The 54,804-nt window shown below is 73.4% G+C and carries 56 protein-coding genes and 1 tRNA gene (2 of these 57 cut by a window edge); 37 read left to right on the top strand and 20 right to left on the bottom strand.

Features of this window, described 5'->3' with window-relative positions; genetic code table 11:
- The 6 genes in view from JOE61_RS06835 to JOE61_RS06810 are tightly spaced (at most 3 nt apart) and all read left to right on the top strand, a layout consistent with a single transcriptional unit that may run on beyond the window.
- Nucleotides 1-819: the 3' portion of an ABC transporter substrate-binding protein gene (locus JOE61_RS06835; protein WP_193670154.1), read on the top strand. It extends 681 nt beyond the left edge of the window; the window shows 819 of its 1,500 coding nt (coding positions 682-1,500); the start codon falls outside the window, past its left edge; it ends in the stop codon at nucleotides 817-819.
- Nucleotides 816-2,882: an ABC transporter permease gene (locus tag JOE61_RS06830; RefSeq protein WP_193670153.1), complete on the top strand. Its 2,067-nt coding sequence runs from the start codon at nucleotides 816-818 to the stop codon at nucleotides 2,880-2,882. The genes JOE61_RS06835 and JOE61_RS06830 overlap by 4 nt, the downstream gene beginning before the upstream one ends.
- Complete coding sequence (locus JOE61_RS06825) at nucleotides 2,863-3,732, top strand: ABC transporter ATP-binding protein (RefSeq protein WP_193670152.1); 870 nt, start codon at nucleotides 2,863-2,865, stop codon at nucleotides 3,730-3,732. Before JOE61_RS06830 ends, JOE61_RS06825 begins: the two co-directional genes overlap by 20 nt.
- Complete coding sequence (locus tag JOE61_RS06820; protein ID WP_193670151.1) at nucleotides 3,729-4,436, top strand: ABC transporter ATP-binding protein; 708 nt, start codon at nucleotides 3,729-3,731, stop codon at nucleotides 4,434-4,436. Before JOE61_RS06825 ends, JOE61_RS06820 begins: the two co-directional genes overlap by 4 nt.
- Complete coding sequence (locus tag JOE61_RS06815; RefSeq protein WP_193670150.1) at nucleotides 4,433-6,268, top strand: choice-of-anchor P family protein; 1,836 nt, start codon at nucleotides 4,433-4,435, stop codon at nucleotides 6,266-6,268. Before JOE61_RS06820 ends, JOE61_RS06815 begins: the two co-directional genes overlap by 4 nt.
- 3 nt (nucleotides 6,269-6,271) lie before the next feature.
- Nucleotides 6,272-6,880, top strand: a complete 609-nt coding sequence (locus tag JOE61_RS06810) for a hypothetical protein (RefSeq protein WP_193670149.1) — start codon at nucleotides 6,272-6,274, stop codon at nucleotides 6,878-6,880.
- 177 nt (nucleotides 6,881-7,057) lie between these two features.
- On the opposite strand, the gene JOE61_RS06805 is transcribed toward JOE61_RS06810, so the two are convergent.
- From JOE61_RS06805 to JOE61_RS06795, 3 genes are all read right to left on the bottom strand, one after another.
- Nucleotides 7,058-8,233, bottom strand: a complete 1,176-nt coding sequence (locus JOE61_RS06805; RefSeq protein ID WP_443678569.1) for an IS30 family transposase — start codon at nucleotides 8,231-8,233, stop codon at nucleotides 7,058-7,060.
- Nucleotides 8,234-8,323: 90 nt separating this feature from the next.
- Complete coding sequence (locus JOE61_RS06800; protein WP_193670148.1) at nucleotides 8,324-9,571, bottom strand: DUF4032 domain-containing protein; 1,248 nt, start codon at nucleotides 9,569-9,571, stop codon at nucleotides 8,324-8,326.
- Between the two features lie 23 nt (nucleotides 9,572-9,594).
- A complete protein-coding gene (locus JOE61_RS06795) occupies nucleotides 9,595-11,493 on the bottom strand; it encodes a glycoside hydrolase family 13 protein (protein WP_193670147.1) in 1,899 nt (632 codons plus the stop codon).
- Between the two features lie 76 nt (nucleotides 11,494-11,569).
- On the opposite strand from JOE61_RS06795, the gene JOE61_RS06790 reads away from it, so the two are divergent.
- The 9 genes from JOE61_RS06790 to JOE61_RS06750 all read left to right on the top strand — a co-directional run bounded on the left by JOE61_RS06790 (nucleotide 11,570) and on the right by JOE61_RS06750 (nucleotide 20,195).
- Entirely contained in the window at nucleotides 11,570-12,283 is a 714-nt protein-coding gene (locus JOE61_RS06790; protein ID WP_193670146.1) for an SDR family NAD(P)-dependent oxidoreductase, read from the top strand.
- Nucleotides 12,284-12,332: 49 nt separating this feature from the next.
- A tRNA-Thr gene (locus JOE61_RS06785) sits at nucleotides 12,333-12,405 on the top strand.
- A 1-nt stretch (nucleotide 12,406) separates the two neighbouring features.
- Nucleotides 12,407-13,258, top strand: coding sequence for a 16S rRNA (cytidine(1402)-2'-O)-methyltransferase (rsmI, locus tag JOE61_RS06780; RefSeq protein ID WP_307822856.1), 852 nt, complete (start codon nucleotides 12,407-12,409; stop codon nucleotides 13,256-13,258).
- Complete coding sequence (locus tag JOE61_RS06775; RefSeq protein WP_307822855.1) at nucleotides 13,255-14,103, top strand: alpha/beta fold hydrolase; 849 nt, start codon at nucleotides 13,255-13,257, stop codon at nucleotides 14,101-14,103. Before rsmI ends, JOE61_RS06775 begins: the two co-directional genes overlap by 4 nt.
- A complete protein-coding gene (locus tag JOE61_RS06770; RefSeq protein WP_307822854.1) occupies nucleotides 14,100-14,993 on the top strand; it encodes a TatD family hydrolase in 894 nt (297 codons plus the stop codon). Before JOE61_RS06775 ends, JOE61_RS06770 begins: the two co-directional genes overlap by 4 nt.
- Before the next feature lie 316 nt (nucleotides 14,994-15,309).
- Entirely contained in the window at nucleotides 15,310-16,461 is a 1,152-nt protein-coding gene (locus tag JOE61_RS22075) for a resuscitation-promoting factor (protein ID WP_307822853.1), read from the top strand.
- A 124-nt stretch (nucleotides 16,462-16,585) separates the two neighbouring features.
- A complete protein-coding gene (gene rsmA / locus JOE61_RS06760) occupies nucleotides 16,586-17,497 on the top strand; it encodes a 16S rRNA (adenine(1518)-N(6)/adenine(1519)-N(6))-dimethyltransferase RsmA (RefSeq protein WP_193670145.1) in 912 nt (303 codons plus the stop codon).
- Nucleotides 17,494-18,402 (top strand): 4-(cytidine 5'-diphospho)-2-C-methyl-D-erythritol kinase, encoded by a 909-nt coding sequence (locus tag JOE61_RS06755; RefSeq protein ID WP_193670144.1) that lies wholly within the window; start codon nucleotides 17,494-17,496, stop codon nucleotides 18,400-18,402. The genes rsmA and JOE61_RS06755 overlap by 4 nt, the downstream gene beginning before the upstream one ends.
- A complete protein-coding gene (locus JOE61_RS06750; RefSeq protein WP_193670143.1) occupies nucleotides 18,402-20,195 on the top strand; it encodes an ABC-F family ATP-binding cassette domain-containing protein in 1,794 nt (597 codons plus the stop codon). The genes JOE61_RS06755 and JOE61_RS06750 overlap by 1 nt, the downstream gene beginning before the upstream one ends.
- 33 nt (nucleotides 20,196-20,228) lie before the next feature.
- Here the strand turns inward: JOE61_RS06750 and JOE61_RS06745 are convergent, their stop codons facing one another.
- Nucleotides 20,229-20,714, bottom strand: a complete 486-nt coding sequence (locus JOE61_RS06745; protein ID WP_193670142.1) for a MarR family winged helix-turn-helix transcriptional regulator — start codon at nucleotides 20,712-20,714, stop codon at nucleotides 20,229-20,231.
- A 46-nt stretch (nucleotides 20,715-20,760) separates the two neighbouring features.
- Between JOE61_RS06745 and JOE61_RS06740 the strand changes: the two genes are divergently transcribed.
- The 4 genes from JOE61_RS06740 (at nucleotide 20,761) to JOE61_RS06725 (ending at nucleotide 22,984) form a co-directional block, all read left to right on the top strand.
- On the top strand, nucleotides 20,761-21,603 hold the full coding sequence (locus tag JOE61_RS06740) for a methyltransferase domain-containing protein (RefSeq protein WP_307822852.1): 843 nt from the start codon (nucleotides 20,761-20,763) through the stop codon (nucleotides 21,601-21,603).
- Nucleotides 21,603-21,989 (top strand): VOC family protein, encoded by a 387-nt coding sequence (locus JOE61_RS06735; RefSeq protein ID WP_193670141.1) that lies wholly within the window; start codon nucleotides 21,603-21,605, stop codon nucleotides 21,987-21,989. Before JOE61_RS06740 ends, JOE61_RS06735 begins: the two co-directional genes overlap by 1 nt.
- Before the next feature lie 70 nt (nucleotides 21,990-22,059).
- Nucleotides 22,060-22,368: a metal-sensitive transcriptional regulator gene (locus JOE61_RS06730; protein WP_204797167.1), complete on the top strand. Its 309-nt coding sequence runs from the start codon at nucleotides 22,060-22,062 to the stop codon at nucleotides 22,366-22,368.
- Between the two features lie 139 nt (nucleotides 22,369-22,507).
- Nucleotides 22,508-22,984, top strand: a complete 477-nt coding sequence (locus tag JOE61_RS06725) for a hotdog fold domain-containing protein (protein WP_193670140.1) — start codon at nucleotides 22,508-22,510, stop codon at nucleotides 22,982-22,984.
- A gap of 27 nt (nucleotides 22,985-23,011) precedes the next feature.
- Here JOE61_RS06725 and JOE61_RS06720 read toward each other — a convergent pair whose 3' ends face one another.
- The 4 genes from JOE61_RS06720 to JOE61_RS06705 form a co-directional block, all read right to left on the bottom strand.
- Nucleotides 23,012-23,896 carry an amino acid ABC transporter permease gene (locus tag JOE61_RS06720; protein ID WP_193670139.1) on the bottom strand — a complete coding sequence of 295 codons (885 nt, stop codon included), beginning with the start codon at nucleotides 23,894-23,896 and terminating at the stop codon, nucleotides 23,012-23,014.
- A complete protein-coding gene (locus tag JOE61_RS06715) occupies nucleotides 23,893-24,543 on the bottom strand; it encodes an amino acid ABC transporter permease (RefSeq protein WP_193670138.1) in 651 nt (216 codons plus the stop codon). The genes JOE61_RS06720 and JOE61_RS06715 overlap by 4 nt, the downstream gene beginning before the upstream one ends.
- A gap of 72 nt (nucleotides 24,544-24,615) precedes the next feature.
- Entirely contained in the window at nucleotides 24,616-25,494 is an 879-nt protein-coding gene (locus tag JOE61_RS06710) for a glutamate ABC transporter substrate-binding protein (RefSeq protein ID WP_193670137.1), read from the bottom strand.
- Nucleotides 25,495-25,544: 50 nt separating this feature from the next.
- Nucleotides 25,545-26,324 (bottom strand): amino acid ABC transporter ATP-binding protein, encoded by a 780-nt coding sequence (locus JOE61_RS06705; RefSeq protein ID WP_372440055.1) that lies wholly within the window; start codon nucleotides 26,322-26,324, stop codon nucleotides 25,545-25,547.
- Nucleotides 26,325-26,494: 170 nt separating this feature from the next.
- Here JOE61_RS06705 and miaB point away from each other — a divergent pair, with 170 nt between their 5' ends.
- Both miaB and JOE61_RS06695 read left to right on the top strand, forming a co-directional pair.
- Nucleotides 26,495-28,000, top strand: a complete 1,506-nt coding sequence (gene miaB / locus JOE61_RS06700; RefSeq protein WP_193670136.1) for a tRNA (N6-isopentenyl adenosine(37)-C2)-methylthiotransferase MiaB — start codon at nucleotides 26,495-26,497, stop codon at nucleotides 27,998-28,000.
- Nucleotides 28,001-28,057: 57 nt separating this feature from the next.
- Nucleotides 28,058-28,957, top strand: coding sequence for a DUF559 domain-containing protein (locus JOE61_RS06695; RefSeq protein ID WP_193670135.1), 900 nt, complete (start codon nucleotides 28,058-28,060; stop codon nucleotides 28,955-28,957).
- 62 nt (nucleotides 28,958-29,019) lie between these two features.
- On the opposite strand, the gene JOE61_RS06690 is transcribed toward JOE61_RS06695, so the two are convergent.
- The 5 genes from JOE61_RS06690 to JOE61_RS06670 are packed head-to-tail and all read right to left on the bottom strand — an operon-like array spanning nucleotide 29,020 to nucleotide 30,557.
- Nucleotides 29,020-29,301 carry a hypothetical protein gene (locus JOE61_RS06690; RefSeq protein WP_193670134.1) on the bottom strand — a complete coding sequence of 94 codons (282 nt, stop codon included), beginning with the start codon at nucleotides 29,299-29,301 and terminating at the stop codon, nucleotides 29,020-29,022.
- The gene (locus tag JOE61_RS06685; RefSeq protein ID WP_193670133.1) at nucleotides 29,298-29,567 is read right to left on the bottom strand and encodes a hypothetical protein; all 270 of its coding nucleotides are present in this window, start codon (nucleotides 29,565-29,567) and stop codon (nucleotides 29,298-29,300) included. Before JOE61_RS06685 ends, JOE61_RS06690 begins: the two co-directional genes overlap by 4 nt.
- Nucleotides 29,564-30,127 carry an NUDIX domain-containing protein gene (locus JOE61_RS06680; protein ID WP_193670132.1) on the bottom strand — a complete coding sequence of 188 codons (564 nt, stop codon included), beginning with the start codon at nucleotides 30,125-30,127 and terminating at the stop codon, nucleotides 29,564-29,566. The genes JOE61_RS06685 and JOE61_RS06680 overlap by 4 nt, the downstream gene beginning before the upstream one ends.
- Nucleotides 30,124-30,297 carry a hypothetical protein gene (locus JOE61_RS06675; RefSeq protein ID WP_193670131.1) on the bottom strand — a complete coding sequence of 58 codons (174 nt, stop codon included), beginning with the start codon at nucleotides 30,295-30,297 and terminating at the stop codon, nucleotides 30,124-30,126. Before JOE61_RS06675 ends, JOE61_RS06680 begins: the two co-directional genes overlap by 4 nt.
- Nucleotides 30,294-30,557: an antitoxin gene (locus tag JOE61_RS06670; protein WP_193670130.1), complete on the bottom strand. Its 264-nt coding sequence runs from the start codon at nucleotides 30,555-30,557 to the stop codon at nucleotides 30,294-30,296. Before JOE61_RS06670 ends, JOE61_RS06675 begins: the two co-directional genes overlap by 4 nt.
- A 77-nt stretch (nucleotides 30,558-30,634) precedes the next feature.
- Here JOE61_RS06670 and miaA point away from each other — a divergent pair, with 77 nt between their 5' ends.
- The 7 genes from miaA to JOE61_RS06635 all read left to right on the top strand — a co-directional run bounded on the left by miaA (nucleotide 30,635) and on the right by JOE61_RS06635 (nucleotide 37,219).
- Nucleotides 30,635-31,600 carry a tRNA (adenosine(37)-N6)-dimethylallyltransferase MiaA gene (gene miaA / locus JOE61_RS06665; RefSeq protein ID WP_193670204.1) on the top strand — a complete coding sequence of 322 codons (966 nt, stop codon included), beginning with the start codon at nucleotides 30,635-30,637 and terminating at the stop codon, nucleotides 31,598-31,600.
- The gene (locus JOE61_RS06660) at nucleotides 31,597-32,139 is read left to right on the top strand and encodes a dihydrofolate reductase family protein (RefSeq protein ID WP_193670129.1); all 543 of its coding nucleotides are present in this window, start codon (nucleotides 31,597-31,599) and stop codon (nucleotides 32,137-32,139) included. The genes miaA and JOE61_RS06660 overlap by 4 nt, the downstream gene beginning before the upstream one ends.
- A 56-nt stretch (nucleotides 32,140-32,195) precedes the next feature.
- A complete protein-coding gene (gene ggt, locus JOE61_RS06655; RefSeq protein ID WP_307822850.1) occupies nucleotides 32,196-34,058 on the top strand; it encodes a gamma-glutamyltransferase in 1,863 nt (620 codons plus the stop codon).
- A gap of 23 nt (nucleotides 34,059-34,081) precedes the next feature.
- Nucleotides 34,082-34,732, top strand: a complete 651-nt coding sequence (locus tag JOE61_RS06650; RefSeq protein WP_193670128.1) for an MSMEG_1061 family FMN-dependent PPOX-type flavoprotein — start codon at nucleotides 34,082-34,084, stop codon at nucleotides 34,730-34,732.
- The gene (gene dapF, locus JOE61_RS06645) at nucleotides 34,729-35,583 is read left to right on the top strand and encodes a diaminopimelate epimerase (RefSeq protein ID WP_193670127.1); all 855 of its coding nucleotides are present in this window, start codon (nucleotides 34,729-34,731) and stop codon (nucleotides 35,581-35,583) included. Before JOE61_RS06650 ends, dapF begins: the two co-directional genes overlap by 4 nt.
- Before the next feature lie 105 nt (nucleotides 35,584-35,688).
- A complete protein-coding gene (locus tag JOE61_RS06640) occupies nucleotides 35,689-36,465 on the top strand; it encodes an SDR family NAD(P)-dependent oxidoreductase (protein ID WP_193670126.1) in 777 nt (258 codons plus the stop codon).
- Between the two features lie 73 nt (nucleotides 36,466-36,538).
- Nucleotides 36,539-37,219, top strand: coding sequence for an alpha/beta hydrolase (locus JOE61_RS06635; RefSeq protein ID WP_307822849.1), 681 nt, complete (start codon nucleotides 36,539-36,541; stop codon nucleotides 37,217-37,219).
- A gap of 126 nt (nucleotides 37,220-37,345) precedes the next feature.
- On the opposite strand, the gene JOE61_RS06630 is transcribed toward JOE61_RS06635, so the two are convergent.
- On the bottom strand, nucleotides 37,346-37,966 hold the full coding sequence (locus JOE61_RS06630; protein ID WP_307822848.1) for a nucleoside/nucleotide kinase family protein: 621 nt from the start codon (nucleotides 37,964-37,966) through the stop codon (nucleotides 37,346-37,348).
- A gap of 83 nt (nucleotides 37,967-38,049) precedes the next feature.
- Between JOE61_RS06630 and hflX the strand changes: the two genes are divergently transcribed.
- Nucleotides 38,050-39,558 carry a GTPase HflX gene (gene hflX / locus JOE61_RS06625; protein ID WP_193670125.1) on the top strand — a complete coding sequence of 503 codons (1,509 nt, stop codon included), beginning with the start codon at nucleotides 38,050-38,052 and terminating at the stop codon, nucleotides 39,556-39,558.
- Between the two features lie 24 nt (nucleotides 39,559-39,582).
- Here hflX and JOE61_RS06620 read toward each other — a convergent pair whose 3' ends face one another.
- Entirely contained in the window at nucleotides 39,583-41,049 is a 1,467-nt protein-coding gene (locus JOE61_RS06620; protein WP_193670124.1) for an alkaline phosphatase PhoX, read from the bottom strand.
- A 155-nt stretch (nucleotides 41,050-41,204) separates the two neighbouring features.
- Between JOE61_RS06620 and JOE61_RS06615 the strand changes: the two genes are divergently transcribed.
- The 4 genes from JOE61_RS06615 (at nucleotide 41,205) to JOE61_RS06600 (ending at nucleotide 45,351) form a co-directional block, all read left to right on the top strand.
- Nucleotides 41,205-41,915 (top strand): SGNH/GDSL hydrolase family protein, encoded by a 711-nt coding sequence (locus tag JOE61_RS06615; RefSeq protein WP_193670123.1) that lies wholly within the window; start codon nucleotides 41,205-41,207, stop codon nucleotides 41,913-41,915.
- Nucleotides 41,916-42,142: 227 nt separating this feature from the next.
- Complete coding sequence (locus tag JOE61_RS06610; protein WP_193670200.1) at nucleotides 42,143-44,050, top strand: ATP-dependent DNA helicase; 1,908 nt, start codon at nucleotides 42,143-42,145, stop codon at nucleotides 44,048-44,050.
- A gap of 110 nt (nucleotides 44,051-44,160) precedes the next feature.
- Nucleotides 44,161-44,637, top strand: coding sequence for a hypothetical protein (locus tag JOE61_RS06605; RefSeq protein ID WP_193670122.1), 477 nt, complete (start codon nucleotides 44,161-44,163; stop codon nucleotides 44,635-44,637).
- 90 nt (nucleotides 44,638-44,727) lie between these two features.
- Nucleotides 44,728-45,351, top strand: a complete 624-nt coding sequence (locus JOE61_RS06600) for a DUF305 domain-containing protein (protein ID WP_193670121.1) — start codon at nucleotides 44,728-44,730, stop codon at nucleotides 45,349-45,351.
- An 84-nt stretch (nucleotides 45,352-45,435) separates the two neighbouring features.
- On the opposite strand, the gene JOE61_RS06595 is transcribed toward JOE61_RS06600, so the two are convergent.
- The 3 genes from JOE61_RS06595 to lexA form a co-directional block, all read right to left on the bottom strand.
- Nucleotides 45,436-46,749 (bottom strand): alkaline phosphatase family protein, encoded by a 1,314-nt coding sequence (locus JOE61_RS06595; protein WP_193670120.1) that lies wholly within the window; start codon nucleotides 46,747-46,749, stop codon nucleotides 45,436-45,438.
- The gene (locus tag JOE61_RS06590; protein WP_193670119.1) at nucleotides 46,749-48,446 is read right to left on the bottom strand and encodes an alkaline phosphatase D family protein; all 1,698 of its coding nucleotides are present in this window, start codon (nucleotides 48,444-48,446) and stop codon (nucleotides 46,749-46,751) included. Before JOE61_RS06590 ends, JOE61_RS06595 begins: the two co-directional genes overlap by 1 nt.
- A gap of 106 nt (nucleotides 48,447-48,552) precedes the next feature.
- A complete protein-coding gene (gene lexA / locus JOE61_RS06585) occupies nucleotides 48,553-49,287 on the bottom strand; it encodes a transcriptional repressor LexA (RefSeq protein ID WP_193670118.1) in 735 nt (244 codons plus the stop codon).
- A 323-nt stretch (nucleotides 49,288-49,610) separates the two neighbouring features.
- Between lexA and JOE61_RS06580 the strand changes: the two genes are divergently transcribed.
- Complete coding sequence (locus tag JOE61_RS06580; RefSeq protein ID WP_193670117.1) at nucleotides 49,611-49,937, top strand: LysM peptidoglycan-binding domain-containing protein; 327 nt, start codon at nucleotides 49,611-49,613, stop codon at nucleotides 49,935-49,937.
- 168 nt (nucleotides 49,938-50,105) lie between these two features.
- Nucleotides 50,106-50,930 carry a methyltransferase domain-containing protein gene (locus JOE61_RS06575; RefSeq protein WP_193670116.1) on the top strand — a complete coding sequence of 275 codons (825 nt, stop codon included), beginning with the start codon at nucleotides 50,106-50,108 and terminating at the stop codon, nucleotides 50,928-50,930.
- A gap of 1 nt (nucleotide 50,931) precedes the next feature.
- Here the strand turns inward: JOE61_RS06575 and JOE61_RS06570 are convergent, their stop codons facing one another.
- Nucleotides 50,932-51,342 (bottom strand): VOC family protein, encoded by a 411-nt coding sequence (locus tag JOE61_RS06570; protein ID WP_193670115.1) that lies wholly within the window; start codon nucleotides 51,340-51,342, stop codon nucleotides 50,932-50,934.
- Between the two features lie 95 nt (nucleotides 51,343-51,437).
- Nucleotides 51,438-51,797 (bottom strand): hypothetical protein, encoded by a 360-nt coding sequence (locus JOE61_RS06565; RefSeq protein WP_193670114.1) that lies wholly within the window; start codon nucleotides 51,795-51,797, stop codon nucleotides 51,438-51,440.
- A gap of 376 nt (nucleotides 51,798-52,173) precedes the next feature.
- On the opposite strand from JOE61_RS06565, the gene nrdR reads away from it, so the two are divergent.
- Together nrdR and JOE61_RS06555 are read left to right on the top strand one after the other, a co-directional pair.
- Complete coding sequence (gene nrdR / locus JOE61_RS06560) at nucleotides 52,174-52,653, top strand: transcriptional regulator NrdR (RefSeq protein WP_193670113.1); 480 nt, start codon at nucleotides 52,174-52,176, stop codon at nucleotides 52,651-52,653.
- A 203-nt stretch (nucleotides 52,654-52,856) separates the two neighbouring features.
- Nucleotides 52,857-54,804, top strand: partial view of a vitamin B12-dependent ribonucleotide reductase gene (locus tag JOE61_RS06555; protein ID WP_193670112.1) — the 5' portion only. It continues 974 nt past the right edge of the window; only the first 1,948 of its 2,922 coding nucleotides appear in the window; it begins with the start codon at nucleotides 52,857-52,859; its stop codon lies beyond the right edge, outside the window.

Genomic DNA, 54,804 nt, shown 5'->3' with positions numbered 1-54,804 from the left:
CCCGACATCCGCTCCGCGGCGGTCACCGGCACCCGGGGCGCGTGCGACACCTGCTTCGGCGCCCAGTCGACGGTGGCCACGCAGTTCGAGAACGCCGTGCCCGACTACGTGCTGAAGAACTTCAAGGCCGCCTCGCAGAAGGCCGCGATGCTCTACATCAACGCCGGCGCGGCCTCCGAGAACGGCAAGCTGCAGCTGCAGGCGATGACCCAGCGCGGGATGAAGTTCGTCTACGAGCAGCCCATCGAGGTCTCCGACTTCAACTACGCCCCCTACGTGCAGCAGATGAAGGACCGCGACGTGGGCTACGTGCAGTTCATCGGCGCCGCCTCCCAGGCCGCCAAGCTCGCCCAGGCCATGCAGCAGCAGGGCTTCGAGCCCGACGTCTACATGCTCGACCCCACCGCCTACACCCGCGAGTTCCTCCAGGGCGGCGACGCGGTCGAGGGCGCCACCGTCTTCACCAACTTCGTGCCCTTCGAGGAGGCCGGGTCCAACCCCGAGACGCAGCTCTACCTGAGCTGGTTGCAGCAGGTGAAGCCCGGAGCCGAGCCCACCTTCTTCGGCGTCTTCGCCTGGTCGGCGGCCCGCCTCTTCGTCGAGCAGGCGGTCGGCCTGGGTGGTCGGCTGAACCGCTCCTCGCTCATCGACTCGCTGCGCAAGGTCAACGCCTGGACCGCCAACGACCTGCACTCGCGCCAGGTCGTGGGGCCCAAGCAGACCGGTGACTGCTGGCGCTTCATCCAGGTCAAGGGCGGTCGCTGGAGCTCGGTGGGCGGCTCGAAGTACACCTGCAACGGGATCACGACGGTCCGATGAGCTCGTTCCTGGCGTTCACGCTCTTCGGCCTGTTCAGCGGGGCGGCGTACGCGATCGCGGCCAGCGGGCTGGTGCTGACCTACAGCACCACCCGGGTCTTCAACATCGCCCACGGCGCGCTCGGCATGGTGATGTCGTTCGTCTTCTGGGACTTCAGCATCCGGCAGGGGATGCCGCTGTGGCTGGCGCTGTTCCTGGTGCTCTTCGTCGTCGCGCCCGGCGTGGGCTGGTTCATCCAGCGCTTCGTGACCCGCGGGCTCGGCGAGGGCCCGGTCTCGGTGTCGCTGGTGGTCACCGTGGGCCTGCTGGTCGGGTGCATCGGCCTGGCCACCCAGATCTGGCCGCCCGAGCCGCGCAGCATCCAGCCCTTCTTCCCCGGCAGCGACGTCGAGCTCTTCGGCATCTTCGTCACCGCCCACCAGATCATCACCATCGCGCTCTCGGGCGTGGTCGCGGTCGGCCTCTACGTGCTGCTCAACCGCACCCGCATCGGCACCGCGATGCGTGCCTCGGTCGACAACCCCGAGCTGCTCAAGCTCTTCGGCGGCAAGCCCGAGCAGGTCGCCGCGCTCTCGTGGGCCATCGGCACCTCGCTGGCCGCGCTGGCCGGCGTGCTGCTGGTCTCGACCGTCGGCCTCGACTACTACGCGCTGACCCTGCTGGTCATCAACGCCTACGCCGCCGCGATGCTCGGGCGCCTGAAGTCGCTGCCGCTGACCTTCCTCGGCGCGATGTCGCTGGGGCTGGTCACCTCCTACGCCTCGGGCTACCTGCCCACCGAGGGCCTGCTCAACAGCGTGCGCAACGTGGTGCCGGCGCTGTTCCTCTTCGCCGTCATCGTCGCGATGCCCCAGGCCCAGCTGCGCATCGGCCAGGTCAAGGGCATCGTCTCGGCGCCGCAGCCCTCGCTGTTCCGGGCCCTGGGCTGGGGCGGCGCGCTGCTGCTGGGCGTGGCCTTCCTGGCCACCGCCTTCGGGGAGTCCAAGCTGCTGCTGCTGGGCACCGCGGCGACGTACGCGATGGTGATGCTCTCGCTGGTGCTGCTGACCGGGTACGGCGGGCACGTGTCGCTGGCCCAGCTGACCTTCGCCGGCGTCGGGGCGCTGGCCTACGTCAAGCTCGACCAGCCCAACCTCGCGGGGCTGGCCCTCTCGGCGCTGGTCGCGGCCGGGGTCGGGGCGCTGGTGGCGCTGCCGGTGATCCGCCTGACCGGGCTCTACCTGGCCCTCTCGACGCTCGCCTTCGGCGTGATCATGGAGAAGATGGTCTTCCAGGCCGACTTCGCCTTCGGCTTCAACGGCTCCCTCGACGCCGAGCGCCTCTCGGTCCTCGGCGTCGCCATCAGCTCCACCGCCGCCTACGTGTGGGTGATGGCGCTGTTCTTCGTGCTGATGGGCCTGGCGCTGCTGTGGCTGCGCCGCGGCACCCTGGGCCGGATGCTCATCGCCCTGCGCGACAGCCCGGCCGCCTGCGGCACGCTGGGGCTCGACGCGCGCTGGTTCCGGGTCGGGCTCTTCGGGCTCTCCGCCGGCATGGCCGGCCTCGCCGGCGCCCTGTACGCCGGCCTGCGCGGCTCGGTCGGGGCCGCGGAGTTCCAGTACTTCAACTCGCTGCCGCTGCTGCTGCTCGCCGTGGTCTTCGGCGTCACGTCGGTGACCGGCGCCGCCCTCGGCGGGGTCGGGCTGATGCTGCTGCCGGTATTCCAGTCCTCCAACCCCTCGGCGGCGGGGCTGATCTTCGCGGTCATCGGCTTCGGCGCGGTGGCCCTGGGCCGCGACCCCAACGGACTGGCCAACCAGCTCTTCAAGCTCGGGCGGCTGCTCGACCGCCGCTACGGCACCAAGGTCCGAGCCCGCATCCCCGTGCTGCCCGCGCCCGGCGAGGCCCAGCAGCGGATGCACGACGAGGCCCGGGCCAACGCCGGGGCCGAGCCGTCCCTGTCCAGCGTCGGCCTGCACGGCGACTCGCCCGCCGGCCACTCCCACTCCGACGGGTCGGTCGACGTGCCGCTCGTCGCCGACCCCAGCCGGGAGGTGGGTGCGCATGCCGCTCCTCGAGGTTGACCACGTCGTGGTCCAGTTCGGCGGCGTCACCGCCGTCGACGAGGCATGCTTCGCCGCCGAGGCGGGCCGGGTCACCGGCCTGATCGGGCCCAACGGCGCCGGCAAGACCACCTGCTTCAACGTCATCTCCGGGCTGCAGAAGCCCACCCGCGGCGCGGTGCGCTTCGACGGGCGCAAGGTGACGTCGGTGCCGGTGCACCGCCGCTCCAAGCGGGGGATGGGCCGCACCTTCCAGCGCCTCGAGGCGTTCGGCTCGCTGAGCGTGCGCGACAACGTGCGCGTGGCCGCCGACATCCACCGCGGCCTCCTGGGTGCGGTGCGCGGGCTCGGCTCGTCCTCCCGGGGCGGGGTCGACGCGCTGCTCGAGCGGGTGGGCATCGCGGCGTACGCCGACGAGCGCGCCGACTCGATCCCGACCGGCACCGCCCGGCTGCTCGAGCTGGCCCGCTGCCTGGCCGGCGACCCCCAGCTGCTGCTGCTCGACGAGCCCTCGTCGGGCCTCGACGAGACCGAGACCGACGACTTCGGCGACCTGCTGCGCGACCTGGCCGCCGAGGGCCGCGCGATCCTGATGGTCGAGCACGACATGGACCTGGTGATGGGGGTCTGCGACGAGATCCACGTGCTCGACTTCGGCTCGGTGATCGCCTCCGGCACCCCGCAGGCGATCCGCGGCGACGCCGCGGTCCAGAAGGCCTACCTCGGCTACGCGCCCGACGACGAGCACCCCGCCGAGCACCCCGCCGAGCACCCTGCCGAGGCCACCCGCACCGACCTGCCGCTGCTCGGCGACGACACGACCGTCCTGCCCGCCGTGGGCGCGAGCCCCCTGCCCGGAGGTGCCCGATGAGCGTCCCCATCCTCGAGGTCGTCGACCTGCACGCCGCCTACGGGCGCATCGAGGTGCTGCGCGGCGTCGACCTGTCGGTGCCCAAGGGCGCGGTGATGGCGCTGCTGGGGCCCAACGGCGCCGGCAAGTCGACGCTGATCAAGGTGGTCTCGGGGCAGAAGTCGTCCACCTCCGGCGACGTCCACCTCGGCGGCGTCAACGTCCGCGGCGCGGGCCCCGAGGAGCTCGCCCGGCTCGGGCTGTGCACGGTGCCCGAGGGCCGCTCGGTCTTCCCCAACCTGACGGTCGCCGAGAACCTCACGCTGATGTCGTACGCCGGGGTGCCGGCCGAGGCGGTCCTCGAGACCGCGTTCACCTACTTCCCGCGGCTGCTGGAGCGCCGCGGCCAGCTCGCCGGCACCATGTCGGGCGGTGAGCAGCAGATGCTGGCGATGTCGCGGGCCCTGGCCTCCGACCCGGCCCTGCTGCTGCTCGACGAGCTGTCGATGGGCCTGGCGCCGCTGATCGTCGACGAGCTCTACGACACCGTCGCCCAGATCGCCGAGTCCGGCGTCTCCATCCTGTGCATCGAGCAGTTCGCCCGCACCGCGCTGCGGGTCTCCGACTACGCCGCGGTGATGAGCGGTGGCCGCGTCGTGGCCACCGGCGAGCCCGCCGAGATCCTCGAGACCATGTCCGACGTCATCCTGGGAGGTGCGGCATGAGCCGCCAGACCACCGCTTCGTCCCCGCGCCGCGTGCTGCTCTCGCTGGCCGCGACCGCCCTGGTCGGGGCCGGGCTCCCGCTGGCCGCTGCGCCGGCCGGTGCGGTCGCGGGGGCCGCCGAGGGCGACCCGCCCTTCGCCGGGTACGCCGCGACCACCACCGCCACGCCGGTGCGCATCGAGATCTACGAGCCCACCATCCCGATCCCCGCCACCCCGCAGGCCGAGCTCAACCTCGGCTACAGCGTGGTCAAGGCCGACTCCTCGACCTCGCGCGGGCGGGCCAGCTTCATGTGGCCCGGCGACGCCGTGGGGGAGGGGTTCAAGACCATCCTCGAGAACCTGGGCCTGCCGCCCGAGCTGGTCGCCCCGCTCGCCGAGGGCGGCTACCCCGTCCAAGTCAACTCCAACCACCCCGCCGGTCCCGAGCGCGCGGCCGACGAGCCGTTCCCGGGCGTGGTCAACCGCACCCGCGCCACCGAGGGCAGGACCTTCGCCGAGGTCGGCTACTCCACCGACTGCCGCCTCGGCGACCCCGGCGCCGGCGACCAGGGCGACGGCGGCAGCGACGACGGCGAGGCCCCGGGCGTCCCCGGGCTGCCCGGGCTGCCCGGTCTGCCCGAGATCCCGGGCCTGCCCGGCATCCCCGGCCTGGGCTCCCTCACCGACGGCCTGACGGGCGGCCTGACCGACGGCCTGACCGGCGGCAAGTCCGACGGCAAGTCCGGTGGCGGGCTGCTGGGCGGGCTGAGCGGGTCGCGGGCCGACACGGCCGCGCCCACCGCACGCGAGCGGCGTACGGCGCGGGCGGAGGTCGGTGCCGCCGACGACGGAGCCGCCGAGGAGGTGGAGTGCCAGATCCCCGCCCAGCTCGCCGCGCTCGTCGACATCGGCGGCTACGCCGCCGAGTCGGTCGTGACCAACGACCCCACCGCCGTGCGCGCGGTCTCGCGCTCGGCCGTCGGCGACGTCAGCCTGCTCGGCGGGGTGGTGACCCTGTCGGGCATCACCGCCCGGGCCGTGGCCGGCAGCGACGGCGCCAAGGGCACGACCGGCGGCGGCGCCGACTACGGGGTGCTGACCATCGCCGGGCAGAAGTTCCGCTTCGGCGCCGACGGGTTCGAGGCCGCCGGCCAGGCCGCGCCGGTGCCGGGCCTGCCCGACGAGGCCGGCGCGGCGCTCGAGGCGCTGGGCATCCAGCTGCTGCTGCCGCAGCCGTCGTACGAGCGGGAGGGCGACAAGGCCACCTCCACGGTGCACGGCATCCAGGTCGTCATCGACGCCGGTGTGCTGCGCCGCCAGCTCGACGCGCTGCCCCTCAACGCGCTCGCCGACCTGCTCGACCAGATCCCCGAGGAGGCCGGGCAGCTCAAGAGCCTGCTCGGCGCGGCGCTCAACCTCTCGCCGAGGTTCGTGATCACCCTCGGCAACGCCACCAGCGTCGTGGACACCTCGCAGCCCGTCGACATCCCGACCGGCGAGGTGCCCGACAACAACACCACCGGTGGCGGCGACCCGACCAGCCCGACCGACGGGGCCGGCGCCGGTACCGGTGGCGGCGGCGCGGGCACCCCCGGCACCCCGGGCACCCCCGGTGAGCCGGCCGTGCCCGGCAGCGGCGGCTCGGCCGACGGCGACCTCGTCGACGCGGCCCCGACCGCGGCGGGGCTCCCCCCGCTGTTCTCCATCCCCGGCGCCCTGCTGCTCGGCGCCATCGCGGCCGCGACGGTCGCCGGCTCCTACCTGCGCCGCCTCGGGGTGATGGCCCTCGGGGGCGGCGGCGCCTGCCCCCACGGCCTCGACAGCGGCCTCCCCGACCTCCGAAAGGCCTGAGCGATGACGACCGTCGACCCCGCACCCACCCCCACCGGCACCGCCGTGGCCGCCCCCGCCGCGCCGGCTTCGGGCGCCCGCACCGGCGCCTCGGCGCTCGGCTCGCTGCCCCGGGCCGGCTCGCGCGGCGGCAACGGCGCGGCGCCGCTGAAGAACAACAACTACCGGCTGCTGCAGGTGGTGCTCTTCTGGGCCGGCGCGGTGCTGCTGCCGCTGGGCCTCGTGGTGATCATCCTGGGCTGGTACGGCGCGGCCAACACGCCCTACGAGTACGACCAGATCTCCTACCTGGTCTCGGGCGGGCTGCTGGGGCTGGGGCTGACCTTCTGCGGCGGGTTCCTCTACTTCGGCGCCTGGCTGGCCCGCATCGCCGACGACGGCCGCGAGTCGTCCAAGCGCCTGGCCGACACCCTGCTGGTGCTCGCCGACGTCACCTCGCGCGCCGCGGCCACCCGCGACGACGGCGTCGACGTCTCCGCGCTCCCGGTCACCGCCGGCGACGGCACCACCATGCATCGCCGCGACTGCTCCCTGATCGCCCACCGCAGCGACCTGCACCCCGTCGGCGAGCACAACGGCCACCTCACCACCTGCCGCGTCTGCCGCCCGTGACCCCCGCTGACCCGGCCCAAACTTCCCCCTGACCCGGCCTGAACTTCACCCTGACCCGGCCCGAACTTCGCGCCGAGCCGGCCTGAACTTCCCGCCACGCCCGATCCAGGGGCCGGGGAGGTCCGGGCCGACTCGGTGGGAGATCTGGGCCGGGTCAGGGTGGCGGAATCTAGGTAGTCACGCAACACCGTTGTTGGTGGTGGGGTCTGAGAGTAGTTGGTCCAGGACCTCGGCTGGGGTGCGGAAGCCGTGGCGTTTGCGGGGTCGGGCGTTGAGTTCGGAGGCGATCTTGTCGAGCAGGCCGGGGCCGTAGAACGAGAGGTCGCTGCCTTTGGGCAGGTACTGGCGCAGCAGGCCGTTGGTGTTTTCGTTGGCGCCGCGTTGCCAGGGCGAGTGGGGATCGCAGAAGTAGATATCCAGGCCGGTGGCTTCAGCGATCTGGACGTGGTTGGCCATCTCGCCGCCCTGGTCCCAGGTCAGCGAGCCGCGCAGCTGCTCGGGCAGGGTGGCCATCTTCGCCACGAGTGCGTCTTGGACCGCCAGGGCGCCGTGGTCGCCGGGCAGGTGCAGCAGCATCACGAACCCGGTGCTGCGCTCGACCAGGGTGCCCACCGCCGACTTCGAGGCGGTCGAGCCGAGGATCAGGTCGCCTTCCCAGTGCCCGGGCACCGCGCGGTCCTCGACCTCGGCGGGGCGTTCGCTGATCATCACCATGCCGGGGATCCGGCCACGTCGTTCGGCCTCGCGGCGATGCGGTTTGCGCATGTAGCGACCGGTGCGTAAATGGGTGGTCAGCTCGCGTTTGAGCCCACCACGGGCCTGGATGTACAGCGACTGGTAGATCGTCTCGGGCGACACCCGCATCTCCGGATCGTCGGGGAAGTCGAGGACGAGTCTGCCAGCGATCTGCTCGGGGCTCAGGTGCTGAACCAAGTGCTCCTGGACCACTCGGCGCAGCGTCAGGTTCGTGGCCAGCTTCGCGCCCCGCGACCTCGTCCGGCCACGGTCGATCTTGGCCTGGGCCACCGAGGCCCGATACCCACGACCGGTCGCGCCCCGAGCCAACTCGCGGCTGATCGTGGCCGGGCTGCGACCGGTACGACGCGCGACTTCGCGGATCCCGTGGCCGGCATGGGTCAGTGCCGCGATCTCCTCGCGCTCGCCCCACGACAGGTACCGACCCACCGGCGGCTTCACAGGAACAGGGTTCACCCCGCCAGCCTTGCCGAAGACCCGCTTCGCGGTGGTCGAAGACATGCCCGTCGCACGAGCCGCTGATTTCACCCCCAGCCCTGAACGGATCGCCTCCCAGAACGGACGGTCGAACTCCCTGGGCCGCATCGGACGAGCCATGGCACAACTCCTCAGTCATCGAGGTGTTGCGTGACTACCTAGAACCCGCCGGTGAGATCTGCGCCGGGTCGGCGGGAGATCTGCGCCGGGTCAGGGTGAGATCTGGGCCTGGTCGTCGGGCTCGTCGGCGGCCAGCGCCTCGTCGGGCTTGGAGCGCAGCACGGTGTCGATGTAGTCGCGGGCGGTGTCGAAGATGTCGACGGGGCGACCGGCGCGCTCGGAGAGGTACCACCGGTGCACCAGCACCTCGTGGAAGAACTGCGCCGGCTCGAGCTTGCCGCGGGCCTCGTCGGGGATCAGCGCGACCAGCGGCTCGTAGATCTTCGTCAGCCACCGGTTGGCGACCAGCTGACGGTCCTCGCGGCCCAGGTCGTGGTGGGCGGTGAAGGCGGCCAGGTCGTTGAGCAGGCGCCGCGCCTGGGCGTCCTCGACGTCGAGGCCGGTCAGCGACTGCAGCTCGCGGCGGTGGTGGCCGGCCTCGACGACCTTGGGCTGGATGCGCACCTGGTCGCCGTCGTAGTCGGTGACGATGTCGAGCTCGTCGACGTCGAAGCCGAGGTCGTTGAGCCGCTCGAGGCGCCGCTCGATGCGCCACAGCTCGCCGGCGGAGAACTCTTCGTGCCCGGTCAGCTCGCTCCACAGCTCGTCGTAGCGGCGCTGGAGCAGCTCGACGACCTCGTGCGGCTCGATGGCCCGGGCCACGGAGCCGCCCTCGGGCAGGCTGGCCTGCAGGTCGAGCAGCTCGGCGAAGACGTTCTCGGTGGCCACGGTGACGTCGTGCTCGCGCATCTGGCGCGACAGGCTGGGGCGCAGCTCGCCGGTCTCGGCGTCGACGAGGTACGCCGCGAACCCGTCGGCGCTGCGCCGGAACAGCACGTTCGACAGCGACACGTCGCCCCAGTAGAAGTCGGCCAGGTGCAGGCGCACCAGCAGCACCACCAGCGCGTCGACGAGCCGCGGCAGGTCCTCGCGCCCGGCGCCGTGGCTGAAGAGGCTGCGGTAGGGCAGCGAGAAGCGCAGGTGCTCGGTGATCAGCGCGGCCGGCAGCTCCTCGCCGTCGGCGTCGACCCGTCCGGCGACCACGCCCTGCGGCACCACCGCGGGCATCCCCATCCGCTGCAGGTCGCGCAGCAGCCGGTACTCGCGGAACGCGATCGGCTCGACGGTCTCCTTGACGGCGTACACCCGCTCGCGCAGCCGCACGATGCGCACCACGTGGCGCGAGAGCCCGCGCGGCAGCGGCACCACGTGCTCCTCGCCCCACTCCTCGAGCGGCGTCGCCCAGGGCAGGGTGATGATCGCGGGGTCGGGTCGGCTGGCGACGATGCGCAGGGCCATCCGGTGAGCCTAGGCCCGCCCGCTCAGAGCCGCCACAGGGTGACGCCGGGCCCGCCGGCGGGCACCTCCAGCCCCCCGTCGCGTACGACGAGTGGTGCCGGCGCGCCCTCGGTGGCCAGCAGCGGCGCGGGGTCGCCGACCGGGCGGGCCGGGGCGCCGTCGAGCGCCGGCAGCGTCAGCGCGGCGGCGGGCAGGGTGATCGCCTCGCCGGGAGCGCGCCGGGCGCAGACCAGCACCGAGCCGGCGGGGTGCTCGCGCACGAAGACCATCGTGTCGTCGTCGGCGTGGGCCCAGCGCAGCCCGCCGCGCACGAGCGCGGGGTGCTCGGCGCGCACCCGCGCGAGCGCGGCGTAGGTGCCCATCGTCTGCCGGTCCCAGGTGTCGGGGGAGTCCCAGGGCATCGGGCGGCGCGCGTCCTCGCCGTTGACGCCCTCGAGCCCGATCTCGTCGCCGGCGAAGAGCATCGGCACGCCGGGCAGGGTGAACTGCAGCCCGGCGGCGACCCGGTGCTGCTCGGGCGAGCCGACCAGGGTGCGGATGCGCGCGGAGTCGTGGGAGCCCAGGATGTTCCACGACCACGTGGTGGCCCGCCAGCCGTGCCGCGCGGTCCACTCGCGCATCGTGCGCGCCACCAGCGCGCCGCCGCGCCGCGGCACCGGCAGCGGCCGGCCGAAGGCGCGCGCCGGCGAGGCCTCGTCGCGCAGCCACGACCACACCGGCCACGAGAAGCCGGAGTAGTTCATGGTGCCGTGCCACCCGTCGCCGTCGAGGTCGCTCGAGGCGTCGTGGTTGTGCTCGCCGATCACCAGCGCGTCGGGCCGCTGGGCCTGCACGGTCGCGCGCACGGTGCGCGCCACGTCGTGGGCCACGTCGGTGGCGCCGAGCCGCCCGGTCATGTTGGCCACGTCGATGCGCCAGCCGTCGACGTCGTACGGCGCCCGCAGCCAGCGCGCCACGACGCTGTCGGGCCCCTCGGTCATCGCCGCGCGCAGCCCCGGGTCGGTGTGGTCGAGCTTGGGCAGGGTGTGGTGGCCCATCCAGCACTCGTAGGAGCCGTCGGCGCGGAAGCAGTACCAGCCGCGGCCGGGCCCCTCGGGGTCGGCGAGCGCGGCGCGGAACCACTCGTGGGTGTCGCCGGTGTGGTTGGTGGTCAGGTCGCCGAGCAGGCGCAGCCCGCGCTCGTGCACCGCGGTCGAGAGGCGGGCGTAGGCGTCGTCGCCGCCGAGCAGCGGGTCGACGCCGTCGAAGGTGGAGGCGTTGTAGCGGTGGTTGGACTCCCCGGGGAAGACCGGCGTCGTGTAGAGCACGCTCACGCCGAGGGCGGCCACGTGGTCGAGGTGCTCGGTCACCCCGTCGAGGTCGCCGCCGAAGAGCTGCAGGGGAGTGCGCGGGTCGGAGCCCTCGAAGACCACCTCGTCGTCCCAGCCGGCCGGCACCGCCCAGGGCGGCGTCTCGCGCTCGTCGGCGGCCGCGGAGCGCGCGAACCGGTCGGGGAAGACCTGGTAGACCACGGCCTCGCGGCCCCACTCCGGCGGCGCGGCGTGGCTGGAGACGCGGAAGTCGAAGGTGTCGGGGGCGTCGTGCTCGACGACGCCCGCGGCGGTGAGCCAGCGCTGGCGCCCGCCCGGGCCGGCGAGCAGGAAGCGGTAGTGGGTGACCGGGTTGTGCACCGGCAGCTCGCCCTCCCACCACACCGAGCCGTGCTCGGCGGGGGCGTCGCCGGTCTCGTCGCGGGTCACCTCGGCGCAGCGGTGGAAGACCGGCTCGGCGTCGTACGTCGTGCGCAGCCAGACCGCCTCGACGTCGTCGCCGACCCAGGTGCGCAGCCGCACCCTGACCGGCCAGCCGGGCGCGGGGGTCTCGGGGTCGAGGTAGAGCGCGGAGCCGTCGTGGTGCGGCTCGTGCAGGAGGGGGGCGTCCATGGCGCCATGCTCCCAGGCCCGGCTGGAAGTGCGGCACCCTTGCCGTCGAACTAGAACGTGTTCTAGGTTGCGGGGCATGAGCAGCCGCGTCGTCGTCGTCACCGGGGCCGCCTCCGGCATCGGGTTCGCCACCGCCGAGAGGTTCCGCGCCCTGGGCGACACCGTCTTCGGCCTCGACATCGCCACGAGCGTGCCCGAGGGGGTCACCTTCGTGGAGTGCGACGTGGCCGACAAGGCCGCGGTCGACGCCGCGATCGCCCGCTGCGCCGAGGCCGGCGGCATCGACGTGCTGGCCAACGTCGCCGGCATCGTGCAGTTCGGCCGCTTCGAGACCGTCACCGAGGAGGTCTTCGACCGGGTCCAGGCCGTCGACGTGCGCGGCCCGTTCTTCCTCGTCCAGGCCGCGCTGCCGCACCTGCGCGCCAGCCGGGGCTGCGTCGTCAACGTCTCGTCGGTGGCCGGGCGGGTCCCGCAGCCCTACGCCGCGGCGTACGCCGTGGCCAAGGGCGGGCTGACCCAGCTCACCCGCTCGCTGGCCCTCGAGCTCTCGCCCGACGGCATCCGCGTCAACGCCGTGTGCCCCGGCACCGTCGACACCCCGCTGGTGGCCAAGGTGGCCGAGACCTACCCCGCCGACCTCGACCCGCGCGTGTCCGACCGGCTGCTGGCGATGCTGCCCGGCGGCGCCTCGACCCCCGACGAGATCGCCTCGACCGTCGTCTACCTGGCCTCCGCCGACGCGCGGATGATGACCGGCGCGGTCGTGGCCCACGACGGCGGCATGAGCTGAGCCCCGCTCGGCTCGCGCACGGCCCGGCCTGGCTAGGCTGGGCGCCCCCGCCGGTGTAGCTCAGTTGGCAGAGCACCTCTCTTGTAAAGAGGATGTCGCAGGTTCGACCCCTGTCACCGGCTCGTGAGCGAGCATCCCGTCCCGTACGGCGTGCTGGTGCTGGCCGCCACCCCCATCGGCCAGGCCGGCGACGCACCGCCCCGCCTGGCGGCCGAGCTGTCCGGCGCCGACGTGGTCGCCGCCGAGGACACCCGCCGGCTGCGCCGCCTGACCACCGACCTGGGCATCGAGCTGGGGGGCCGGGTGGTCTCCTACTTCGAGGGCAACGAGCAGGCCCGCACGCCCACGCTGCTCGAGGCGCTGCTGGCCGGCGAGCGGGTGGTGCTGGTGACCGACGCCGGGATGCCCAGCGTCTCCGACCCCGGCTACCGGCTGGTGGTGGCGGCCGCCGAGGCCGGGGTGCGGGTCACCGCGGTGCCCGGGCCCAGCGCGGTGCTGACGGCGCTCGCGGTCAGCGGGCTGCCGGTCGACCGGTTCTGCTTCGAGGGCTTCCTGCCGCGTAAGGCCGGCGAGCGCTCGCGGCGCCTCGACTCCCTGCGCGAGGAGGAGCGCACGATGGTCTTCTTCGAGGCCCCGCACCGCACCGAGGCCGCGCTCGCCGCGATGGCGACCTCGTGGGGCGAGGACCGGGTGGCCGCGGTGTGCCGCGAGCTGACCAAGACCCACGAGGAGGTGCGCCGCGGGCCGCTGGGCGAGCTGGTCGCCTGGGCCGCCGAGGGCGTGCGCGGCGAGGTCACCATCGTGGTCACCGGCGCCGCCCCCAGCGCCGCGATCTCCACCGAGCCCCCCGCCCTCGTCGCCGCCGTCGCCGAGCGCGAGGATCAGGGCATGACGCGCAAGGAAGCGATCGCGGAGGTGGCCCGGCTCGCCGGGGTGCCCAAGCGCGAGGTCTACCAGCTGGTGCACGTGCGGTGAGCGGGCGCGCGCTGGAGCGGATCTCCTCCTACACCCACGACGGCCTGGTCTTCGACGTCATCGACGAGGGCCCCCTCGACGGCGACGTGGTCGTGCTGCTGCACGGCTTCCCCGAGCGCGCCTCGAGCTGGCACCAGGTCGCCGCCCGGCTGCACGCCCAGGGCTTCCGCACCCTGGCCCCCGACCAGCGCGGCTACTCCCCGGGCGCGCGGCCGCCGCGCCGCCGCGACCACCGCCTCGCGCTGCTCACCGCCGACGTCGCCGCCCTCGTCGAGCGGGTCGGCGGGCCGGTGCACCTGGTCGGGCACGACTGGGGCGCGATCGTGGCCTGGTCGCTGGCCCAGACCCGCCCCGAGCTGCTGCGCACCCTGACCGCCTTCTCGGTGCCCCACCCCGCCGCCTTCGCCCGCTCCATGCGCGGCTCCCTGCAGCCGCTGCGCTCCTGGTACGTCGGCGTCTTCCAGGTCCGCGGCCTGGCCGAGCGGGTGCTGGCCCGGCCCGCCCTGGCCGCGCGCATCCTGCGCCGCGGCGGGATGAGCCCCGCCGAGGTCGAGCAGTTCCGCACCGGCATCGTCGAGCACGGCGCGCTGCGCGGGGGGCTGATGTGGTACCGCGCCCTGGGCCTGCTCGAGCGCCGCCAGGTGCCGCGCCACGTCACCGTGCCGACCACGATGGTCTGGTCCGACGGCGACTCCTTCCTCGACCGCAGCGGCGTCGAGGCCACCGAGCACTACGTCGACGCGCCCTACGAGCTCGTCGTGCTGCGCGGCGTCACCCACTGGATCCCCGGCCAGGCGCCCGACGCCGCGGCCGAGGCGGTCCTCGAGCGGATCAGCGGCACGTGAGCGCGCCGGGCCCGGGGTCCACCCCGCCGCGCGACGACCTGCCGCCGGTGCCGGCGCCGCTGCCGCACCCCGTCGTCGACAACCACTGCCACCTCGACATGGGCCGCGGCGACGAGGCCGCGCTCCCCGTGGAGGACGCCCTGGCCGCGGCCGCCGCGGTGGGCGTCACCCGCGTCGTGCAGATCGGCTGCGACCTGCCCGGCGCGCGCTGGGCGGTCGAGGCGGCGGCGGCGTACGACGCCCTGGTCGCCGGCGTCGCGCTGCACCCCAACGAGGCGCCGCGCCTGGCCGCCGCGGGGCAGCTGGACGCGGCGCTGGCCGAGATCGAGCAGCTCGCCGGCGCGCACCCCGGGGTGCGCGCGGTGGGGGAGACCGGCCTCGACCACTTCCGCACCGGCGAGGAGGGCCGGGCCGCGCAGGTGGAGTCCTTCCGCCGCCACGTCGACATCGCCAAGCGGCTCGACAAGACCCTGGTCATCCACGACCGCGACGCCCACGAGGAGGTCCTGGCCCTCCTCGACGAGGAGGGCGCCCCCGAGCGCTGGGTGATGCACTGCTTCTCCGGCGACGCCGACTTCGCGCGGCGCTGCCTCGACCGTGGCGCCCACCTGTCCTTCGCGGGCACCGTGACCTTCAAGAACGCCGACCCGCTGCGCGAGGCGCTGGCGCTGGTGCCCGGTGACCGGCTGCTGGTCGAGACCGACGCGCCGTACCTGACCCCGCACCCCCACCGTGGGCGCACCAACGCCTCCTACCTGGTGCCGCTGACGGTGCGCACCATGGCCGAGGTGCGCGGGGCCGACCTCGAGGAGCTGTGCGCCGGCATCGACGCCGCCACTGAGGCCGCGTTCGGCGGCACCTGGGGTGCCGGCGCGCCGAGCCGAGGGTAAAAGCCGTGCGGGCGCCGAGCGCGGGGTCGGGGGCGCCTGAATCGCCCCGGTGACCTGCGCAGACGACCGGTGAGGAGGGGTGATCACGCCGACGAGAGCCTGCTCACGTCGGGGGGTGAGGACTTGGCGGACGCCGGGGCCTCTGCTGTGGTGGAGTACTGACAGCCGGGATCGCCATGGTCCCTCCGGTGCCGCAGGTGGCTCGTACGACGTCGCCGCCCGGCACACCCGTCACTCCAGCACCACCAGCGTAGAGGTGCTGTGCCGACGGGAGCCGGTGGGGGTCGAGACCCGGGGAGCACGACCCTGGAGAACTGTGCGACGTATCAGCAACCTTGCCTCGACCGTGGCCCGCAGCCGCGCCTGGATGGTCTCGTTGACCGCCGTGGTGGTGCTCGCCGTGGCCGGCACGACCCTCGGCTACACCGCGATGGCCGACACCGTCACCCTGACCGTCGACGGTGAGGAGCGCGAGATCAGCGCCCGCGCCGCGACCGTCGGCGACGTCCTGGACGACGAGGGCATCGAGATCGGCGAGCACGACCAGGTCGCCCCGTCGCTGGGCGACCCGATCGAGGACGGCAGCGAGATCAGCGTGCGCTACGGCCGGCCCCTCGAGCTGACCGTCGACGGCGAGACCGAGACGCACTGGGTCACCGCGACCGACGTCGACTCCGCGCTCGAGCAGATCGGCCGCGGCTTCGACGGCGCCGACCTGTCCCTGAGCCGCGGCGGCGACCTCGACCGCTCCGGTGCCTCGCTGGAGGTCGTGACCGCCAAGAAGCTCACCTTCGTCATCGCCGGCAAGAAGCCGGTCAGGAAGACGCTGACCGCCGCCACCGTCCAGGACGCCCTCGACGAGCTCGGCGTCAAGGTGCACAAGCTCGACCAGGCCAAGCCCGGCTTCGCCAAGCGCGTCGAGGACGGCGACAAGATCGTCTTCACCGACATCAAGAAGGACACCCGCAAGGTCACCGAGTCCGTCGCCTTCGGCACCGTCGAGCGCAGCGACGCCTCGATGTTCGAGGACGAGGAGCAGGTGGCCCGCGAGGGCGAGGCCGGCGCCCGCGAGGCGACGTACCAGGTCACCATCCGCAACGGCCAGGTCGTGGCGCGCAAGCTCGTCAAGGCCACCGTCACCCGCCAGCCCGTCGACCGCGTCGTCGAGGTCGGCACCAAGGAGCGCCCCTCCGAGCCCGCCCCCGCCGCGAACTTCGCGGCCGGCAGCTCGGTCTGGGACAGCCTCGCGCAGTGCGAGTCGGGCGGCAACTGGGCCATCAACACCGGCAACGGCTACTACGGCGGGCTGCAGTTCAACCTGCAGACCTGGCGCGCCTACGGCGGTGCGGGCTACCCCCACACCAGCAGCCGCGAGACCCAGATCGCCGTCGCCACCCGCCTGCGCGACGCCCGCGGCGGGTACGGCGCCTGGCCGTCCTGCTCGGCCAAGCTGGGCCTGCCCCGCTGACGCACGACCCGCTGCAGGAGTCCCCGGCCAGCCGGGGACTCCTGCACTGGATGGGTGTTGCAACACCTGACAAGTGCAGGAGTCGGCTGACAAGCCCCCGCACACCCACCCCTAGGCTGACCCCATGACTGACACCTCCGCCGGCCCGAGACTCCTCGGGTCGGCGGAGGTGCGTCTGCTCGCCGCCGAGCTCGACCTGCGCCCCACCAAGCAGCGCGGCCAGAACTTCGTCATCGACCCCAACACCGTGCGCCGCATCGTGCGGGAGTCGGGCGTGACCGGCAGCGACGTCGTCGTCGAGGTCGGCCCCGGCCTGGGCTCGCTGACCCTCGCGCTGCTCGAGGTGGCCGGGCGGGTGGTGGCCATCGAGCTCGACGAGCTGCTCGCCGGGCGGCTGCCGCGCACCATCGCCGAGCACGCCCCCGCGCAGGCCGAGCGCTTCGAGGTGGTGCTGGGCGACGCCATGCGCATCACCGAGGTGCCCGGCCCGCCGCCGACCGCGCTGGTGGCCAACCTGCCCTACAACGTCTCGGTGCCGGTGCTGCTGCACCTCCTCGCCCTGCTGCCCTCCCTCGAGCGGGGCCTGGTGATGGTGCAGAGCGAGGTCGCCGACCGGCTCGCCGCCCGCCCCGGTTCCAAGGTGTACGGCGTCCCGTCGGTCAAGGCCGCCTGGTACGCCGACGTGCGCCGCGCCGGCGCGATCGGGCGCAACGTCTTCTGGCCAGCGCCCAACGTCGACTCGGGTCTGGTGGCCTGGACCCGCCGCGAGCCGCCGGCCACGACCGCGACCCGCGAGCAGGTCTTCGCCGTCGTCGACGCCGCCTTCGCCCAGCGCCGCAAGGCGCTGCGCGGCGTGCTGCGCTCGCTGGCCCCGGCCGAGCGGGTCGACGCCGCCCTCGAGCAGGCGGGGGTCCCTCCGCTGGCCCGCGGCGAGACCCTGACGGTGGAGGACTACGTGCGCATCGCCGAGGCGCTGGACGACCAGCTGCCCCAGGACCCCCAGACCCCCCAGGACCCCCAGGAGGCTGCCGGATGAGCACCACCGTCCGGGCCCCCGCCAAGATCAACCTCCACCTCGGCGTCGGGCCCCTGGGCGAGGACGGCTTCCACCCCCTCGCCACCCTCTACCAGGCCGTCGGGCTCTACGACGACGTCACCGTCTCCGACCAGCTCGAGTGGTCGGTGCACCTGCGCGGCGACGGGCGCATCGACCTCGCCGAGGTGCCCGCCGACGACGACAACATCGCGCTGCGCGCCGGGCGCGCCCTGGCCGCCCACCACGGACTCGACCGGGCCGCCAAGGTCGAGATCCGCAAGGGCATCCCGGTGGCCGGCGGGATGGCCGGCGGCTCCGCCGACGCCGCGGCCACCCTGGTCGCCCTCGACCGGCTCTGGGACCTGCAGACCCCCGACGACGAGCTGCTGCGCCTGGCCGCCGGGCTGGGCAGCGACGTGCCGTTCGCGCTGCTCGGCGGCACCGCGGTCGGCAGCGGGCACGGCGAGCTGGTCACCCCGGTCGCCGACAACGGCTCGTGGTGGTGGGTGGTGGTCGAGAACGACGCCGGCCTGGCCACCCCCGGCGTCTACCGCGCCTTCGACGAGCTGCACGCCGGGCGCGACGTACCGGCCCCCGAGATCCCCACCGCGCTGCACGACGCGCTGCTCGACGGCGACGTCGAGCGGCTGGCCCGCCTGCTGCGCAACGACCTCCAGGAGCCCGCCCTGCGGCTGCGACCCGAGCTGGGCGCCACCTTCGACGACGCCCTGGCCGCCGGCGCGCACGCCGCGCTGCTCTCGGGCTCCGGGCCCAGCGTGCTGCTGCTGTGCGGCGACCGGCACCAGGCCGAGGCGGTCGACGCCGAGCTCGCCGAGCGCGGGCACCGGCGTACGTCGGTGGTCCCGGCGCCGGTCGCCGGCGCGCACGTGGTGGAATACGTCTGATGGCCGCCGCTAACCTGCTGAACCTCGAGAAGGTCTCCAAGTCCTACGGCGTGCGCCCGCTGCTGACCGAGGTCTCCCTCGGCGTCGGCGAGGGGATGCGCATCGGCATCGTGGGCCGCAACGGCGACGGCAAGACCACGCTGCTGGAGGTGATGACCGGCCTCGAGGAGCCCGACTCCGGACGGGTCTCGATGAGCCGCGGCCTGCACGTGGGCTACCTGCACCAGGGCGACGAGCTGGTCGACACCCACACCGTGCGCGAGGCCGTGCTCGGTGGCCTCGAGGACCACGAGTGGGCGGCCGACCAGAAGACCCGCGAGGTCGTCGAGGAGCTGCTCGCCGGCGTCTCGCTCGACCGGCCCGTGCTCGGGCTCTCCGGCGGCGAGCGCCGGCGCTGCTCGCTGGCCGCGCTGCTGCTCGGCGACCACGACCTCATCGTGCTCGACGAGCCCACCAACCACCTCGACGTCGAGGCCGTCGCCTGGCTGGCCGGGCACCTCAAGAAGCGGGCCTCCGCGATGGTGGTGGTGACCCACGACCGCTGGTTCCTCGACGAGGTGTGCCAGTGGACCTGGGAGGTCCACGACGGCGTCGTCGACGCCTACGAGGGCGGGTACGCCGCCTACGTGCTGGCCAAGGCCGAGCGCGCCCGCCAGGCCTCGGCCTCGGAGGCCCGGCGCGCCAACCTGGCCAAGAAGGAGCTGGCCTGGCTGCGCCGCGGCGCCCCGGCCCGCACCGCCAAGCCGAAGTTCCGCATCGAGGCCGCCAACGCCCTCATCGAGGACGTGCCCCCGCCGCGCGACCGGCTCGAGCTGCAGAAGTTCGCCACCCAGCGGCTGGGCAAGCAGGTCCTCGACGTCGAGGACGTCGACCTGCAGCGCGGCGAGCGCTCCCTGCTCACCGGCGCCACCTGGCGCCTGGGCCCCGGCGACCGGGTCGGCCTGGTCGGTGTCAACGGCGCTGGCAAGACCTCGGTGCTCGCGCTGCTCTCCGGCGACCTGGCGCCCACCGCCGGCAAGGTCAAGCGCGGGCGCACCGTGGCCATGCGACACCTGACCCAGCAGCTCGACGACCTCGACCCCGACAAGCGGGTGCTGCCGATGGTCGAGTCCTACCGCCGGGTCGTGAAGACCGACGGCGGCGAGATCAGCGCCACCTCGATGCTGGAGCGCTTCGGGTTCACCGGCGACAAGCTCACCGCGCGCATCGGCGAGCTCTCCGGTGGCGAGCGGCGCCGCTTCCAGCTGCTGATGCTGCTGCTCGAGGAGCCCAACGTGCTGCTCCTCGACGAGCCGACCAACGACCTCGACATCGACACCCTCCAGGTGCTCGAGGACTTCCTCGACGCCTGGCCCGGCACCCTCGTCGTGGTCTCCCACGACCGCTACTTCCTCGAGCGGGTCACCGACTCGGTCTGGGCGCTGCTCGGCGACGGGCAGGTCTCGATGCTGCCCCGCGGCGTCGACGAGTACCTCGAGCGCCGCGCCCAGGGCCTGGCCCCCACCGGCGCGGGCGCCGGAGCGGGCGCGGGGGCCGGCGGCGACGACGTACCGACCTCGAAGCGGGCCAAGCCCGGCTCGGCCGAGGAGCGCGCCGCGCGCAAGGCCGTCACCCGGGTCGAGAAGGCCATCAAGCGCCTCGACGCCCGCGAGGCCGAGCTCAACGCCCAGGTGCTCGAGCACGCCTCCGACCACGCCAAGGTCGCCACCCTCGGCGCCGAGCTCAGCACCCTCGCCGCCGAGAAGGACGAGCTCGAGATGGAGTGGCTCGAGGCCTCCGAGCTGCTGGAGTAGGCCCTGCCGTCGGCCTGGGTGGCCGTGGCGAGGTCAGCTGAAGGGCGTGAGCAGGGTGCGCAGCAGGTCGCCCAGGCGCTCGCGGTCGGCGTCGGGGAGGTCGGCGAGGAAGCCGCGCTCGGCCTCGAGCAGGGCGGTGAACGCGCTGTCGACGGCGCTCTTGCCGTCGGGGGTCAGGCGCACCTTGACGCCGCGCCGGTCGGCGGGGTCGGGCAGCCGCTCGACGAGCCCGCGGGCGACGAGCCGGTCGACGCGGTTGGTCATCGTGCCGCTGGTCACCAGGGTCTCGCGCAGCAGCCGGCCGGGGGAGAGCTCGTACGGCGTACCGGCGCGGCGCAGCGCCGCCAGCACGTCGAACTCCCACGACTCGATGCCCTCGGCGCTGAACGCCGCCCGGCGGGCCAGGTCGAGGTGGCGCGAGAGCCGGCTGATCCGGCTGAACACCTCGACGGGGCCCAGGTCGAGGTCGGAGCGCTCGCGCGCCCACGCCTCCACCAGCTCGTCGACCTCGTCCCGCATGGGGGCAGCCTAGCCCCTGTCGAGATTCTCGACGTCAAGAGACCTGGTGCGGGCCACGACCCGGAGCAAGTCTCTTGACATCAAGATAAATGCATGGGACCCCCAGCGCTACCTGACGTACGCCGACGAGCGCGGCCGCCCCTTCGCCGAGCTGGTGGCGCGGGTCGGGGCCGAGGCTCCTCGCACCGTCGTCGACCTGGGCTGCGGCCCCGGCAACCTCACCGCGCTGCTGGCCGCCCGCTGGCCCGGGGCCCGGGTGGTCGGCCTCGACTCGAGCCGGGAGATGGTCGAGGCCGCCCGGCGCGACGTCGGCGGGGTCGCTGGGGTCGACTTCGAGCGGGCCGACCTGCGCGAGTGGCTCGAGGCCGGGGGAGAGCCGGTCGACGTGCTGGTCTCCAACGCCACCCTGCAGTGGGTGCCCGGCCACCTCGACCTCCTGCCGGCGCTGCTCGAGCGGGTCGGCCCGGGCGGGTGGCTGGCGGTGCAGGTGCCGGGCAACTTCGACCAGCCCAGCCACACGCTGCGCACCGAGCTGGCCGCGCAGGCGGCGTACGCCGAGCACACGCGGGGCGCGGCGGTGCCCTCGAGCCACGACCCGGCGACGTACCTCGACGCGCTGGCGCGCCTCGGGGCGCAGGTCGACGCCTGGGAGACCACCTACCTGCACGTGCTCACCGGCGAGGACCCGGTCTTCACCTGGGTCAGCGCCACCGGCGCGCGCCCGACGCTGCAGGCGCTGCCCGACGAGCTGCGGCCGGGCTTCGAGGACGAGCTGCGCCGCCGGCTGCGCGAGGCCTACCCGGCCGGGCCGGCCGGGGTGGTGCTGCCCTTCCGGCGCGTCTTCGTGGTCGCCCACAAGCCGGCCCACCAGTCGGAGGGGGCGCGGTGATGCGGCTGCACCACGTGCAGGTCTCCTGCCCGCCCGGTGGCGAGCAGGCCGCCCGTCGCTTCTGGGTCGAGGGGCTCGGCATGGTCGAGGCCGACAAGCCGGTGGCGCTGCGGGCCCGCGGCGGCGCCTGGTTCCGCTCGTACGACGCCGCCGGTGCGGTGGGCGCCGAGGTGCACGTGGGCGTCGAGGAGCCGTTCGCCCCGGCGCGCAAGGCGCACCCCGCGCTGGTGCTGGACTCGGTGGCGGCGCTGGACGCGCTCACCGACCGGCTGGCCGGGCTCGGCTTCGAGGTCGACCTGACCGAGCGGCACACCTTCGAGGGCCACGAGCGGGCGCACGTGCGCGACGCCCACGGCAACCGCGTGGAGCTGCTGGCGCCGGCGTAACCCGGCCCGACCTGCGGCGTTGTGCACACGACGCCCCGACCGGGGGTGCACCAGCCAGAGGGGCCTGCTCATGAGTGCGACCACCAGCCTGACCGCTGAGCCGGCAGAGCCGGCTGAGGCGGTCGCCCCCGTCGACATGACCGCGGTCAAGAACCGGGTCAAGCGGGCCCAGGGCCAGCTCGGCGGGGTGCTGCGGATGCTGGAGGAGTCGCGCGACGTCTCCGACGTGGTCGTGCAGCTCAAGGCGGTCTCCCGGGCGCTGGACCGGGCCGGTTTCGCCATCATCTCCGCCGACCTGCGCCGCCAGGTCGCCGAGGGCGAGACCCTGCAGCCCGAGGACCTCGACCGCCTCGAGCGCTGGTTCCTCTCCCTGGCCTGACCCCGCCCGGCCCCTGCATGAGTCCCCGGCCGGCCGGGGACTCCTGCGCTTGTCAGGCGTTGCAACCCACGACAAGCGCAGGAGCTCCCTGACAAGCCCCGGCCCACACCCGAAGTTACCGAGCGGTAATCTGAACCCCATGACCCCCGTCCTCGCCCTGTGGCAGCGCGCCACCTCCCTGCCCGTCGTCGGCGCCACGGTCGGCGCGCGCGTCTTCAGCGTCGCCTTCGCGCAGAAGGCGCCGTACTTCGCGACCATCCGCCCGCGCTTCACCGTCATCGAGCCGAACCACGCCGAGCTGGTGCTGCCCAAGCGCCGCCGGGTGCACAACCACATCGGCACCGTGCACGCCATCGCGCTGTGCAACGGCCTCGAGGCCGTGATGGGAGCGCTGGCCGAGGCGAGCGTGCCCGCCGACAAGCGCTGGATCCCCAAGGGGATGGAGGTGGCCTACACCGCCAAGGCCACCAGCGACATCACCTGCGTCGCCGAGACCGACCCCGAGCAGTGGACCTCCGACGACCCCGACCTGGCCGTGCGCGTGCGCGGGGTGCGCGACGACGGCACGGTCGTGGTGGAGGGCGTCATCCGGCTCTGGGTCACCCCCAAAGCCTGAGGCGTACGCCGGCGGCGGCTCGACCGCTCAGGCCCCGCCCACCGCGGAGCCGGCCTGCGCGCTCGAGCCGCTCGCGCGCCCCATCCGCCGCTCGACGTACTCGGCGAGCTTGGAGAGCCCGTAGTTGATGACGATGTAGATCGCGCCGATGATCAGCAGCGTCTGGATCGGGTTGTCCAGGTTCTGCGAGATCTGTCGCCCCCGGCTGAGCAGCTCGAGGTAGCCCAGCCCGATCACCGCGACCAGCGAGGTGTCCTTGAGGACCACGACGAGCTGGCTGATCAGCGCGGGCAGCATCACCCGGAAGGCCTGCGGCAGCAGGATCGTGCGCATCGCCTGGCCGTTGGTCAGGCCCACGGCCAGGGCGGCCTCGCGCTGGCCGCTGGGCAACGAGCTGACGCCCGCGCGCAGGATCTCGGCGATGATCACGGAGTTGTAGAGCGTCAGGCCGATGACCAGGTACCACAGGGCCGGCTCGCCGGGCAGCGGCCCGACGTCGATGCCGATCTCGACCATGGCCCGCCACACGAAGACGATGGTCACGACCACCGGCAGCCCGCGGAAGAGCTCGATCCAGGCCACGACAGGCACCCGCCAGCCGCGTCCGAGCATCATCCGGGCCACGCCCAGCAGCACCCCGACCGCCAGCGACAGCGCGATGGACAGCGCCGCCGCGACCAGGGTGGCCACCAGGCCCCTGCGCACCAGCGTCCAGACCTGGCTGAAGGTGTCGTCGGAGGGGTTGATCCAGGGGTTCCACAGCTCGGCGTCGAACTGGCCGCGGTCGGCGAGTCGCAGCACCACCAGCGTGGCGAGGGCGAGGAAGACGAGGATCGCGACGACCGTGCCGATGCGCGCGCGGCGTACGGCGCGCGGCCCGGGGGCGTCGTAGAGGACCGAGGTCTGGCTCATCGCGCGATCGCCACCTTCCGCTCGATGACCGCCAGCAGTGCGCCGCCGGTCAGGGTGATGACCAGGTAGCCGATCGCGACGCCGGTGAGCACCGGGACGTAGGAGTAGCCCTGGGCGCTGGTCAGGTCTCGCCCCACGCTCCACAGGTCGCGGCCGACACCGAACGCGCCGACGACCGCGGAGTTCTTGAACATCGCGATCTGCACGCTGCCCAGCGGCGGCACCGTGGCGCGCAGCGCCTGCGGCAGCACCACCTGGGTCAGGGTCTGGGTGAAGGGCAGGCCGATGGCCCGAGCGGCCTCGGCCTGGCCGGCCGAGACGGAGTTGATGCCCGAGCGGATCGCCTCGCACACGAACGCGGAGGTGTAGATGATCAGGCTCGCGACACCGAAGAAGTAGTAGCTGGCGTTGATGCCGATCTCGGGGAGGCCGAAGGCGATGAAGAACAGCACGATGGTCAGCGGGCAGTTGCGGATCAGGGTCACCCACGCGGCGCCGAAGGCCCGCAGCGAGGCGACCGGGGAGACCCGGAACGCGGCGATCAGGGTGCCGAGCAGCAGCGAGCCCACGAGGCTCCAGCCGATGATGCTCAGCGAGCGCAGGAACCCCGACCAGTAGAGGTCGAGGTTGTCGATCACCGGATCCACGGTGGTTCCTCTCGGTGAGCCGGTGGGGGCGCGGGCCGCGCCCCCACCGGTCAGGGGTGGGTCAGGCCAGCATCAGGCGCAGGGAGCGGCCTCGGGCAGCTCGGGGGTCTCGGTGCCCTCGACCTCGCCCGCGGTGGCTTCCCAGGCCGCCACGTAGGCGTCCTCGTTGTCGGCCAGGGTCTCGTTGATGAACTCGCAGAACTCGACGTCACCCTTCTCGATGCCGATGCCGTAGGGCTCCTCGGTGAACTGCTCGCCGACGAGCTTGAAGTCGCCCTCGCTCTCGTCGACGTAGCCGAGCAGGATCACGTTGTCGGTGGTGACGATGTCGACCTGGCCGTTGCCCAGCGCGTCCTTGCACTTGTCGTAGATGTCGAAGAGCACCAGCTGGTCGTCGGAGGCCAGGTACTCCTTGATCTGCTCCGAGGGGGTCGAGCCGGTGACCGAGCAGACCTTCATGTCGGGGTTGTCCGCGATGTCCTCGGGGCCCTCGATGGAGTCGTTGTCGGCGGTGACCATCAGCTGCTGGCCGGCCTCGTAGTACGGCCCGGCGAAGGTGATCCGCTCGGCGCGCTCCTCGTTGATCGTGTACGTCGCCACGACCATGTCGACGTCGCCGTCCTCGATCACCTGCTCGCGGATGTCGGAGGAGGCCTGCTTCCACTCGATGTCCTCGGGCGCGATGCCCATGGCGCCGGCGATGATCTTGGCGACCTCGACGTCGAAGCCCTCGGGGGTGTCCTCGAGGCCCAGGAGGCCGAAGCCGGGCTGGTCGAACTTGGTGCCGACGGTCATCGAGCCGGCATCGGAGAGCTTGGCCATGGTGGTGCCGGCCTCGAACTCGGCGTCGCTGACGACCTCCGGCTCGCTCTCGCTGTCACCGCCACAGGCGGCCAGGGATCCGGCGAGGACGACGCCCGCGAAGGCTGCCGTGAACTTGGTCAGACGCATCGTTCTATCTCCTTTGTCGGCGGAACTGAGTGGTGCGGGGTGCTGCTGGTTCAGTGCTTGAGGATCTTGCTGAGGAAGTCCTGGGCGCGCTCGCTGCGCGGGTTGGTGAAGAACTCCTCGGGGGTGTTCTCCTCCACGATCGCGCCGTCGGCCATGAAGACGACCCGGTCGGCGGCGGTGCGCGCGAAGCCCATCTCGTGGGTGACCACGACCATGGTCATGCCCCGCTCGGCGAGGTCGACCATGACGTCGAGGACCTCCTTGATCATCTCGGGGTCCAGCGCCGAGGTCGGCTCGTCGAAGAGCATCACCTTGGGGTCCATCGCCAGGGCGCGGGCGATGGCCACGCGCTGCTGCTGGCCGCCGGAGAGCTGGGCGGGGTACTTCTTGGCCTGGTGGGCGATGCCGACGCGGTCGAGCAGCTCCATCGCGCGCTTGTCGGCCTCGGCCTTCTTGATGCCGCGCACCTTGATCGGCCCGAGCGTGACGTTCTCGAGGATCGTCTTGTGGGCGAAGAGGTTGAAGCTCTGGAAGACCATCCCGACCTCGGCGCGCAGCGCCGCGAGCGCCTTGCCCTCCGCGGGCAGCGGCTGGCCGTCGAGGGAGATCTCGCCCTTGTCGATCGTCTCGAGCCGGTTGATCGCCCGGCACAACGTGGACTTGCCGGAGCCCGACGGGCCGATCACCACGACGACCTCACCGCGGTGGACGGTGAGGTCGATGTCCTGCAGCACGTGCAGGTCGCCGAACCACTTGTCGACGTGGTCGAGCACGACCAGCGGTTCTCCGGTGGCGGCGCTGGGTTCCGACGACGTCTGCTCAGCGGTCATGACAGACGACCCTAGCCACACCTGGCCGGTCGGTGCCACGCTCAGGCTGCTCTCAGGTGGTCACATCTTCATTGCGTTTTCGCTGTCCAGCCGCGCCTCGTAGGCGTGCGGCAGGGTGCGGGACGACGGATTCGGGCGGTCCCGCCGCGCCGCCGTACCCTGGGACGGTCATGACTGCCACCACCGCCCCGCCCGAGGCCGCGCCCCGCACCTACGAGGTTAAGACCTACGGGTGCCAGATGAACGTCCACGACTCCGAGCGCCTGACCGGGCTGCTGGAGGACGCGGGCTACGCGCCGTTCGACAAGCAGGGCGCCGAGGCGGGCGACCAGGCCGACGTCGTCGTCTTCAACACCTGCGCCGTGCGCGAGAACGCCGACAACAAGCTCTACGGCAACCTCTCGCACCTCGCGCCGATCAAGGCCGCGCGACCCGGCATGCAGATCGCCGTCGGCGGCTGCCTGGCCCAGAAGGACCGCGCCACGATCACCGACCGGGCGCCGTACGTCGACGTGGTCTTCGGCACCCACAACATCGGTTCGCTGCCGGTGCTGCTCGAGCGGGCGCGGGTGCAGGAGGAGGCCCAGGTCGAGATCCTGGAGTCCCTCGACGTCTTCCCCTCGACGCTGCCCACCAAGCGCGAGTCGGCGTACGCCGCGTGGGTCTCGATCTCGGTCGGGTGCAACAACACCTGCACCTTCTGCATCGTGCCGGCGCTGCGCGGCAAGGAGAAGGACCGCCGACCCGGCGACATCCTGGCCGAGATCCGGGCGCTGGTCGCCGAGGGCGTCTCCGAGGTGACCCTGCTGGGGCAGAACGTCAACGCCTACGGCGTGGAGTTCGGCGACCGGCAGGCCTTCTCCAAGCTGCTGCGCGCCTGCGGCGACATCGAGGGCCTCGAGCGGGTGCGGTTCACCAGCCCGCACCCGGCGGAGTTCACCGACGACGTCATCGAGGCGATGGCCGAGACGCCCAACGTGATGCCGAGCCTGCACATGCCGCTGCAGTCGGGCTCCGACAAGGTGCTCAAGGACATGCGTCGCTCCTACCGCTCCACCAAGTACCTCGGCATCATCGAGCGGGTGCGCGCGGCGATCCCCGAGGCCGCCATCACCACCGACATCATCGTCGGCTTCCCCGGCGAGACCGAGGAGGACTTCGCCGAGACGCTGCGCGTGGTCGCCGAGTCGCGGTTCTCCTCCGCCTTCACCTTCCAGTACTCCAAGCGCCCGGGCACCCCCGCCGCGACGCTGCCCGACCAGGTCCCGCCCGAGGTCGTCAAGGACCGCTACGGCCGCCTCGTCGACCTGGTCAACGAGATCGCCTGGGCCGAGAACAAGAAGAACGTCGGGCGCACCCTCGAGCTGATGGTCGCCGAGGGCGAGGGGCGCAAGGACGCCGAGACGCTGCGTCTCTCCGGCCGCGCACCCGACAACCGCCTGGTGCACTTCGTCGCGCCGGACGAGGAGGTGCGCCCCGGTGACATGGTCACCGTCGAGGTCACCTACGCCGCCCCGCACCACCTGGTCGCCGACCGCGTGGTCTCCGTGCGGCGTACCCGCTCGGGCGACGCGTGGCAGGCCCGCACCTCCGCGCCGACCCCCGCCGGCGTCGGCCTGGGCATGCCCACCGTCGGCGTGCCCGCCCCGCTGCCCGACGCTCCCGCCTGCCGCTGACACCTCCCCTGTGGAGGAGCAGGTGCACCGAGCGCCGCGCCGCCGCATGCTCGTCGGGTGGACGACGAGCGCCTCCCCGTGGCGGAGGTCCTGACGACGCTGGGTGGGGTGGCCACGCGAGCGGCGCTGGTGCGTGCCTGCTCCCGGCGAGCCGTCGACGCCGCGATCGCCACGGGCGAGGTGGTGGCGCTGGCCCGGGGCCGCTACGCCCTGCCCGCCGCCGACGAGGCCCGGGCGGCGGCGCACCGGGTCAGCGGGGTGGTCTCGCACCGCAGCGCCGCGTTGCTGCACGGGTGGGCGGTGGCGACTCCGCCTGAGCGGCCCGAGGTCACGGTGCCGCGCAGCCGCAACGTCACCGGCGCCCACCGTGACGGGATCGCGCTGCGACTGGCCGACCTGCACCGCTCCGAGGTGGTCGACGGATGCACCTCGCCGGAGCGCACGCTGGTCGACTGCCTGCGCACGCTGCCGTTCCCCGAGGCGCTCGCCGTCGCCGACTCGGCGCTGCGCGACGGTTTCGGCCGGGGGCGGCTACGCACGCTCGCGCGCGACGTCCGGGGCCCCGGCGGGCGGCAGGTCCGACGCGTGGCGGAGCGTGCCGACGCTGCTGCTGCGAACCCGTTCGAGTCGGCCCTGCGAGCCATCTGCCTCTCGGTCGAGGGCCTGGTCGTCCGTGCCCAGGTCCCGGTGCGCGACCCGCACTGGCTGGGGCGCCCCGACCTGGTGGACGAGCGGCTCAAGGTCGCGCTGGAGGCCGACTCGTTCGAGTGGCACGGCGACCGGGCCGCGCTGCACCGCGACGCGCGTCGCTACAACGCCTTCGTGGCGGCGGGGTGGCTGGTGCTGCGCTTCTCGTGGGAAGAGGTGATGCTGCACGCGGACCGGGTAGCCGCTGTGCTGAGGGCGGTCGTAGTCGAACGGGCACAACAGAGGTGCCCGAGCTGCCGCACCGCGTAGTGCCGCGGCCTGCTCGGGCCGGGGCCCGCGTTGTGCCCGTTCGACTACGACGGGCCCGGGGCTCAGTCCTTGCTGCGGGGGTCGATGGAGGAGTAGCCGGCCTTCGGGGTGATCCCCTCGGGCTGCGGCTCCTCGCCGCCCCGGGTCTTCTCGGGCTTCTCGGGGTCGGGGACGCCGTGCTCGTCGGAGAGCGAGGTGTCCTTGACGCCGTCGGTCGCCTGCCGGCTCGAGCCGGTGGGGCCCTCACGCTCGCTGCTGACGCCCATGTCGCCGGCGAGCTCGTCGTTGGAGTGGCGCGGGTCGTCGGGCTCGCGACCGGTGCGAGGGTCGGTGGGCCGGCTCATACCGGGGCCTCGTCGCTCGGCTCCACGGCCTCGGCGTCGGCCTCGGCGTCGGTGGCCTTGGTGCTGGTGTCCTCGCCCTCGCTCGTCTCGGCGGGGGCGTCCTCCGTGGCGGGGTTGGCGCTCGCGGAGAGGTCGGGGACGACCGGCTCGGGGGAGAGCTCCCCGAACGCGTCGACCCCGCCGGGCACCAGCTGGGGCTCCTCGGCCTGCGGTGTCGGCATCGGACCGAGGTCTGCTGCCTCGTCGTTGCTGTTCTCGTCGTTCATCTGCTGCGTCCTTCCTCGGGGGCCTGGGCGGTGCGCGTGGCAGCGTCGAAGCCGAAGGTGCTGTAGGGACTGGTCGTACCCCGCCGGAGGCTCTCCAACACCGCCAGCTCGTGGGGGACCACCGGGTCGGGCAGCGCGTCGAGCCCGTCGAGGGCGCACCAGCGCAGCCCGGCGGACTTCTCCGGCTCGACCACGCGCGGCTCGCCGCTCCAGGTCGAGGCGGTGAAGAAGAAGTCGATGCGCTCGTCGATCGGCTCACCACCGCGCGTGCGGTGCATGGCGGTGACGAACTCGAGGTCGAGGTCGCCGACCCCGATCTCCTCGCGCGCCTCGCGGTGCGCCGCGTCGTACGCCGTCTCGCCGCGCTCGACGTGGCCGGCGGCGGCCGCGGCCCAGTGCCCGTCCATGTAGCCGGTGCCGCGGCGCAGCTGGAGCAGCACCTCGACCCCCGTCTCGCCCTGGCGGAGCAGGAAGACGTAGGCGGCGGGCACCACCACGAACCGCCCGTGGTGCGGGTCGGTGCTGACGGTGTCGACGGGGCTGGTCGCGGGGGTGGTCACTGGCTGGGCTGGTCCTCGGAGGTCTCGGCGTTGCGCTCGTGCTCGGCCGGGGCCGGGTCGACCGGACGCTCGGCGTCGTCGCCGGGCAGCTCGCCCTCGTGCTCGCCGGGCGGGTCCTCCTCGGTGGGCAGCGGGCTCTCGTGGCGTTCCTCGGGCACGGGTGCGGTCACGGCGTGTCCTCCGTCCGGGGGTAGGTGGTGGGCGGGTTGTCGGGCGGGATGTCGTCGTTCTTGCCGTCGAGCCGGTCGAGGCCGTCCTTGGCCTTCGAGACGCCCTTGGCGATCTTGTCGCTGTGCTTGCCGCCGGTGCGCTTGTCGGCGGCCGCGGCGGCCTTGTCGATCCCGTCCGAGATCTTGTCGCCGTGCTTGTCGACGGCGTCGGTCACCTTGCCGCGCAGCTTGTCGATGTTGCGCTTGTCGAAGAAACCCATCTCGGCCTCCTGGTCGGTGCGGCTGGGGTCGTTGCCACACTAGTCACATGTCGCAGTCGGCCGGGACGCCCGAGGGGATGGGGAGCGAGCCCGCCTCCGTGCCCGCTCCCGTGCCGGTGGTGGTCGCGGTCGTCGGCGCGACCGCGTCGGGCAAGAGCGGGCTCTCCCTCGACCTCGCCGAGCGGCTCGGCGGGGAGGTGGTCAACACCGACGCGATGCAGCTCTACCGCGGCATGGACGTCGGCACCGCCAAGCTGCCCCTCGACGAGCGGCGCGGCGTGCCGCACCACCTGCTCGACCTGCTCGAGGTGGGCGAGCCGGCCAACGTGGCGCATTTCCAGGAGCAGGCGCGCGGCTGCATCGCCGAGCTGCGCGGGCGCGGCCGGGCGCCGGTGCTGGTGGGCGGGTCGGCGCTGTACACCCGCGCGGTGCTCGACCAGTTCGAGTTCCCCGGCACCGACGAGGCGCTGCGCGCCCGGCTCGAGGCCGAGGCCGACGAGCACGGCAGCGGGGCGCTGCACGCCCGCCTCGCGCGGCTCGACCCCGAGGCGGCCGCACGCATCGAGCCCGAGAACACCCGCCGCGTGGTGCGCGCCCTCGAGGTGGTCGAGCTGACCGGGCGGCCCTTCAGCGCCTCCCTGCCGCGCCTGGTCTACACCGACCCGCGCACCGTGCAGGTCGGCGTCGACATCGACCGGCCGACCCTCGACGCGCGCATCGAGCAGCGCGTGGAGCAGATGTTCGCCGACGGCTTCGTCGCCGAGGTCGAGCGGCTGCTGGCCGCGGGCCTGGCCCGGGGGCGCACCGCCTCGCGCGCCATCGGCTACCGCGAGGTGGCGGCGTACGTCGGCGGCGAGCTGGGCCTCGACGAGGCCCGTGAGCGCACCGTGGTGGCGACCCGGCGCTTCGCGCGGCGCCAGGACTCCTGGTTCCGCAAGGACCCGCGCATCGTGTGGGTCGACCACGACGACCCGGCGCGCGTCGACCTCGCGCTGGCCGCCGTCGAGCGCGTGTCGGCGGTCGGTGGCAGCATCGGTCCATGACCCGCACGACCTACTACGTGGCCTCGACGCTCGACGGGTTCATCGCCGACGAGCACGACGCCCTCGACTGGCTCTTCCGCCAGCAGATCGACGACGACGGCCCGATGGGCTACCCCGCGTTCATCTCCGGCATCGGCGCGCTGCTGATGGGCGCGACGACCTACGAGTGGGTGCGCACCCACGACGACGTCGCCGGCGGGTGGCCCTACGAGCAGCCCTGCTGGGTCTTCACCCACCGTGACCTGCCGCGCATCGAGGGCGCCGACCTGCGCTTCGCCAGCGGCGACGTGGCCGAGGTGTGGCCCGAGGTGCTCGCGGCCGCGGGCGGGAGCGGCGTGTGGGTGGTCGGCGGCGGCGGGCTGGCCTCGCAGGTCGCGGCCGCGGGGCTGCTCGACGAGGTCATCGTGTCGATCGCGCCCGTCGCGCTGGGCGCCGGGCGACCGCTGCTCACCGAGGCACTCGACCTGCGCCTGGTCGACCTGGCGCGCAACGGCGACTTCGCGTGTGCCCGCTACGACGTCGTGCGCCCCACGGGCTGAGGGCGCCCGCACCGCACCCCTGGCGGGCATTGACGCCGGCCGGGGAGGGGCGCACCGTGGAAGCCCCCCTCGTCCTGCTCGGAGGAACGATGCGCCCCACCCGCCTGCTCGCGGCCACGACCGCCACCCTGCTCCCTCTCTCGCTGCTCGCCGCTGCCGCCCCCGCGGGCGCCGGCGAGCCCCGCCCGCCCGACAAGAACCCCACCGCCGTCGGCACCGGCGGCGCCGTGACCTCGGTCGACCCCGAGGCCACCCGCATCGGCCTGCGCGTGCTGCGCCGGGGCGGCAACGCGGTCGACGTCGCCGTCGCCACCGCCGCCGCGCTCGGGGTGACCGAGCCCTACTCCGCGGGGGTCGGCGGTGGCGGCTACCTGGTGCACCTCGACGGCCGCACCGGCGAGGTCTCGACCATCGACGGCCGCGAGACCGCGCCCGCGGCGATGCCGCGCGACGCGTTCATCGACCCCGAGACCGGCGAGCCCTACCCGTTCACCCCCGAGCTGGTCACCAGCGGCGTGTCGGTCGGCGTGCCCGGCACCCTGGCCACCTGGGAGACGGCGCTGCGCGAGTGGGGCACCCGCTCGCTGCGCCGCTCGCTGGCGCCGGCCGCCACGCTCGCGCGCCGCGGGTTCGTGGTCGACCAGACCTTCCACGACCAGACGACCGACAACGCCGAGCGGTTCGCGGCCTTCCGCAGCTCGCGACGGCTCTTCCTGCCCGGCGGGGAGCCGCCCGCGGTCGGCAGCGTCTTCGAGAACCCCGACCTGGCACGCCTCTACGAGCTGGTCGGGCGCAAGGGCACCGGCCCGTTCTACCGCGGCCGGCTCGCGGCCCGGATCGCCAGGACCACCCGCAAGCCACCGGTGGTGCGCGACACCGACCTGCCGGTGCCGGCCGGCCACATGCGCCCGCGCGACCTGCGCCGCTACCGCACCCTGCAGCCCGACCCGGTCACCGCCGACTACCGCGGCCTGCGGGTGCACGGGATGGGCGGCTCCTCCAGCGGCGGCAGCACCGTGGGCGAGACCCTGCAGATCCTCGACACCTTCGACCTCGACGCGATGAGCGAGACCCAGGTGCTGCACCACCTGCTCGAGGCGAGCGCGCTCGCCTTCGCCGACCGGGCGGCGTACCTGGGCGACCGCGCGTTCGTCGACGTGCCCGACGAGCAGCTGCTCTCCGCGACGTACGCCGCCGAGCGCGCCTGCCTGGTCGACCCCGCGGAGGCCGCCACCAAGCCGGTCGCCGCCGGCGACGTCGACGAGGCCGACGGGGCCTGCGACGAGGGCCCCCGCCCGCGGGGCGCCACGGCCCAGGACACCGAGAACGTCGAGACCACCCACCTGACCGTGGCCGACCGCTGGGGCGACGTCGTGTCCTACACGCTGACCATCGAGCAGACCGGCGGGTCGGGCATCGTGGTGCCCGGGCGCGGGTTCCTGCTCAACAACGAGCTGACCGACTTCAGCCTCACCTACGACGTCGGCGACCCCAACCGCATCGAGCCGGGCAAGCGCCCGCGCAGCTCGATGTCGCCGACCATCGTCACCGAGCCCGACGGCACGCCCGTGCTCGCGCTGGGCTCGCCCGGCGGCTCGACGATCATCACCACGGTGCTGCAGCTGCTCGTCGACCACCTCGACCGCGGGCTCGACCTGCCGGCCGCGGTCGCCGACCCGCGCGGCTCGCAGCGCAACACCGCCGCGGTCACCGCCGAGCCCGCGTTCATCGACGCGTACGGCGAGGGGCTGCGCGCCCTGGGCCACGAGCTGCGCCCGGCCGGCGACGCGTTCACCAGTGCCGCCGAGATCGGGGCCGCGACCGCGATCGGCTTCGGGCCCGGGCGGCTGCTGACGGCCGTGGCCGAGCCGCGGCGGCGGGGCGGGGGTGACGCGCGGGTGCTCGAGCCCCGGCCCTGAGCGCGGCGGCGTACCGTGGCGCCGTGAGCAGCGCACCCCTCGACCGCAGCGCCTGGCGCGAGGTCGCCGACGTCGACGAGCTCGTCGAGCTGCTGGGCGAGCCGGCGCAGCGGGCCCGCGACAAGGTGCGGCACGCGCTGCTCGACGTCGACCGCGACTGGCTGGCCGCCTCGCCGTTCTGCGTGCTGGCCACCGCCGACGCGGAGGGCCGCTGCGACGTCTCGCCCAAGGGCGACCCGGCCGGGAGCCTGGTGCACGTGCTCGACGAGACGACGATCGCGATCGCCGAGCGCCCCGGCAACCGGCGGGCCGACGGCTACCGCAACGTGCTGGCCAACCCCCACGTCGGGATCGAGTTCGTGATCCCCGGGCGCGGCGACACGCTGCGGGTCAACGGACGGGCGCGGCTGGTGCGCGAGGCCGCCTTCCTCGACGAGCTGGTGGTGCGCGGGCACCGGCCGCTCCTGGCGCTCGTCGTCGACGTCGAGGAGGTCTTCTTCCACTGCTCCAAGGCGTTCCTGCGCTCGCGGCTCTGGGAGGCGGAGAGCTGGGACCCCGAGGCGCGGGTGCCCCGGCGTGCCGTGGTGGCCGCCGAGGTGGAGCCGAGCGGGCGCAGCGTGGCCGAGCTCGACGAGTACTACGGACCCGGCTACGCCGAAGGGCTCTACCGATGACCTACCCCTTCCTCAAGGGCCACGGCACCCGCAACGACTTCGTGCTGCTGCCCGACCACGACGGCTCCGTGCACGGCGCCCTCGACGTGGAGCGGGTGCGCGCCCTGTGCGACCGCCGCGCCGGCATCGGCGGCGACGGGGTGCTGCGCGTGGTGCGCACCACCGCGCTGGCCGCCACCGACCCCGACGCGGCCGCGCTCGCCGAGGGTGCCGAGTGGTTCATGGACTACCGCAACGCCGACGGGTCGGTCTCGGAGATGTGCGGCAACGGCGTGCGCGTCTTCGCCCTGCACCTGCTGCAGGAGGGCCTGGTCGAGGCCGGTACGCCGATCCCGGTCGGCACCCGTGACGGCGTCAAGGTCGTCACCCCCGCCGGCGGCGCCCCGGAGGACGGCCTCACCGTCGACATGGGCGCGCCCCGCCTGGTCGGTCGCACCGAGGTGGCGGTGGGGGAGCGGGCCTGGCCCGCGCGCCACGTCGACATGGGCAACCCGCACGCCGTCGCCTTCGTCGACTCCCTCGACGACGCCGGGTCGCTGCTCGAGGCGCCCGGCCACGACGCCGGGGTCTACCCCGACGGGGTCAACGTCGAGTTCGTGGTGCGCCGCGGCCCGCGGCACGTCGCGATGCGGGTGCACGAGCGCGGCTCGGGCGAGACGTCCTCCTGCGGCACCGGCGCCTGCGCGGTGATGGTGGCCGCGGCCGAGGCCGACGGCGCGCTGGACGCCGCAGCGGGCGCGTACCGGGTGGACCTGCCGGGCGGCACCCTCACCATCGCCCTCGACGAGGCCGGCCACGTGCTGATGACCGGCCCCGCGGTGGTCGTGGCCCGCGGCACCACCGACCTGTAGCCCGCGGGCCGAGCAGTCACTTCTGCACCATCGACCGGTCAGTGGTGCACCACCGACCAGTCACTCCCGCGCGAGGCGGTCGGGCCGGACGATAGGTTGCGCGCCATGGACATCTCCGGAGCATCTGCCATCGTCACCGGCGGCGCGTCGGGCATCGGCGCCGCCGCTGCCCGCCAGCTCGCCGCCAAGGGCGCGACCGTGGTCATCGCCGACCTGCAGGCCGAGAAGGGTGAGGCCCTGGCCGCCGAGATCGGCGGCGTCTTCGCCCAGGTCGACGTGACGAACACCGACCAGATCAAGGCCGCAGTCGAGGCTGCCGCCGAGATCGCGCCGCTGCGCGCGGTCGTGAACTCGGCCGGCATCGGCTGGGCCCAGCGCACCATCGGGCGCGACGGCGACTTCGACTCGGCGCACGACCTGGCGGCGTACACGAAGGTGATCGCGATCAACCTGATCGGCACCTTCGACGTGACCCGCCTCGCGGCCACCGCGATGAGCCGCAACGAGCCCGACGCCGACGGCTGCCGCGGCGCGATCGCCAACCTGACCTCGGTCGCGGCCTTCGACGGCCAGATCGGCCAGGCGGCGTACTCCTCCTCCAAGGGCGGCGTCGTGGGCATGACGCTGCCGGTCGCGCGCGACCTGTCGGCCGCCGGCATCCGGCTCAACACCATCGCGCCGGGCCTGATCGACACCCCGATCTACGGGGAGGGCGAGCAGGCGGAGGCGTTCAAGGCCAAGCTGGGCGAGAGCGTGCTGTTCCCCAAGCGGCTCGGCAACCCCGACGAGCTGGCCTCGATGGTGGTCGAGACGATCACCAACTCCTACATGAACGCCGAGGTCATCCGCGTCGACGGCGGCATCCGGATGCCCCCCAAGTAGAAGTCGTCTCGTGCCCCTGGGCGTGGCCTGCGGGTCACCCCCAGGGGCACGACCCATTTGCAACACTCGACGCGTGGACCTCGCCCCCCGTCTGATCGACACCGTCACCCCCGCCGACCCGAGCGCGGTCGTGCTCGTGCTGCACGGCGGCGCCGACCGCCAGGACAGCCCCGGGGTCAGCCCCACGCAGCTCTCGGTGCTGCGGATGATCCCGGTCGCCAAGGCCGTCGCCCGCGCCGGTCGTGGCCGCCTCGCGGTGCACCGCCTGCTCAACACCCGGCGCGGCTGGGACACCCACCACACGCCGGTCGACGACGTCGCCTGGGCGCTCGAGCAGGTGCGCGAGCGGTACGGCGACCGCCCGGTCGGCCTCGTCGGGCACTCGCTCGGCGGGCGGGCCGCCCTGCTCGCGGGCGGGCTCGACCCGGTGCGCTCGGTCGTGGCGCTCAACCCGTGGGTCTACCCGACCGACGGGGTGCCGATGCCGGGTCGCAGCGTGCTGGTCGTGCACGGCATGCGCGACCGCATCGCCCCGGCCGGCCGCGCCGAGACCGTCGCGCGGCGCATCGCGGCCCACACCGGCGTCGGCTTCATCCGCATCCCCGACGGCAAGCACGCGATGCTGCGCCACGGCCGCTCCTTCGACGCGTACGCCGCCCAGTTCAGCGCCGCCAGCCTGCTCGGCACCGACGGGGTCGAGGTCTCCGGGCCGGTCGCCTCGGTGCTGGCCGGTGAGTCCTGGGTCACCGCCTGACCGCGAGCCGGCACGAGTTCCGCACGAGCCGGCACGAGTTCCGCGCGAGCCGGCACGAGTTCCGCACGAGCCGGCGTGAATTCCAGGAACTGGCGCCGACTCGCGGTGAACTGGCGCCGGCTCGCGTCAGGGGGTGAGGTCGACGACCAGGTCGGCCCGCTCCGCGGCGGCCTCGACGAGCGCGGCGTTGGCGTCGTCGACGCGCGCGACCCAGGCGCGGGCCTCGTCGGGGGTCTTGCCGAACTCGACGTGGCGGGCCACGAGCCGCTCGCGGCGCAGGTCGTCGGCGACGTGCAGGTGCCAGACGGTGTCGAGCTGCTCGCGCACCGCGCGCCAGCGGGGCTCGTCGAGCAGCAGGTAGTTGCCCTCGGTCACGACCTGGTCGGCCGTGCCCGGCACCGCCAGCGCCCCGGCCAGCGGCTGCTCGAGGTCGCGTTCGAAGGCGGGCGCCATCACCAGCGGCTCGCGCAGGCGCACCCGGCCCAGCAGGGCGGCGTACCCCTCGGCGTCGAAGGTCTCGGGCGCGCCCTTGCGCTCCAGCAGCCCGCGCCGGCGCAGCTCGACGTCGGCGAGGTGGAAGCCGTCCATCGGCACCAGCACCGCGCTCCGGGACCCGCCCCAGGCCTCGACCAGCGCCGCGGCCCACGTGGACTTCCCGACGCCGGGGGAGCCGGTCAGGCCGAGCATCCGTCCGCGCGCCTCCCCGGCCAGGGCGGCGGGCTCGGGGGCGCTGAGTCGGCGGACCACGCCGCCATGCTGCCACCCCTGCGCCACCCGGTGGGATGAAAGTCGTTCGTGCCGGCGTTGAACCCGGCATACCCTGGAGGCATATGACGAACGCACCTGACTTCTCACTCGACGACGAGCTCGAGGCCACCGACGCGTGGGACGACGACGACGTCGAGTCCGGCTACGCCGACGAACCGGACCCCGAGGACGACCCCACGGTCGGCGCGATGGAGCTCGCGGAGCGCCACCAGCTGCGCCGCGTCGCCAGCCTGCGCACCGAGCTCGAGGACATCACCGAGGTCGAGTACCGCCAGCTGCGCCTCGAGCGCGTGGTGCTGGTGGGCGTGTGGACCGAGGGCAGCGTGCAGGACGCCGAGAACTCGATGGCCGAGCTCGCCCTGCTCGCCGAGACCGCCGGCTCCGAGGTGCTCGAGGCGCTCTACCAGCGCCGCCAGAAGCCCGACCCCGCGACCTACATCGGCCGCGGCAAGGTCGAGGGGCTCGCCGAGATCGTCGCCGCCACCGGCGCCGACACCGTGATCTGCGACGGCGAGCTCGCCCCGAGCCAGCTGCGCAACCTCGAGGACAAGGTCAAGGTCAAGGTCGTCGACCGGACCGCGCTGATCCTCGACATCTTCGCCCAGCACGCCAAGTCGCGCGAGGGCCAGGCCCAGGTCGAGCTGGCCCAGCTGTCCTACATGAAGCAGCGCCTGCGCGGCTGGGGCGGCAACCTGTCGCGCCAGGCCGGTGGCCGGGTCGCCGGCGGCGCCGGCATCGGTGGCCGTGGCCCCGGTGAGACCAAGATCGAGACCGACCGCCGCCGCATCAACACCAAGATCGCCAAGCTGCGCGCCGACCTGAAGCAGATGAAGGTCACCCGCGAGGCCAAGCGCTCGGGCCGCGCCCGCAACGAGGTGCCCTCGGTGGCGATCGCGGGCTACACCAACGCCGGCAAGTCCAGCCTGCTCAATCGGCTCACCAGCGCCGGGGTGCTGGTCGAGGACTCCCTCTTCGCGACCCTCGACCCCACCACGCGGCGTACGACGACCGCCGACGGGCGGGTCTACACGATGAGCGACACCGTCGGCTTCGTGCGCCACCTGCCCCACCAGCTCGTCGAGGCGTTCCGCTCGACGCTGGAGGAGGTGGCCGCCGCCGACCTGATCCTGCACGTCGTCGACGGCTCGCACCCCGACCCCGAGGGCCAGCTCAGCGCGGTGCGCGAGGTGCTCGCCGAGGTCGACGCGGCCAAGATCCCCGAGCTCGTGGTGATCAACAAGGCCGACGCCGCCGACCCGATGGTGATCTCGCGGCTGCAGGCCCGCGAGCCGCACTCGGTCGTGGTCTCGGCCAGGACCGGCGAGGGCATCGCCGAGGCGCTCGCGGTGATCGAGTCCGAGCTGCCGCGCCCCGCGGTCGAGATCGAGGTGCTGCTGCCCTACAGCCGTGGCGACCTGGTCAACCGGCTGCACCAGGAGGGCGAGATCGACAGCATCGAGCACACCGCCGACGGCTCGCTGGTGCGCGGTCGCGCCAACGAGTCGCTGGCCGGCGAGCTCGCGTCGTACGCCGTGCAGCCCAGCGCCGTCGAGGGCAGCGCCCGGGGCTAGTCCCCGGGCGCCCTCGGCGCCGGCCTACACCCCGATCCGGCCCCACGGCCCCCAAATCGCGAACGTCATGCCCCGGCTCGACTGGATGTTGACGTAGAGCGTGCGCCCGTCGTGGCTGAACGTGGAGCCGGCGAACTCGTCACCGAAGCGCTCGTCGCCGCCGCTGCTGCGCAGCCGGTTGAGGGCGATGTCCCAGATCCGGCCGCGCTGGGTCAGCCCGCGCAGGTAGTTGTCACCGCTGGAGTCCTCGCACACCACCAGGGTGCCCTGCTTGGAGGTGGTGATGTTGTCGGGCAGGTCGAGCACCATCGGGCCGGGCGACTGGAAGACGCAGCGCAGCTGCTGGCGCCGGGTGTCGTAGGCCCACACCTGGCCCGAGCCGTTGCCGTAGCCCGAGGGGCCCTCGGTGCCGGGCATCGCCGCGCCGCCGCCCTGGGTGGAGGTGAAGTAGACGGTGCCGCGGTCGTGGACCTGGCCCTCGAGCCGGGAGAAGTACGCCGCGCCCCGGGCCCAGCCCTGGCTGGCCACGTGGGTCAGCGCGGTGCTCTGCCCGGTCGGCGCCGGCTCGCCGGGGGTGTAGTCGTAGGTGGCGTCGGGCTCGTCGATGTCGACCCACTCCACGTCGTAGGTCGCACCCTGCTCCTGGTGCGCCTCGAGGTGGGCGTTGTCGACGCCCTTGACCTTGAGCATCTGCAGGCGCCCGCCGTCGCGCAGCTCGCCGACCTCCATCGGGTGCGCCGGCGGGCGGTAGCGGTAGAAGCCGGAGGCGAAGCCGAAGTCGTCCTCGGTGAGGTAGAGGTGGCCGCGGCGGGGGTCGAAGGAGACGGCCTCGTGGGCGAAGCGGCCCGCCGAGCGGATGGGCCGGCGGCTCGACTGGCCCGAGCCGGGCTGGTGGCTGACCGGCACCTCGAAGACGTAGCCGTGCGGCTGGGTCAGCGGCACGTTGGAGGTGCCGGTGAAGTCGGCCTCGACGTCGGGGCCGTTCACGGTCTCCTCGCAGGTGATCCACGAGCCCCACGGCATCTGCCCGCCCGAGCAGTTCATCATCGTGCCGTTGAGGCTGGTGAACGAGCCGAGCACCCCGCCGCGGCGGTCGACCTGGACCGTGGTGGTCCCGCCGCCGGCCATCTCGTCGTACGGGTCGCCGGGCCCGAAGGCGGGCTGGGGGTTGTTGACCTCGTGGTTGCGCACCAGGACCGTGGTGCCGCGGGGGCCGCGGAAGGCGCCCATGCCGTCGTGGCGACCCGGCAGCGCGGTGCCGTCGGTGAGCACCACCGGGCCCTCGGTGTCGTGGAACGAGCGGTAGCGGAAGCCGCGCGGCAGGTGCAGGCGCACCGTGCCGTCGCGCAGGTCGCGCACCGGCACCAGCTCGACCGAGCGGGGTGGTCGGCCGCGCCCGGCCTCGGCGGGCATCGTGACCAGGCCGGCGAACGGGCCGGCGGCGGCACCGGCGGCGCCGGTGCGGATCAGGGCGCGGCGGTCGAGGGACATCGGGCCTCCTGGGGCTGTGCTGGGTGTGCCGTCCAACGTAAGCCAGGTCACACTGCACGTCATCCCTCGTCGAGGAGGTCACGGTCTCCGCACGAGAGGGTCACGACCAGCCCCGAACCGCTGCGCCCGGGCGCGCGCGGGCGCACCATGGTGGTGTGCTCGGTCCGCTCTCGGTGCCGCGGCGGCGTCTGCTCCTGCTCGCGCCCGTCGCGCTGCTCGTCGCGCTCGCGGCCGTGCTCGTGGTGCTGGCCCCCGAGCGGGCCACCGGCTCGTACGCCGAGCGCTGCGAGCGGTTCGCCGTCGACGCCGAGGCCCGTGCCGCGGCCGTGAGCGGCAGCGGGGCACCGGTGCTCGTCGTGGGCGACTCGTGGAGCGCCGGTCTCGGCCTGGCCGACCCGACGGCCTCGTGGCCCGCGCGGCTCGATGGTCGGGTGCACGTCGCAGGCTTCTCCGGCTCGGGCTTCTCGGCGCGCGCCTCGGGCTGCGGCGACGTCTCCTTCGCGGCCCGCGCACCCGTCGCCCTGGGCGCGCTGCCCGCCGAGACGCTGGTGGTCGTCGAGGGCGGCCTCAACGACTGGGACCGCTCCGCCGACGAGATCACCACCGGCTTCGAGGACCTGCTCTCCACCGTCGCGGGCCACCGGGTGGTCGTCGTCGGGCCCGCCGGGGCGCCGTCGCGGGCGGCGTACGTCGACCGGGTCGACGCGCTGCTCGCCGAGCTGTCCGCGCGCCACGACGTCGCCTACCTCTCGGCGCTCGACGTCGACCTCGACTACCTCGACGACCGGCTGCACCTCACGCCCGCCGGGCACGCCGCGTTCGGCGACTGGGTGGCGGCGGGGGTGCGTGGCGCGACGCGTCCGTGACCCGCGGCACCCGCCCTCCACAGCCCCCGGCCCGGGCCCGGGGCGGTGTCGGCGGGCGCGGCTAGGGTGCTCGGGTGCCTGAGACGTCCTCACCCGCCGCGACCGACGCCGCGACCGACGCCGCGACCCCGCCGCTGCTCAGCGACGCGCCGGTCGGGCCGGTGACGCGCCTGCTCGGCGAGGCCGTGAGCGCGCTGGGCGGTGCCGAGCGGCCGGGGCAGGTGCAGATGGCCGAGGCGGTCGCGCGGGCGTTCGTGGAGGAGGAGCACCTCCTGGTGCAGGCCGGCACCGGCACCGGCAAGTCGCTGGCCTACCTGGTGCCCTCGCTGCTGCACCGCGAGCGCGTCGTGGTGGCGACCGCGACCCTGGCGCTGCAGCACCAGCTGGTCGAGCGCGACATCCCACGGCTGATGAAGGCGGTGGAGTCCTCCAGCGCCGGCAAGGACGTCGACACCTCCTTCGCGGTGCTCAAGGGCCGCTCCAACTACGCCTGCCTGCACCGGGTGCGCGAGGGCGTGCCCGACGACCAGGGCGCGCTGGTGCAGATGCCCGAGGGGTCGATGGGCCAGAAGGTCCTCGAGCTGCGCTCCTGGGCGGAGAAGCAGGCCGAGGACGGCGGGTCCGGCGAGCGCGACTCGGCCCCGCGCCACACCGACCGCGAGTGGCGCCAGGTCAGCGTCAGCCACCGCGACTGCCTCGGCGCCGCGCGCTGCCCCTTCGGCCAGGAGTGCTTCGCCGAGGTCGCGCGCGAGAAGGCGCACCGCTCCCACGTGATCGTCACCAACCACTCGCTGCTCGCGATCGACGCGATCGAGGGCGTGCCGATGATCCCCGAGTACGACGCCGTGGTGATCGACGAGGCCCACGAGCTGACCGCGCGGGTCACCCAGGCCGCCACCGACGAGCTGTCGGCGCTCGACGTCGAGCGCGCCGCCAAGCGCTCCCAGCGCCACGTCGACGGCTCCGAGGCCGACGACCTGGCCGATGCGGCCGACGCGCTGCGCGACGCGATGGCCGAGTCCGACGCGGGCCGGTTCGAGCGGCTGCCGGTGCACCTGGGCGACGCGCTGCAGCTCGTGCGCGACGCGGCCCGCGCGTGCGTGTCGGCGTACCCCAAGGACAACCCGAAGGACGGCGAGGGCGACCCGGGCAAGCAGCAGTCCAAGGGCATGGTGCAGGACGTCTTCGCGGTCGCCGAGCGGATGGCCGCCGACCTGGAGTCCGACGTGCTGTGGCTGGGCGAGGCCCGCGAGCGGATGCCGGCCCGCCTCCACGTCGCGCCGCTGGCGGTGTGGGGGCCGATGCGCGACAAGCTGCTCAGCGAGAAGACGGTGGTGCTGACCTCGGCGACGCTGATGCTCGGCGGCGACTTCGCCTCGGTGGCCACCAGCGTCGGGCTCAAGCCCACCGAACGGGTCGGGATGGGGCGCGAGATCGCGCCGGGCGACGGGGTGCTGCCCTGGCGCGGCCTCGACGTGGGCAGCCCCTTCGACTACGGCCAGCAGTCGATCCTCTACGTCGCCCGGCACCTGCCGCAGCCGGGTCGCGACGGGCTGGTCAAGGCCCAGCTCGACGAGATCGTCGAGCTGGTCGACGCCGCCGACGGCCGCGCGCTGGGGCTGTTCTCCTCGCGGCGGGCCGCGGAGGCCGCGGCCGAGGCGGTGCGCGAGCGGCTGCCGCACCTGACGATCCTGGCCCAGGGCGACGCGCAGCTGCCCGAGCTGGCCAAGCAGTTCGTCGAGGACCCCCACACGGTGCTCTTCGGCACCCTGTCGCTGTGGCAGGGCCTCGACGTGCCCGGCGACACCTGCCAGCTGGTGCTCATCGACCGCATCCCCTTCCCGCGCCCCGACGACCCGCTGATGAGCGCGCGGCAGAAGGCGGCCGACAAGGCCGGCGGCAACGGCTTCATGCAGGTCGCGGCCACCCACGCGGCGCTGCTGATGGCCCAGGGCGCGGGCCGGCTGATCCGCACCACCTCCGACCGCGGCGTCGTGGCCGTCCTCGACCCGCGGCTGGCGACCGCCCGCTACGGCTCGTTCCTCAAGGCCAGCCTGCCGCCGATGTGGACCACCACCGACCCGGCCGTGGTCCGCAAGGCGCTGGCCCGGCTGGCCTCCTCCGCGAAGGGCTGAGGCCCCCGCCGCGGGCTCGGGGTCCCGGCGGCGCGGGACGTCATACAGGCGGGACGTCAGCGAGCCCAGCGAGGTATGACGTCCGGGGGACCCGCTCCTAGGCTGGGGGCGTGCAGGTGGTGAGCTCGACGCCGACGGCCCAGGTGGCCCGGAGCCGTGGCACCGCGCCCGTGGGTGTCGGCCTGCTGGTCGCCGTCGCCGCCCTCGTGCTCGGGATATTGGGCATGCACGCGCTCGGGCTGCACGGCGTCGGCGTCAGCCACGGCGCCCCGGCCTCGGGGGTCTCCGTCGCCCCTGCAGCTGACTCGACCGGGACGGCCGTAGAGCACGGTGCCCACCACGGCACCGTGGCCGCGGCGGACGAGGGGCACGGCCTCCCGCACGGCGCCGCGGAGATGGTGGTGCTGTGCGCCGCCATGCTGGCCGCCGCCGCCGGCATGCTCCTGGCCCTGGCCGGCCTGCGGCACCGAGCACCGCCGGTGTGGGCCGAGCTGCGGTCCGCACTGGCCCTGAGGGTCACCTCCCGCGCCCGGCCGGGAGGCACGGGTCCACCAGCGGTGTGGGAGTTCTCCGTCGTCAGGTGCTGAGCAGCGCTGCGCCGCGCCCGACGTACGTCGGCTCCGCGCGGCACCGCCGCCCCGCACGATTCCCGGACCACCTGACACCAGGAGACACCCATGTCCCACCGCTTCACCCGCGCCCTGGGCGCGAGCCTGCTCGTCACCGCCCTCGCGACCTCCCTGGTCGGCTGCGGCGGCGAGGAGGCCGGCACCACCACGACCGAGCTCTCGGCCACCGAGCACAACGACGCCGACGTCGCCTTCGCGCGCGACATGGTCCAGCACCACGCCCAGGCGGTGGCCATGGTCGACCTGACCCGCGGGCGCGACCTCGACCCCGAGGTCGCGCAGCTGGCCGAGGGCATCCGCGACGCCCAGGTGCCCGAGATCGAGACCTTCAGCGACTGGCTGGGCGACTGGGACGAGGAGGTCCCGCCGACCATGCTCGACCACGCCAACGCCGGCCACGGTTCCGGTGACATGTCCGAGACCATGGAGGGCATGGACGACGCCATGCCCGGCATGATGTCGGGCGCCGACATGGACGCCCTGCAGGCCGCCGGCGCCGGTGACTTCCAGACGATGTGGCTCGAGATGATGATCGAGCACCACGAGGGCGCGGTCGAGATGGCCCGCACCGAGCAGGAGGACGGCCGCTACCGGCCGGCCGTCGAGCTCGCCGCCGAGATCGAGGAGAGCCAGGGCGTCGAGATCGAGACGATGCGCGACCTCCTCGGCTGACCGGCCCCCCGGAACGTCATACGGGCGGGACGTCAGCGAGCCGCGGGATGTATGACGTCCCGCGGCTCGCCCCGCTCCGCCGGCCTACAGCCGAGAGCGCCCGTCGTACCCGCCCCGCGGCGGCTTCAGCCCGAAGAACGCCCCGACGGTGGGAGCGACGTCGGTGGTGCGGGCGTGGCGCGGGGAGACCTTGCCGGGGGTGACCGAGCGGTGCCCGCCGCCGATGAAGAACGGGATGGCGCGGGTCGCGGGGTGGCCGTGGTTGCCGGGGATGGGGTTGGAGAAGACGTCGGGGTCGCTGAAGCGCCAGCCGGCTTGGCAGAAGACCACCACGTCGCCCGACTCGGGGCCCAGGCGCAGCCAGTCGGCGCGGCGGTCCCAGGCCTTCAGCACGCCGGGCACGTCGGCGGCGATGCGGCGGATGCGGCGTACGGCCTTGTCGCGCTGGGCGCGCGGGCCGGTCCAGTAGACGAGGTCGGCGCCGCCGTTGTCGGCGATCGCGAAGCGCCCGGCGAGGAACGGGTCCTCGGAGAGCGGCCCCTGCAGCGAGACGATGCGGTCGGGGTAGGACCAGTCCATCGAGTGGTCGGCCAGCACGATGACGATCGAGTGCTCCCAGCGCCCCGAGCTCTTCAGCTCGGCCACGAAGTCGCCCACGAGCCGGTCGGTGTTGACCAGCGCGAGCCGGCGCGCGACCTCGAGGGTGGTGGGCCCGGTGAGGTCGGTGTGCCCGAGCCGGTCGACGTCGCCCAGGTTGACGAAGACCAGGTGCGGGTCGAACGTCTCGACCATGTCGAGCGTCGCGCGCATCGTGAACTCGTCGGGGGCGTGCCCCGAGATCGGCACGATCGGGAACGGCTCCCAGCGGTGCGTGGCCCGCTCGCCGAAGATGCCGTAGAGGTACTCCTTGCTCAGCACCGTGCCGGTGCGCAGCCCGCGCCGGTTGAGGCGTTCGATGACGGTGGGGAAGCGCAGGTCGGAGGGCTGGTCGAGGGTGCGGACGTCGCCCAGCTCGCGGTCGTAGACGGCGTTGGCCGGCACGCCGCTGCGGTCGGGCCGCACCCCTGTCATCATCATCGTGTGGTTGGGGATGGTCTCCATCACCGGCATCGAGGTGGCCCGCGGGTGGTGCACGCCGCCCTCGCGCAGTGCCAGCAGGTGGGGCGTCAGGCCGCTGTCGATCTCCTCGGGCCGGCAGCCGTCGACGACGAGCACGTAGGCGCGCTTGCGGGTCGCGGGGCCGGCGGCCACGGCCGGGTCGAGGCCGGCGAGCGTCGAGAACGCCAGGCCCGAGGCCGCGGCCGTCAGGACCGTACGCCGCCCGGCGCGGATCTCGCCGAGCCCACGGTCGAAGGGCGCCTGGCCGTCGGTGCGGCGGGGCGTGCTGGGCTCACACATCAGCGGTCTCCGACCGGGGTCGCCACACGCCGCACCGTGCCGGTGCCGGCGAGGGTCTCGAACGACGCGTCGTGCGTCGCGGTGGTCTGCTTGTCGTCGCGCGCGCCGATCACGAACCAGTCCATCTGGGTGCGCTCGGCGGTGATGTCGAGCACCGAGAAGCCGTGGTCGTCGAAGTTCAGGTACTTGATGTGGCGGTTGTTGGCCTGGATCGCGGCCTCCACCACCGGGGTCAGCGCGGGCTGGCCGGTGATGTCCTTGAGGTTGTTGGAGGTCACCGAGGAGCAGACGAGCTCGACGCCGACCGAGTCGCCGAGCACCGGGTAGGCCGAGGTGTCCAGCGGCAGGTCGCAGGCCCAGCCGGAGTGGATGTCGCCGGTCACGAAGACCACGTCCTTGACCTGGTGGTCGCGGATGTGGGCGAAGACCTCGCGCCGGTCGGCGGTGTAGCCGTCCCACTGGTCGACGTTGTACGGCGCGCCGTCCTGCGGCAGCAGCCCGGTGACGTTGTTGACGGGGTCGATGAGCTCGTTGGGCAGGTCGGCGAAGGTGACGGGCGCGATCATCACCGGGTTGCCGATCACCTTCCACTGCGGGGCGTGGTTGCCCCGGGTCAGGGAGTCCTTGAGCCACTCCATCTGCCGGTTGCCGGTGATGGTGCGCAACGGGTCGTTGACCTCGGCGTCGACGACCGGGGTGGCGACCTGCTGGGAGCGGTAGGTGCGCAGGTCGAGCATGCTGATCTCGGCCAGGTCGCCGAAGCGCAGCCGCCGGTAGAGCCGGGCGCCGTCGCCCAGCGAGGCGGTGCCGTCCATGCGCACCGGCATCCACTCGTCGTACGCGCGGTGGGCGCGGGCGCGCCGCTTGAGGTAGTCGCCCTCGCTGTCGTCGTGGTTCTCGGCGTTCTTGCGCCACTGGTCGTTGGTGACCTCGTGGTCGTCCCAGGTCACGATCCAGGCGTACCTCGCGTGCAGCGCCTGCAGGTCGGGGTCGGTCTTGTACTGCGCGTGCCGGCGGCGGTAGTCGGACAGCGAGACCATCTCGCGGGCCGGGTCGTGGGCGCGGACGTCGACGTTGGACTGGCCCATGCCGTACTGGCCGGGGGCGTACTCGTAGAGGTAGTCGCCCAGGTGCAGCACCGCGTGCAGGTCGTCGCGCTCGGCGAGCAGCCGGTAGGCGCTGAACCAGCCGGCCTGCAGGTTGGCGCAGGAGACCACGCCGAAGCGCAGGTTGTCGGGCGTGGCGCGATTGGCCGGGGCGGTGCGGGTGGTGCCGACGGGGCTGCGCTGGCCGCGGGCGATGAAGCGGTAGTAGTAGGTCGTCGCGGGCCGCAGGCCGCGCACGTCGAGCTTGACGGTGTGGTCGCGCGCCGCGCTGGTGACGAAGCGGCCGCGGCGCACCACGTCGCGGAAGCGGCGGTCGGTGGCGACCTCCCAGCGCACCCCCAGCCGCGGGCCCTTGCCGGAGCCCGGGGTGGCGGCGCGGGTGGGGGTGACCCGGGTCCAGATGAGCACCGCGCGCGGCAGCGGGTCGCCCGAGGCGACCCCGTGGGCGAAGACGTCGTGGCGGGCCCGGGCCGCCTGGGCGGCCGGCAGGACGCCGCTGCCGACGGCGATCGCGGCGCTGCCGGCGCCTCCGGCGGCCAGCACGGTACGCCGGGCGAGCGAGGTCGAGGTCGGGCTCTGGGGTGGGGTCACGCCTCATCCAACGACGAAACCCCGCCCGCGTGACGCGGACGGGGGTGTCGACACCGACTGTTCACCGTCGGTTCGACGGCGGGTCGGTGAGGGTCGGTGGTGGGGCTCAGACGCTGCGCAGCACGGCGGTGACGACGCCCAGGATGGAGGCGTGGGTGCCGTCGATGGGCTCGTAGGCGTCGTTGTGGGGCAGCAGCCAGACCTTGCCGTCCTTGCGCTGGAAGGTCTTGACGGTGGCCTCCTCGCCGATCAGGGCGGCGACCATCTGGCCGTTGCTGGCGGTCTGCTCCTGGCGGATCACCACGTAGTCGCCGTCGCAGATCGCGGCGTCGATCATCGAGTCGCCGGAGACCTCGAGCAGGAACAGCTGGCCGTCGCCGACGAGCTGCTGCGGCAGCGGGAAGACGGCCTCGACGCGCTCCTCGGCCAGGATCGGGCCACCGGCGGCGATCCGGCCCACGACCGGCACGTAGGAGGCCTGCGGCATCGTGTTGCCGATGTCGGTCTCGTCGACCGAGCTCTCGTCGGCCGAGGAGATCGCCTTGCGCCGGGCCATCAGCTCGGGCAGGAAGACCTCGAGGGCGCGGGGGCGGTGGGGGTCGCGCTTGAGGAAGCCTTTCTCCTCGAGCACCTTGAGCTGGTGGGAGACGCTGGAGGTGCTGGTCAGGCCGACGGCCTGGCCGATCTCGCGCATGCTCGGCGGGTAGCCGCGGGTCTCGATGGCCTCCTTGATGCAGGCCAGCACCTTGACCTGGCGCGGGGTCAGACCGGTCGCGTCAGGGGGCCCGTCGGGCAGCTCTGCGACGCCCCGCTTGCGGGGGCCGCCGTCCTTGGTCGCCATCGTGTGCCTTTCGTGCGCGAGGCCCGAGCCGGGGAGTCCGCTCGGATGGTCGTGGGGCCACGGTATCGCCGCGCGCGCCCGACTTCAAACATCTGTTCGACTGCGTGTCGCGAGGCGCCGGGCGTCACCACCGTCTCGAACAATTGTTCACCGGACCCCTTGCGTGCATCGAACACCTGATCTAGTCTCGCTCATGTGTTCGATCGAACACCTGGTCGATCCGGCGCCTGATGGCCGGCTCGAGCGGGACTGTCGGTGGTCGTCGGTAGACATCACCTCGCAGCGATCGACCACCCGACCACCCCCTTCCCCAGGAGGTCCAGATGAGCACGATGACCCTCACTCCCGCCCTGTCCACCACCGTCCGGCTGACCCGCCGCGGCCGGCTCGTGGTGCTGGCGCTCGGCCTGCTGCTCGTCGCCCTGGTGGGCGTCGTCCTGGCCGGCGGCTCGGTGGCCACCAGCGAGTCCGGTCCCACCCCGGCGACCGAGATGATCACCGTCGGCACGGGCGACACGCTGTGGGCGATCGCCGCCGAGCGTGCCGAGGCCGGCGACGTGCGTGAGGTCATCGAGCGCATCCAGCGGCTCAACTCCCTCGACGGTGGCCTGGTGGTCACCGGTCAGCGGCTGGTCGTCCCGGCCGGCTGAGCCGGACGCCCGGGCGTGAGGTCCGGGCACGGCGGCCACCTGGCCGCCCACGATTTTCGCCGGTCGCCTCGACCCCGGCCGGCGAAACCAGGGGAAAGACGAGGGGCGGGCCCGCAGTGGGCCCGCCCCTCGCGCCATGTCCGGGTGCGCCTCGGTCAGGGTGGGGGCATGGGTGCGGCTCGCGACGACGACGTGTTCGAGGAACGACTGGCGCAGTGGCAGGCCTGGTGCGAGGCGCCGTGGGGCCGGCTGCGGTTCAGCGTGGTGCGCGAGACGCTGCGCCGCCAGGCCGAGGCGCTGGGCGGGCCCGGCGGCGGGCTGCGGGTGCTCGACGTGGGCGGAGGCGACGGCCGCGACGCGGTCGCGCTGGCCTTGGCCGGTCACCACGTGACGGTCCTGGACCCCGCCGCCTCCTGGCTCACCGAGGCCCGCTCGCGCGCGGAGTCGGCCGGGGTGGGGGAGCGGCTGGTGACCGTCGAGGGGTCGATCGACGACCTGGGCGCGGTCGGCGGCGGCTTCGACCTGGTGCTGTGCCACTTCGTGGTGCACTACCGCCCCGCCGAGACCGGCGCTGCCGACGTACGACGTCTGGCGGGGGCGCTGCGCCCCGGCGGACGGGTCTCGGTGATGGCGCCCAACCCCGCAGCCCGGGTGCTCGGCCGCCTGGTGCGCGAGGGCCCGGAGGCGGCGCTCGAGCAGCTCGAGCGCGACGACATGGAGTCGGCCACCTTCGCCACCACCGCCCGGGCGGTGCCTCCCGAGGAGGTCGAGGGCCTCCTGGTGGACGCCGGGCTCGAGGTGGTCGGCCGGTACGCCGCTCGCGTCGCCAACGACTACCTCGCCGACGACACCCTCAAGGCCGACCCTGACTACTTCGCGGCGCTGGAGCGCCTCGAGCTCGCGCTGTGCGACCAGGAGCCGTTCCTCCGGCTCGGCGCGCTGTGGCAGGTCGTCGCGCAGCGCCCGGCACGACCGGGCGTCGACGAGCGGTGAGTCAGCTGGACAGACCCTGAGCGGCCATCCAGTCCGGGTCCGGCTCGACGGGCTGGATCAGCTCGACGACCAGGCCGTCGGGTCCGGCGACCTGCATCCGGCGCTGTCCCCAGGGCTCGGTCACGAGCTGCTTGAGCAGCGGGACCCCGGCCGCGACCAGCCTGTCGTGCTCGGCGCCGACGTCGGGCACGACGAGCGCGAGCATGGTGCCGCGCACGCCCGGGGCGGGCTCGACCCAGGTGTCGTGGTCGTGCTGCACGAAGTCCACGCTCAGTGCCTGGTCGGGGTGGCGCGTGCTGACGTACCAGCCGAGGTCGACGGCGACGTCGAAGCCGAGTTGCTCGCTGAGCCAGGAGCCGGCCGCGCTGGGGTCGGGGCTGGCGAGGACGGTGCCGATCTGCGTGACCTGCATGGGTGGGTCCTCTCCTCGTCCGGCCGGAGGTCCGAGCCTGGCAGGCCGCCGTGGTGCGACGCCACCGGTTTGCGGGCCGGTCGGCGGCAGGCGGGTCAGCGGGCGGCGCGCCGCCCGCCGGGGCGCGGCGGGGGAGTGGCCGGGTCGCGGGTCAGGCCCAGTGCCCGGGTCAGCCTGGCGATGAGCATCAGGCCGACGAAGAGGCAGGCCACGGCGCCCACCGAGGCCAGGGCCAGGAAGAACCACGCCGCGGACTCGCCACCCCGGGCCTGGGTGCCGAAGTCGATGGCGGCGTAGACGAGGTAGCCCCAGGCGATCACGGCCGCGGTGACGGCGAGCGCCAGGCCGAGGAGTCGCGGCTGGAAGGTGCGGGGCGCCCGCTCCGCGCGCCGGGATCCGGCACGCTTGCCGGGGGTGCCGGTGGGGGCCTGCTCCGGTTGCTCTCCCACCTCCACGTCCACATCCTCATTGTGTCGGACGCGACCCAGCCGCCGCGAGCGGCTCGCGGGTCTCGTCGTGGCGGCGTCGGGCGCGTCGCGGGCCGGTCCGGACCACCGGGTCGCAGCGTCGGCACCGCGCTGACCTGCGGCTTTGTGGATGCACGGATCCGGGTCACACCGAAATCGCCGGACGGCTTGCGCGGCTCGTGGTCGCGGGCGTACGGTTCCACTACATCTAGTAGTTACACCGATGTAGTTATCCACATCTAGTTCACAGTCGGATGCGGGATGCTGCACAGATGAGCGGTTGTTCTCCACAGGAACGGCCTCGATATCCACACCCAACCGGCCCCCGACGGGGGTTGTCCAGCGCGCCCGAGAGGAGGACCCGATGCACTGCCCCTACTGCCGTGCCACCGACACCCGGGTCCTCGACTCGCGGGTCTCCGAGGACGGCGGCTCGATCCGCCGCCGGCGTACCTGCTCGTCGTGCTCGAAGCGGTTCACCACCGTCGAGCAGATGCAGCTGATCGTCGTGAAGCGCTCGGGGGCCAGCGAGCCCTTCGTGCGCGAGAAGGCCGTGGCCGGCGTGCGCAAGGCGTGCAAGGGCCGACCGGTCACCGAGGACCAGCTGGCCTGCCTGGGCCAGGTCGTCGAGGACACCCTGCGCGGGGCCGGCGCCGCCGAGGTGGCGGCCCACGAGGTCGGCCTGGCCATCCTCGGGCCGCTGCGCGAGCTCGACGAGGTCGCCTACCTGCGCTTCGCCAGCGTCTACCGCCAGTTCGCCTCCGCGGCGGACTTCGAGGACGAGATCGCCATGCTCCGTGCCGAGCGGCTCACGCTCGACACCGAGCCCCAGCCCACGGGCTGACACACAGACCGCCCGGCAGGTAGTGGGGAAGCTGCCTGCCGGGCGCACCACCTCTTCCCGCACCGCATCAGTCGATGTCGGTGGTCGCAGCGACCATGGACACCGCCAGCACGACCCAGCAGCAGACCCACAGCAGACCAGCAGCAACCCGCAGCACAGCCACAGACGAGCACCCCTTAGACCGGGACACAGAGGAGCACGGCATGACCGAGACGGTGAGCGGCGCAGGCGCCGACGCAGCGACCAAAGGCCAGGGCAAGGGCCTGACGATGGAGCGCGTCTTCAGCACCGAGGGGGTGCACCCCTACGACGAGCTGACCTGGGAGAGCCGCGACGTCGTCCAGACCAACTGGAAGACCGGCGCCACCGTCTTCGAGCAGCGCGGCGTGGAGTTCCCCGCCACCTGGTCGGTCAACGCCTCGACCATCGTCACCACCAAGTACTTCCGCGGCGCGGTCGGCACCGACGCCCGCGAGCGCAGCCTCAAGCAGCTCATCGACCGCGTGGTCTCCCAGTACGTCAAGGGCGGTGTCGACCACGGCTACTTCGCGACCAAGGCCGACGCCGAGGTCTTCGAGCACGAGCTGACCTGGCTGCTGGTCAACCAGTACTTCTCCTTCAACTCCCCGGTCTGGTTCAACGTCGGCACGCCCTCGCCGCAGCAGGTCTCGGCCTGCTTCATCCTCTCGGTCGACGACTCCATGGACTCGATCCTCAACTGGTACAAGGAGGAGGGGTTCATCTTCAAGGGCGGCTCCGGCGCCGGCCTGAACCTCTCGCGCATCCGCTCGTCGAAGGAGCTGCTCTCCTCGGGCGGCACCGCCTCGGGCCCGGTCTCCTTCATGCGCGGCGCCGACGCCTCGGCCGGCACCATCAAGTCGGGTGGCGCGACGCGTCGTGCGGCCAAGATGGTCGTGCTCGACGTCGACCACCCCGACATCGAGGAGTTCGTCGCCACCAAGGCGCGCGAGGAGCACAAGATCCGCGCGCTGCGCGACGCCGGCTTCGACATGGACCTGGGCGGCGAGGACATCACCTCGGTGCAGTACCAGAACGCCAACAACTCGGTGCGCGTCTCCGACGAGTTCATGCGTGCGGTCGAGGAGGGCACCGAGTTCGGTCTGCGCTCGCGCGGCACCGGCGAGGTCATCGAGACCGTCGACGCCCGCGACCTGTTCCGCAAGATCTCCACCGCCGCGTGGGAGTGCGCCGACCCGGGTCTGCAGTACGACGACACGATCAACGACTGGCACACCAACCCCGAGACGGGGCGCATCACCGCGTCGAACCCGTGCTCGGAGTACATGAGCCTCGACAACTCCTCGTGCAACCTGGCGTCGCTGAACCTGCTGAAGTTCCTCAAGGACGACGACACCTTCGACGCCGAGCTGTTCGCGAAGGCCGTCGAGGTGATCATCACCGCGATGGACATCTCCATCTGCTTCGCCGACTTCCCGACCGAGCCGATCGGCCAGACCACCCGCGACTACCGCCAGCTCGGCATCGGCTACGCCAACCTCGGCGCGCTGCTGATGGCGATGGGCCTGGGCTACGACTCCGACGGCGGCCGATCGATGGCTGCGACCATCACCTCGCTGATGACCGGCGTCTCCTACAAGCGCTCGGCCCAGCTGGCCGGCGTGGTGGGCCCCTACACCGGCTACGCCCGCAACGCCGACGCCCACAAGCGCGTGATGCGCAAGCACCAGGCCGCCAACGACACCGTGCGCACCCTGCACATCGCCGACTCGCAGGTGCACAAGCTGGCCACCGCCGCGTGGGCCGACGTGCAGAAGCTCGGCGAGACCAACGGCTTCCGCAACGCCCAGGCCTCGGTGCTCGCGCCGACCGGCACCATCGGCTTCATGATGGACTGCGACACCACCGGCATCGAGCCGGACTTCTCGCTGGTGAAGTTCAAGAAGCTCGTCGGTGGCGGTTCGATGCAGATCGTCAACCAGACGATCCCGCGGGCGCTGAAGAAGATGGGCTACCAGCCCGAGTCGATCGAGGCGATCGTCGCCCACATCGCCGAGCACGGCCACGTCATCGACGCTCCCGGCCTCAAGACCGAGCACTACGAGGTCTTCGACACCGCCATGGGTGCACGCGCGCTGGCCCCGATGGGCCACGTGCGGATGATGGCGGCCT

The organism is Nocardioides salarius (assembly GCF_016907435.1).
Taxonomy (GTDB): Bacteria; Actinomycetota; Actinomycetes; order Propionibacteriales; family Nocardioidaceae; genus Nocardioides; species Nocardioides salarius.
This window is presented reverse-complemented; position numbering and strand designations above follow the sequence as displayed.

Bases quoted from the DNA above. Each gene is read 5' to 3' on its own strand.
- JOE61_RS06790 (WP_193670146.1), top strand. From the start codon at position 11,570: ATGAGCAGCCGCGTCGTCGTCGTCACCGGGGCCGCCTCCGGCATCGGG.
- rsmA (WP_193670145.1), top strand. From the start codon at position 16,586: ATGACTGACACCTCCGCCGGCCCGAGACTCCTCGGGTCGGCGGAGGTG.
- JOE61_RS06795 (WP_193670147.1), bottom strand. From the start codon at position 11,493: ATGGACGCCCCCCTCCTGCACGAGCCGCACCACGACGGCTCCGCGCTC.
- JOE61_RS06660 (WP_193670129.1), top strand. From the start codon at position 31,597: ATGACCCGCACGACCTACTACGTGGCCTCGACGCTCGACGGGTTCATC.
- JOE61_RS06610 (WP_193670200.1), top strand. From the start codon at position 42,143: ATGGCCGAGGCGGTCGCGCGGGCGTTCGTGGAGGAGGAGCACCTCCTG.
- JOE61_RS06575 (WP_193670116.1), top strand. From the start codon at position 50,106: ATGGGTGCGGCTCGCGACGACGACGTGTTCGAGGAACGACTGGCGCAG.
- JOE61_RS06720 (WP_193670139.1), bottom strand. From the start codon at position 23,896: ATGAGCCAGACCTCGGTCCTCTACGACGCCCCCGGGCCGCGCGCCGTA.
- JOE61_RS06825 (WP_193670152.1), top strand. From the start codon at position 2,863: ATGCCGCTCCTCGAGGTTGACCACGTCGTGGTCCAGTTCGGCGGCGTC.
- miaA (WP_193670204.1), top strand. From the start codon at position 30,635: ATGGGGAGCGAGCCCGCCTCCGTGCCCGCTCCCGTGCCGGTGGTGGTC.
- dapF (WP_193670127.1), top strand. From the start codon at position 34,729: ATGACCTACCCCTTCCTCAAGGGCCACGGCACCCGCAACGACTTCGTG.
- JOE61_RS06735 (WP_193670141.1), top strand. From the start codon at position 21,603: ATGCGGCTGCACCACGTGCAGGTCTCCTGCCCGCCCGGTGGCGAGCAG.
- JOE61_RS06815 (WP_193670150.1), top strand. From the start codon at position 4,433: ATGAGCCGCCAGACCACCGCTTCGTCCCCGCGCCGCGTGCTGCTCTCG.
- JOE61_RS06620 (WP_193670124.1), bottom strand. From the start codon at position 41,049: ATGTCCCTCGACCGCCGCGCCCTGATCCGCACCGGCGCCGCCGGTGCC.
- JOE61_RS06580 (WP_193670117.1), top strand. From the start codon at position 49,611: ATGAGCACGATGACCCTCACTCCCGCCCTGTCCACCACCGTCCGGCTG.
- lexA (WP_193670118.1), bottom strand. From the start codon at position 49,287: ATGGCGACCAAGGACGGCGGCCCCCGCAAGCGGGGCGTCGCAGAGCTG.
- JOE61_RS06800 (WP_193670148.1), bottom strand. From the start codon at position 9,571: ATGGCCCTGCGCATCGTCGCCAGCCGACCCGACCCCGCGATCATCACC.
- JOE61_RS06570 (WP_193670115.1), bottom strand. From the start codon at position 51,342: ATGCAGGTCACGCAGATCGGCACCGTCCTCGCCAGCCCCGACCCCAGC.
- JOE61_RS06830 (WP_193670153.1), top strand. From the start codon at position 816: ATGAGCTCGTTCCTGGCGTTCACGCTCTTCGGCCTGTTCAGCGGGGCG.
- JOE61_RS06595 (WP_193670120.1), bottom strand. From the start codon at position 46,749: ATGTGTGAGCCCAGCACGCCCCGCCGCACCGACGGCCAGGCGCCCTTC.
- JOE61_RS06670 (WP_193670130.1), bottom strand. From the start codon at position 30,557: ATGGGTTTCTTCGACAAGCGCAACATCGACAAGCTGCGCGGCAAGGTG.
- JOE61_RS06705 (WP_372440055.1), bottom strand. From the start codon at position 26,324: ATGACCGCTGAGCAGACGTCGTCGGAACCCAGCGCCGCCACCGGAGAA.
- JOE61_RS06810 (WP_193670149.1), top strand. From the start codon at position 6,272: ATGACGACCGTCGACCCCGCACCCACCCCCACCGGCACCGCCGTGGCC.
- JOE61_RS06690 (WP_193670134.1), bottom strand. From the start codon at position 29,301: ATGAGCCGGCCCACCGACCCTCGCACCGGTCGCGAGCCCGACGACCCG.
- hflX (WP_193670125.1), top strand. From the start codon at position 38,050: ATGACGAACGCACCTGACTTCTCACTCGACGACGAGCTCGAGGCCACC.
- JOE61_RS06730 (WP_204797167.1), top strand. From the start codon at position 22,060: ATGAGTGCGACCACCAGCCTGACCGCTGAGCCGGCAGAGCCGGCTGAG.
- JOE61_RS06820 (WP_193670151.1), top strand. From the start codon at position 3,729: ATGAGCGTCCCCATCCTCGAGGTCGTCGACCTGCACGCCGCCTACGGG.
- JOE61_RS06745 (WP_193670142.1), bottom strand. From the start codon at position 20,714: ATGCGGGACGAGGTCGACGAGCTGGTGGAGGCGTGGGCGCGCGAGCGC.
- JOE61_RS06755 (WP_193670144.1), top strand. From the start codon at position 17,494: ATGAGCACCACCGTCCGGGCCCCCGCCAAGATCAACCTCCACCTCGGC.
- JOE61_RS06685 (WP_193670133.1), bottom strand. From the start codon at position 29,567: ATGAACGACGAGAACAGCAACGACGAGGCAGCAGACCTCGGTCCGATG.
- JOE61_RS06725 (WP_193670140.1), top strand. From the start codon at position 22,508: ATGACCCCCGTCCTCGCCCTGTGGCAGCGCGCCACCTCCCTGCCCGTC.
- miaB (WP_193670136.1), top strand. From the start codon at position 26,495: ATGACTGCCACCACCGCCCCGCCCGAGGCCGCGCCCCGCACCTACGAG.
- nrdR (WP_193670113.1), top strand. From the start codon at position 52,174: ATGCACTGCCCCTACTGCCGTGCCACCGACACCCGGGTCCTCGACTCG.
- JOE61_RS06600 (WP_193670121.1), top strand. From the start codon at position 44,728: ATGTCCCACCGCTTCACCCGCGCCCTGGGCGCGAGCCTGCTCGTCACC.
- JOE61_RS06805 (WP_443678569.1), bottom strand. From the start codon at position 8,233: ATGGCTCGTCCGATGCGGCCCAGGGAGTTCGACCGTCCGTTCTGGGAG.
- JOE61_RS06750 (WP_193670143.1), top strand. From the start codon at position 18,402: ATGGCCGCCGCTAACCTGCTGAACCTCGAGAAGGTCTCCAAGTCCTAC.
- JOE61_RS06640 (WP_193670126.1), top strand. From the start codon at position 35,689: ATGGACATCTCCGGAGCATCTGCCATCGTCACCGGCGGCGCGTCGGGC.
- JOE61_RS06710 (WP_193670137.1), bottom strand. From the start codon at position 25,494: ATGCGTCTGACCAAGTTCACGGCAGCCTTCGCGGGCGTCGTCCTCGCC.